Below are 56,161 nucleotides of genomic sequence, written 5' to 3'. Positions count from 1 at the left end.
GGGGTGCCGTCGGCTGCCCGGTCGAGGACTGCGCCGGAGGCGAGGTCGACCAGTGTCCACTCGTAGGTCTGGGCGCTGCTCGCCACCTGGGTCCAGGACCCGGACGGCACCGACACCGCGGCGCGGCCGGTCCAGGCCGTGCCGCGCGGGCTCGTCGGGGTGACCGTCACGACCCACGAGACACCCTGGCTGCCGCCGGTCGCGGCCACGGACAGCGACGCGTCGAGCCCGGTGAGGGCGCCGAAGGCCGTGTAGGGCCCCGCGGCACTGCCCGGCGCAGTCGGGACGAGGCCCAGCGAGCGCCGTCCGAGCGGGGCGGAGTAGGGGCCGAGGTTGATCCGCGAGCGCGGGGCGGTCGCGGCCGGGGAGCCGAACAGGGAGTCACAGCGCACGAAGGTCAGGTAGGAGTCCGCGTCGCCCGTCGACGGGCCGGACAGCGTACGCGGCTCGGCAGCCGCGGCAGGGCTGGCGCCCAGGGCCGCGCCCAGGGTCGTCGTCAGAGCCGTGGCGGCCGCGGCCGCCAGGAGGCTGCGTACGTGCATGTGTCGTTCCTGCTCCCCGTCGCGCCGCCCACCCCTCCGGTGGACCGCGCTGCCCCCATCATGCTCGTGCACGCAAGCGATGGGAACAGGCGACGCGCAGGTGACGCGTCCCGGTCGCCCCGAATTCACCTGTCCGGGTGACGGAGCTCCGTACGGAGCGGTGGCCCAGCGACTTTCCGGGGCCACATGACGTCGCTGACGCACCGCCCACCGGCGCGTCGCCCGCAGACACGCGGGAGCCAGGCGGCCCACCCACGTGGAACCGGCCCTCGGAGGTGGCTCACTCACCGCTCGCCGGGGCGGGCCGCCCGCAGGCGGGCCCCACACCTCACACCCGACGCCTCAGGGTCGCGGCGAACATCGCGTCGGTCCCGTCGCGGTGGGGCCACAGCTGGAAGCGCGTGACCTCGTCGGTGTCGCCCCGCCTGCCGAGCACCGCGTCGACGATCCCGCTCGTCTCGGCGACCACGGGCGAGCACGTCGCGTAGACCACGACCCCGCCCGGGCGTACGGCGTCCAGGGCCCCGTCGAGCAGCACCTGCTGCAGGCCCACCAGCTCCTCGACGTCCTCGGGAGTGCGCCGCCAGCGCGACTCCGGTCGGCGGCGCAGGGCGCCGAGGCCCGAGCACGGCGCGTCGACGAGCACGCGGTCGAAGGTGCCGGGCACCCACGCAGGTCGCATGCCGTCACCGGCGACGACGTGGACCGCCCCGGCCGGGACCGCTCGCACCGCGGACGAGACGAGTGCGGCCCGGTGGGGCTGGCGCTCGTGGGCGAGCAGGGACGCGCCGCGCTGGGCGGCCAGCGCTGCGAGGAGGGCCGCCTTGCCGCCGGGGCCGGCGCACAGGTCCAGCCACCTCTCGTCGCGACCCTCCAGCGGGGCGTCCGCCATCGCCAGCGCGACGAGCTGCGAGCCCTCGTCCTGCACTCCTGCCCGGCCCTCCGCGACGGCCGGGACCCCTGCAGGGTCACCGCCGTCGAGCACCACGCCGTACGGCGACCGGGTGGTGCGGGTGCCCCCGGCGGACTCGAGCTCCTCGACCGTCGAGAGCCCGGGACGGGCGGCGAGGGTGACGCGGGGAGCGGCGTTGTCGGCGGCAAGGAGCGCGTCGAGCTCGTCGTCGGCGCCGAGCGCCTCCGCCAGCAGGTCGACCACCCACCGGGGGTGGGACCGGGCGACGGCGAGGTGACCGTGCGGGTCGCCCGCTTGGTCGGGGGCGACCTCGCCGATCCAGTCGTCGAGGGTGCGCCGGCTGATCGTGCGGAGCACGGCGTTGACGAGGCCGGTCGGTCCCCGCCCGACCGTGGCGCGGACGAGGTCGACGCTCGTGGAGATCGCTGCGTGGTCCGGCACCCGCATCGACAGCAGCTGATGGGTCCCGAGGCGCAGCACGTCGCGCACCTCGGGCTGGAGCCGCGGCTTGGTCAGGCACGCGTCGATGACCGGGTCGTAGAGCCCGTGCATGCGGATCGCGCCGGAGGCCAGCTCGGTCGCCAGGGCCGCGTCACGGCCGGTGAGGCCGTGCTTGCGCAGCACCTGCGGCAGGACCAGGTTGGCGTACGCCTCGTCGACCCGGACGGCGGTCAGGACGTCGAGGGCGGCGCGGCGCGCACGGTCGACCGGGCGTCGACGGCGCTCATTCACCGAGGTGCTCCCGGACCAGCCGCTTCGGCGCCCTCGCGGCCCACGCGTCGGTGATGATCTCGGCGAGCTCGTCGCGGTCCATCTCGCCGAGGCGCGACTGCTGGACGAGGACGGCGCTGTAGCCCTTGAAGTGGTCGATGGTGAAGAACGGGGTCGACGGATCCTCGACGAGGGCGTTCTTCTCGACCTCGGTCGGCGTCGTGATGACCACCAGGTCGTCGTACATCTCGCCCGTCACCGGATCGACTGCGCTCTTGTGCGGCGCCCGGTAGAGCACGAACCCCCTGCCCTTGTCGCCTCGCGGCACCTTCCAGGTCGGTCGGTCGCCCCACGACGTGCCGAGCTCCGTCTCGGGCAGGCCGGCGCAGATCTCGTCGACGTCCTCGGGGCGGGCGGGAGTGCTCACGACTCGTCGGTCCCGCCGAGCCGTGTGCCGGACGCGAGGCGCACGCCGCGGGCCCAGTCGGCCGCCTGCATCTGCTTCTTGCCGAACGCCTTGACCTCCCCGAGCCGCACCGGGGCGGTGCCGGTGCCGACGAGGACGGCGTTCTTGGTGACCTCGAGGACGCCGGGCGGAAGGGCGTCGCCGTCAGTCGTGGTGACCGGCCCGATCTTGATCCGGTCGCCCTCGAACGTGCTCCACGCGCCGGGGGCCGGGTGGCACGCCCGCACCTGCCGCTCGATCGCCGCGGCCGGCTGGCTCCAGTCGATGCGAGCGTCGTCGACCAGGATCTTCGGGGCGAACGAGAGGCCGTCCTCGGGCTGCTCGCGCGCCTCGAGCGTGCCGTCCTCGATCCCGTCGAGGGTCTGGACGAGCAGTCCCGCTCCGCCCTCCGCCAGGCGGACGAGGAGGTCACCGGCCGTGTCGTCGGGCCGGATCCGCTCGGTCATGACGCCGAAGACGGGACCGGCGTCGAGCGCCTTCACGATCCGGAAGGTCGTGGCTCCGGTGACCTCGTCCCCCGCCCACAGCGAGTGCTGGACCGGGGCCGCGCCGCGCCAGGCGGGCAGGACCGAGAAGTGGAGGTTGATCCAGCCGTGGGGCACGAGGTCGAGCGCCGACTGCGGCAGGAGGGCGCCGTAGGCCACGACCGGGCAGGCGTCCGGACCCAGGTCGGCGAGGGCGGCCTGGAAGTCGGGGTCGCGGGGGTGCTCGGGCTTGAGCACGGGTACGCCGAGCTCCTCGGCCCGCTGGGCGACCGGGCTGGCGACGAGCCTGCGACCCCGGCCGCTCGGCGCGTCGGGTCGGGTGACGACGCCCACGAGCTCGTGGCGGCTCGCGGCGACGGCGTCGAGCGCCGGGAGGGCGACCTCGGGGGTGCCGGCGAAGACGACGCGCATCAGAGGCCGAGTCCGTGGGTCGCGTGCGGGCTGACCCGCACCGTGGGCTTCTCCAGGCCGAACCACTCGGACTCGCGGATCTCCTTCATCGCGGCCTTGCGCGCGGCGGTGTCGAGCCGGTCGATGAAGAGGATGCCGTCGAGATGGTCGGTCTCGTGCTGCATGGCGCGGGCGAGCAGCTCGGAGGCCTCGATCCGCAGGGGCTCGCCGTGCATGTCGAAGCCGGTCGCGACGACCGACAGGGCGCGCAGGCAGTCGTAGGTCAGCTCGGGCAGCGACAGGCAGCCCTCGGCGCCGTCCTGGGTGTCGTCGGAGAGCTCGAGCGACGGGTTGACGAGGTGGCCGACCTGTCCCTCGACGTTCCAGGTGAACACCCGCAGGCCGACCCCGATCTGCGGGGCTGCGAGCCCGGCTCCGGGCGCGGCCAGCATCGTGTCGGTGAGGTCCGTGACGAGCTGACGGATCTCCTTGTCGAAGTCGTCGACCTCCACCGCGCGCTGGCGCAGGACCGGGTCACCGAAGAGACGGATGGGCTGGACTGCCACGGAGCTCCTTGGATCGGGTGTGCGGGAAGGGCCAAGTCTAGGGACTGCGGCCGTCGTCGTTGTCGCCCCGGTGGCGATCGTGGATGCGCGGCGGGCCCGGCTCCGGGCTAGATGCTGAGCGGGTCGACCTGGATGCGTACGGGGTCCAGCTTGCGGGCCGAGCGCAGCCGCTGGAGGTCGCCGAGCGAGTGGGACAACGCCTCGCCCGCGGCCCACGGCACCCGCAGGAGCACGCGGTGCTCGTCGTCGACCGGCACCGGTCCGAGCACCTCCGCGCCCTCGGGCAGGTCGAGGAGGTGGAGGACGTCGTCGAGGGCGCCCAGGTCGCCGGTCACGGTCGCCATCCGGGCTGCCGGGGGCAGGTGGGCCTGCGCGCGCTCGTCGGCCTCGCGACGGGCGAAGCCGGCAGGGTCCCATCGCACCAGGGCCTGCAGTGCCGGGTGGGTCGGGTCGCCGACCGCGACGACGTGGCCGCCCGCCCTGACGAGCGCCGCCGCGTTGAGCCAGCGGCGCAGCGCCTCCTCCGCGACGCGCAGGTCGTCGCGCGCCAGCGTGAGCCAGGTGTCGAGCAGGACGACCGCGGCATAGCCCTCGTCAGCGACCGGCTCCGCACCGACCGTGGCCACGACGATGTCGGCCGACGACCCCACCCGGTCCAGCACGCGGTCGCCGCTGGAGCTGCGCACCGTGGTGCCGGCGAACATCCGGCCCAGTTCCTCGGCGGTGCGGGCGTCGCCGCGTACGGGGGCGCGCAGGCCGCGACCTCCGCAGGTCGGGCACGCCCAGGCCGTCTCGGTGTGGCCGCACCAGCGGCACCGGGGCGGCTCGGTGGGGCCTGCCAGCGCGAGCGGTCCGGTGCACGTCGTGCAGCGGGCCGGGGTGCGGCAGGTGTCGCACGCGAGTGAGGCGGCGTAGCCGGCTCGTGGCGTCTGGACGAGGACCGGACCGGTGGTGAGGCCGCGCCGGACGGCGTCGTAGGCCGCCCGCGGGATGCGGGTGCCGACCGACCGGTCCTCGGCGGGCACGGCCTCGACCCGCACCCGTCGGCGCAGCGCCGCGCGCGGGACCGCGAGCTCGTGGGCCCATCCACTCGTCACCAGCTGCTCGGCCTCAGGGGTGCGCGCCACTCCGCCGACGAGCACGGCAGTGCCCTGCTGCTCGGTGCGGGCAAGGAGCACCTCGCGGGTGTGCGGGTAGGGCGCCCGCGGCTCGGCGTACAGGTCGTCGCCGTCGTCCCACAGCACGACCAACCCCAGCCCGTGCACGGGTGCGAAGGCCGCCGACCGCGTGCCGACGACGATGCGACGCGCTCCGCGCGAGACGGCCAGGAAGTCCCGGTAGCGCGCCGCGGGGCCGCCGTCGGCGGTGAGGCACACGTGGTGCCCCTCCCCCAGCACCGACGTCAGCGCCGCGTCGACGCGGGCGACGTCACGTCGGTCCGGGACGCAGACCAGCGCCCCGCGACCACCGCCGTACGCGGTTGCGACGGCCTCGGCGACCATCGCGGGCCAGTCGTCGGCCGGGGCGGCGGACCAGACGGCACGCGGTGCGCCGCCGGTGGCCAGGTGGCGCAGGAAGGCGCCGGCGTGCTCGACCTCGGTCCAGGCCGTGGGGGTGACGGGTGTGAAGGCCGGCGCGGCCGGGGAGGGTGCCTTCTCGGCTGTGGCGTGCCGCGGGGGCACCGCGAGGCGGAGCACGTCGGAGCGGGCGCCGGCGTACTTGCGGGCGAGGGTCTCGCTCAGCCGGACGATCTCGGGTGCGAGGACGGGCTCGGGGCTCACGACCCGGCGCAGCGGTTGGAGGGAGCCGGTGTGGTCGGAGGTGCTCGCCCGCTCGACCACGAAGCCGTCGACGTCCTGGCCGGCGAACCGGACCTTGACCCGTGCGCCGGGGACCGCCGTGTCGGCCATCGACACCGGCACGGCGTAGTCGAAGGGACGGTCGAGGTGGGCCAGGGAGATGTCGACGAGCACGCGAGCGACGGGGTCGGTGGCCGCCCGCTCCCACGCCGCCGCCTTGCGTCGCCGTGTGGCCGCGGCCTTGGCGCGGGCATCGTCGACGGCAGCACGAAGCCCCGGAAGCATGTCGGCTTCCGGGGCTTCGTCCTGCGTCATGCGGCTGATTCTGTCAGCGGGCTCCGACGCTCGGACCTGGTGGGGAAGTCCGACACCTGGAGGCGGTTGCTACCCCCTCGAAGTGGCAGAGTCCCCGCTCGGGCGGGGACTCTGCGAGAGGGCGGCGGCCCGGGTCAGATGCCGGCCGCGGCCTTCAGCTTGTCGGCACGGTCGGTCGACTCCCAGGTGAACTCCGGGAGCTCGCGACCGAAGTGGCCGTAGGCCGACGTCTCGGCGTAGATCGGGCGGAGCAGGTCGAGGTCGCGGATGATCGCGGCGGGACGCAGGTCGAAGACCTCGAGCACGGCGTCCTGGATCTTCTCGTCCGAGACGACGCCCGTGCCGAAGGTCTCGATGAACACGCCGACGGGCGCGGCCTTGCCGATGGCGTAGGCGACCTGCGCCTCGCACCGGCGGGCCAAGCCCGCGGCGACGACGTTCTTGGCGACCCAGCGCATGGCGTAGGCGGCCGAGCGGTCGACCTTGGAGGGGTCCTTGCCGGAGAAGGCGCCGCCGCCGTGGCGGGCCATGCCGCCGTAGGTGTCGACGATGATCTTGCGTCCGGTGAGGCCGGCGTCGCCCATCGGGCCGCCGATGACGAAGGTGCCGGTCGGGTTCACCAGCATCCGGTAGCCCTCGGAGGGGATCTCGAAGGCCGCGAGGACCGGGTCGATGACGTGCTGCTTGATGTCGGCCTCGAGCGCGGCGTGCTCGATGCCGGGGTCGTGCTGGGTGGAGAGGACCACGGTGTCGACGCGCACGGGACGGTCGTCCTCGTCGTACTCGATGGTGACCTGGGTCTTGCCGTCGGGACGCAGGTAGCCCAGCGTGCCGTCCTTGCGGACCTGGGTCAGGCGCTGCGCGAGCCGCTGCGCGATGGTGATCGGGAGCGGCATCAGCTCGGGGGTGTCGTCGCAGGCGTAGCCGAACATGAGGCCCTGGTCGCCGGCTCCGCGCTTGTCGAGCTCGTCCTCCGACGCGCCGACACGGGACTCGTGGCCGGCGTCGACGCCGGCGGCGATGTCGCTGGACTGGGCGCCGATGGCGACCTGCACGCCGCACGTGGTGCCGTCGAAGCCCTTCTCCGAGGAGTCGTAGCCGATCTCGAGGATCGCCCGGCGGACGATGTCGGCGACCGGGGCGTAGGCAGTCGTGCGGACCTCGCCGGCCACGACCACCAGCCCGGTGGTCAGCAGCGTCTCGACGGCGACGCGCAGGTTGGCGCGGTCGGGGTCGGCGGCCATGAGGTGGTCGAGGACGGAGTCGCTGATCCGGTCGGCGATCTTGTCCGGGTGACCCTCGGTCACGGACTCGGAGGTGAAGAGGCGTCCAGCCACGGTGCCCTCGATTCTTGTGTGGAACGGTGGAGGCAAACGTACCTGCTGCCCAGCATCCGGGACGCGCGTCTCAGTCGACGAATCGCCGCGAGACCTCGTCCCAGATGACGTGGGCCAGGGCCGTCTTGGTGCCGTGGGGGACCTCGACGGCGGCACCGTCGGCTCCGAGGATGACGGCCTCGTTGTCCGTGCTGCCGAAGACCGCTCCCCCGCTGACGTCGTTGACGACGAGCAGGTCGCAGCCCTTGCGGGCGAGCTTGGCGCGCCCGAGGTCGAGGACCGAGCCGGACGCGTCACCGGTCTCGGCGGCGAAACCGACGACCACCGCGTCCTCGCGCACCCGGTCGCGGGAGATCTCGGCGAGGATGTCGGGGTTCTGGACGAGCGAGATGGACGGCGCGGAGCCGTCCTCGGCCTTCTTGATCTTGGCGTCGCTGAGCGACGCGGGCCGGAAGTCGGCCGGCGCCGCAGCCATCACGACGGCATCGGCCGTGGCCGTCGCCGTGACCACGGCCTCGCGCAGCTGGTCGGTGGTCTCGACCCGTACGACGCTCACGCCGGCCGGGTCGGTCAGGGCGACGTTGGCGCTGACGAGGGTGACGTGGGCGCCGCGCGCGGCGGCCGTCCGGGCGAGCGCGTAGCCCTGGAGCCCCGAGGAGCGGTTGCCCAGGAAGCGCACGGGGTCGAGGTACTCCCGGGTGCCGCCCGCGGACACGACGACCTTGCGACCGACGAGGTCCTGGGGCGCGTGCGGCCCGCGGTCGAGCACCGCGCGGACGAGGTCGAAGATCTCGACCGGCTCGGGGAGCCGTCCCTTGCCGGTGTCGGCACCCGTGAGGCGACCCTCGGCGGGCTCGATGACGACGGCACCGCGCCGGCGCAACGTCTCGACGTTGGCCTGCGTGGCCGGGTGCTCCCACATCTCGGTGTGCATCGCCGGGGCGTAGACGACCGGGCAGCGCGCGGTGAGGAGCGTGTTGGTGAGCAGGTCGTCGGCCAGGCCGTGGGCGGCCTTGGCGAGGAGGTCAGCGGTCGCCGGGGCCACCACGACCACGTCGGCGGACTGGCCGATCCGCACGTGGGGCACGGCATGCACGTCGGTCCAGACCTCGGTGGACACCGGCTTGCCCGACAGGGCCGCCCAGGTGGGCGCCCCGACGAACTCCAGCGCCGCAGCCGTGGGCACGACGGTGACGTCGTGCCCCGACTCGGTGAACCGGCGCAACAGCTCGCAGGCCTTGTAGGCAGCGATCCCGCCGGAGACGCCCAGGACGACCTTGACGGTCATCGTGAGGCTCGCGTCACTCCGTGGCGTCGCCGGCGGCGGCAGCCTCGGCGGCGGCGGCCTCGGCTGCGGGGTCGATGTCCTCGCAGGTCAGGAGGTCGTCGTTGATCTCGCGCAGGGCGATCGAGAGCGGCTTCTCCTGCACGTGGGTGTCGACGAGCGGGCCGACGTACTCGAGGAGGCCCTCGCCGAGCTGGGAGTAGTAGGCGTTGATCTGGCGGGCACGCTGAGCGCTGTAGAGCACGAGCTTGTACTTGCTGTCGGTCTTGGTGAGCAGGTCGTCGATCGAGGGGTTGGTGACGCCCTCGGCGGCGATGGTGGGAGAAGCCACGGTGATGGTGCCTCGCTAGTCAGATGAGTTGGAAGCGGATCCAACCATCAAGGCTACCAACTCGTCGGCGGCAGCGTGAACTTCGTGGTTGACGATGGTCACGTCGAACTCGCTCTCGGCGGCCAGCTCCGCCCGTGCGGTCTCGAGACGGCGCTCGCGCTCGGCCTCGCTCTCGGTGCCGCGGCCGACGAGGCGGCGTACGAGCTCCTCCCACGACGGCGGCTTGAGGAACACGAACAGCGCCTCTGGCATGGTCTCGCGGACCTGCCGGGCGCCCTGGAGGTCGATCTCGAGCATGGCGGGGTGGCCGGAGGCCAGCGCCAGGTCGACCGGGCCGCGCGGGGTGCCGTAGCGGGCGGCCTTGTGGACCACCGCCCACTCCAGCAGGTCGCCCTTGTCGACCATCGCGTCGAACTCCTCGTCGGAGACGAACCAGTAGTGGACGCCGTTCTCCTCACCGGGGCGCGGGGCACGGGTGGTCGCGGACACCGAGATCCAGACCTCGGGGTGCGTGTCGCGCACGGCCGCGGCGACGGTGCCCTTGCCCACCGCGGTGGGGCCGGCGAGCACGATGAGCCGCGAGCGCGAGGCGGCGTTGCCGGACGGTGCGGAGGAGGCGGGAGTCGGGTCGGAGAGGGTCACGGGGCGTCGGGGCCGAACTCACGCTCGAGCGCGGCGACCTGCTTGACGCCGAGACCGCGGACGCGTCGGCTCTCGGCGATGCCGAGGCGCTCCATCACCTGACGGGCACGGACGCGACCGAGGCCGGGCACCGACTGGAGCAGCTCGACGACGCGCATCTTGCCGATGACCTCGTTGGTCTGGCCCTCGCGCAGCACGTCGACGATGGAGCCGCCGGAGTTCTTGAGGCGGTTCTTCACCTCGGCCCGCTCGCGTCGGGAGGCCGCAGCCTTGTCGAGGGCTGCCTGGCGCTGCTCGGGCGTCAGAGGGGGCAAGGCCACGAAAGCTGTCCTTCTGGATCGGTGAGGGCCTGGTGGGAGAGGGCCCGGCTGGTGCGGGTCAATCTAGTCATTGCCCGACGGCACAGGCAATCGAGCCGACGCCGCCGCCCGCCCCGCGTGATGTACGCCATGGGCGGGCCGGCCGCGAGGCGTCGGTCAGCGCGACAACGGCGTGCCGCACACGTCGAGCGCGTGCTGCTCGACCGCGGCCATGGCGCGTACGGTCTGCTCCGAGCCGACCTCCCGGGCCGCCGCCTCGATCTCGGCGCGGGCCCCCTCGTCGAGGCCGGACGGGGGCGACTCGGCGTCGTAGTCGGACGGGTCGACGTCGTGCTCGGCCAGTGCGTGCTCGAGGGCGCGGAGGGGGTCGACGACGGCCGACCAGTCGTCGGCGATGTCGCGCGGCGCCCGCTCGGCGAGGTCGTCGTAGGCGTCGAGCGCATCGAACAGCGCACCGGGGTCGTCCGAGGCCGCGACGTCGGTGAGCCCGGCCTGGTGCTCCTCGACGGTCTCGCAGTAGCGCTCCTGCGGGTCGCCCGAGCAGCCGCCCAGGGCCAGGCCGGCCAGGAGCACCGCCGGGGCGAGTCGTCTCACGCGCCCAGGCCCCGGACGGCGTCGTTGCCGCGCAGGGCGGCCTCGCGCAGGGCCGTCGGGTCCGGGCCGGCGCCCAGCACCTCGCGCGACGAGCTCGGCAGGGCCCAGCGGGCGGCCGCGCCGAAGATGCGCTCGAGATCGGCGACCGTTCCACCCTGGGCGCCGTAGCCCGGCACCAGGAGCGGCCCGTTGATGTCGAGGTCCTCGTCGGTGGTGCCGATGGTGGCGCCGACCACCGCGCCGAAGGACCCCACGGGTTCGGCGCCGGCGTTGGCGGCGCGCAGGTGCGCGAGCATCGTGCCGGCGACGGTGCCGCCGTCCGTGCGGGCGTGCTGGACCTCGGGGCCCTCGGGGTTGGAGGTCAGCGCGAGCACGAACAGGCCCCCGCCGTGGCGCCGGCAGGCCTCGACCATCGGGTCGAGCGAGCCGAAGCCGAGGTAGGGGCTGACCGTCACCGCGTCGCAGCCCAGCGGAGAGCCGGGGTCGAGGTAGGCGTCGGCGTACGCCTGGCTGGTGGAGCCGATGTCACCCCGCTTGGCGTCCATCAGCACCAGCGCACCGGCGGCGCGCGACTCGGCGACGACGCGCTCGAGGACGGCGATGCCGCGGCTGCCGAACCGCTCGTAGAACGCGCTCTGCGGCTTGACCACGCCGACCACGGGGGCCACCGCCTCGACGACCGTGAGCGCGAACCTCTCCAGCGAGGCCACGTCGTCGCCGAGGCCCCACTCCCGCAGCAGCGCGGCGTGGGGGTCGATGCCGACGCAGAACCGGCCGCGCTCCTCGATGGCGGCGGCCAGGCGGGTGCCGAACGGGGTCATGGGCTCTCCTCGGGTGTGGACTGGTCGACGGGCAGCAGGGCGGCGCGCAGGCGCGCGACCGTCGTCGGGTCGTGCAGGAGGGCGGTGCCGACCTGTACGCCGCGCGCGCCGGCGTCGAGGAAGGCACGGGCCGACGGCAGGTCGTCCACGCCGCCGCACCCGATGGTCGGGACGTCCGGCAGGGCACGGTGCACCTCGACGACGCAGCGCAGCGCGACCGACGCGATCGCCGGGCCGCTCAGCCCTCCCGGTCGTCCGTCCCGGAAGGCTGCCGGGACGGCGTTGCCGACGACCACGGCGGTGGCACCGGCCTCGTGGCAGGCGCGCGCGCCCTCGACGATGCGGGACACGTCTGGACGCAGCTTGGCGAGGACGGGCCGGTCGGAGGGGAACTCCCGACGCACGGCCGCGATGACGCTCGCGGAGTGGTAGGGCTCGCGGACCTCGAACAGCCCGGCGCCCGCCTCGTCGGGGGCGCCGACGTTGACCTCGAGGCCGGCGACGCCGGGCGCCCGGCTGAGCCGGCGCGCGAGGTCGGCGTACTCCCCCATCGTCGCCCCGGCGACGGAGACGAAGACCCGGGCGCCCGCACGCACCAGCCACGGGAGCTCGGTGGCGAGGAAGTGCTCCAGCCCTGGGTTGGGCAGGCCGACGGCGTTGACGAGACCACCGGGGACCTCCACCACCCGGGGCCCCGGCCCGCCGCTGCGGGCGTCGAGGGTGATCGACCGGGTGACGAAGTCGAGGCCGTCGAGCCCCGCGGGGCCGGCGTACGGCAGGAGCTCGCGACCGGTGCCGCCGCACCCGGCGGCCACCATCACGGGGCCGGGCACCCGCCCCAGCAGCGCGGCGCTCACGCGGGGTCCCGGGGGGTGGTCAGGGCGTCCCACCGGACACGGTCGCCGCGGACCACGGGGCCCTCGGTGCAGGCCCGGACCACCCGGTCGACGCCGTCCTCGCCGACGACGGGCAGGGGGCAGCCGTGGCACAGCCCGGTGCCGCAGGGCGTCGGGCACTCGACCGCGACCTGGCTCCAGGCGCCGGCGCGCTCGGCCGCGGCGGCGGCGCTGCGCAGGACCGCCGCGGGACCGGCTGCGTAGACGACGTCGGCGTCGCTGCGGCGGACGAGGTCGTCGACGTGGTCGGGCACGCCGCCGCGCTGGCCGACCGAGCCGTCCGCGGTGAGGACGGTGACCGACCGCGCGGAGCGTCGGGCCTCGAGGGCGGAGAGCAGGTGCGCCTCGTCGGGTGCCGAGACGACGAGCGAGACGGCGCAGCCGCGCTCACGCAGCCGTTCGGCGAGCGGGAAGAGCGGCGCCGCGGCGTAGCCCTCGCCCACGAGGAGGCACGACACGGCGTCCTTGGGCAGTGCGAACGGGCGACCGAGCGGACCGGTGATCGCGATCCTGGTCCCCACGGGCTGCGCGGCCAGCCAGGCGGTGCCGCTCCCCCGCACCTCGACCACCACGTCGAGCGTGGGCCCGAAGGCGCTGGAGGCGCGGACGCGGTGGACCCACAGCGCCCGGCGCGCGACGTGGCCGGCGACGGTGACCGCGACGAAGCTGCCTGCCCGGAAGCGCTCCGGGATGCCCGGGGCGGACAGGGTCAGGTGCCGGTAGGCGCCCACCCGCTTGGTGGCGACGACCTCCCCCTCCACGTGGACCGGTCCGGCCGGCGTCCCCCGCTCCTCACGCATCCGTGGCGAGCCCCCGCACGATGCGACGCGGCCACAGCGGACCTTCGTAGACGAACGCGGTGTAGCCCTGCAGCAGGTCGGCCCCGGCCGCCAGCCGCCGACGTGCGTCGTCGACGGTCGTGATGCCGCCGACGCCGATCAGCGTCAGGTCCGGACCGACGCGCTGGCGCAGCATCCGTACGACGTCCTCCGAGCGCCGGGTCAGCGGGCGTCCGCTGAGCCCGCCGGCGCCGATGGCCGCCACGGTCGCCGCTGGGCTCGCGAGCCCGTCGCGGCTGATCGTGGTGTTGGTGGCGATGATCCCGTCGAGGCCGCTGGACAGCGCGAGGTCGGCGACGGCGAGGACGTCGTCGTCGCTGAGGTCGGGTGCGATCTTGACCAGCAGCGGCACCCGGTGGTCGGGCCGAACCTCGTCGGCGCGACGACGCACGGCAGCGAGGATCGGGGCGAGCTTCTCCACGGCCTGCAGGTTGCGCAGTCCCGGGGTGTTGGGCGAGGACACGTTGACGACGAGGTAGTCGGCGTAGGGCGCGAGCAGGCCGGCCGACTTCTCGTAGTCACCGGCGGCCTCCTCCTCCGGCACGACCTTGGACTTGCCGATGTTGACGCCCAGGATGGGAGCACCGAGGAACGAGGGGCTGCCCTTCTGTTCGTGAAGCTTGCGCCGTGACTGTCGTGCGGCGAGTCGGCGGGCGACCACCTCGGCGCCGTCGTTGTTGAAGCCCATCCGGTTGACGATCGCCCGGTCGTCCTTGAGCCGGAACAGCCGCGGCTGCGGGTTCCCCGGCTGGGCCTCGCCCGTCACGGTGCCGATCTCGACGTGGCCGAAGCCGAGCGCGGCGAGCCCGTCGATGCCCACGGCGTTCTTGTCGAAGCCCGCGGCCAGCCCGAGCGGGTGCGGGAAGGCCAGCCCGAGGGCGTGCACCGGCGCCGACGGGACCCGCACGACCCGGCCGGTCACGGGCGCGGCCGCCCGGATCGCCCGGAACGCGGCGTGGTGGATGCGCTCGGGGTCGACCCGGGTCAGGGCCTGCTCGAAGAGGACGTCGTAGGGCCGCACGTCAGTCGGTCCGGTCGCCGGCCGGGTTGAGGTGGGCGGCCCAGTCCTGGAGCGACCGCACCCCGATGTCGCCGCGCCGCATCGCCTCCAGCCCCTGCACGGCGGCGCCGAGGCCCTGGATGGTGGTGATGCACGGGATGTCGGTGAGCACCGCGGCCGTACGGATGTCGTAGCCGTCCGCGCGCGGCGAGCCGCCGCTGGTGGCGCCGTGGGGGGTGTTGATCACCAGGTCGACCTCGCGGTCGCGGATGAGCCCGACGATGGTCCGCTCGCCGTCGGGGCCCTCGCCCTCGGACTGCTTGCGGACCACGGTGGCCTTCACGCCGTTGCGCCGCAGCACCTCGGCCGTGCCCGCCGTCGCGAGGATCTCGAAGCCCATGTCGGCGATCTGCCGCACCGGGAAGATCATGTGCCGCTTGTCGCGGTTCGCGACCGACACGAAGACCGTTCCCGAGAGCGGCAGGGAGCCGTACGCCGCGGCCTGCGCCTTGGCGAACGCGGTGCCGAAGAAGGCGTCGAAGCCCATCACCTCACCGGTCGAGCGCATCTCGGGCCCGAGCAGCGCGTCCACGGTGCGCCCGTCGGCGGTCTTGAAGCGGTCGAACGGCATGACCGCCTCCTTGACCGCGATCGGGGACCCGTCGGCGAGGTGGCCGCCGTCGCCCACGGCAGGGAGCACGCCCGCCGCACGGAGGTCGGCGATCGACTCGCCCAGCATCACCCGGGCTGCCGCCTTGGCCAGCGGGGTGGCGGTGGCCTTGGAGACGAACGGCACCGTGCGCGAGGCCCGCGGGTTGGCCTCGAGGACGTAGAGCACGTCGGAGGCGAGGGCGAACTGGATGTTGAGCAGCCCGCGCACGTCGAGACCGCGCGCGATCGCCTCGGTGGAGCGCCGGATCCGGTCGATCTCCTCGCGTCCCAGCGTGATCGGCGGCAGGGCGCACGACGAGTCGCCGGAGTGGATGCCGGCCTCCTCGATGTGCTCCATCACACCGCCGAGGAAGAGCTCCTCGCCGTCGAAGATCGCGTCGACGTCGATCTCGACCGCGTCGTCGAGGAACCGGTCGACCAGGACCGGCTGACGCTCGTTGATCAGGCCGTTGGCGACGTACTTCTCGAGGTAGGCCTCGAGCGCCGCGTCGTCGTAGACGATCTCCATGCCGCGTCCGCCCAGGACGTAGGAGGGACGCACCAGGACGGGGTAGCCGATCTCGTGGGCGATGCGCTGCGCCTGCGGGTACGACGTGGCGGTGCCGTGCTTGGGCGCCGGGAGGCCCGCGTCGGCCAGGACGCGGCCGAACGCGCCGCGCTCCTCGGCGAGGTGGATCGACTCCGGCGAGGTGCCGACGATCTTCACCCCGGCGTCAGCGAGACCCTGCGCGAGGCCCAGCGGCGTCTGGCCGCCGAGCTGGCAGACGACACCAGCGATCGGGCCGGCGAGCCTCTCGGCGTGCACGATCTCGAGGACGTCCTCGAGGGTGAGCGGCTCGAAGTAGAGGCGGTCGGAGGTGTCGTAGTCGGTGCTGACCGTCTCCGGGTTGCAGTTGACCATGATCGTCTCGTAGCCGGCCTCGGCCAGCGCGAGCGAGGCGTGGACGCACGAGTAGTCGAACTCGATGCCCTGGCCGATCCGGTTGGGACCCGAGCCGAGGATGATCACGGCCTCCTTGCCCTCCGCGCGCGGCTGCACCTCGGTCTCCTCGTCGTAGGAGGAGTAGTGGTAGGGCGTGCGCGCGGCGAACTCGGCGGCGCAGGTGTCGACGGTCTTGAAGACCGGCCGGATCCCGAGCGCGTGGCGTACGCCGCGGATGACGTCGGCGGACAGTCCGCGGATCTTGCCGATCTGCTCGTCGGAGAAGCCGTGGCGCTTGGCCAGGCGGAGCAGCTCCGGGGTGAGCTCGGGGGCGTCGATGAGCTGGACCGCGACCTCGTTGATCAGCGCGAGCTGGTCGACGAACCACGGGTCGATCCTGGTCGCCTCGAAGATCTCCTCGGGCGTGGCGCCGGCCCGGATGGCGTCCATGACCTTCTTGAGCCGCCCGTCGTGCGGGACCGCGATCTCCTCGAGGAGGGCGGCCTTGTCGAGCTCGACGAACTCCTTGTGCCAGTCGAAGGGCGCGTGCTTGCTCTCCAGCGAACGCAGCGCCTTCTGCAGCGCCTCGGTGAAGTTGCGGCCGATGGCCATCGCCTCGCCGACCGACTTCATGTGGGTGGTCAGCGTCGGGTCGGCCTCGGGGAACTTCTCGAACGCGAACCGCGGGACCTTCACCACGACGTAGTCGAGGGTCGGCTCGAAGGACGCCGGGGTCTCCTCGGTGATGTCGTTCTGGATCTCGTCGAGGGTGTAGCCGATGGCGACCTTGGCGGCGATCTTGGCGATCGGGAAGCCGGTGGCCTTCGAGGCGAGCGCCGAGGACCGCGAGACGCGCGGGTTCATCTCGATCACGATCAGGCGGCCGTCGGCGGGGTTGACGGCGTACTGGATGTTGCAGCCGCCCGTGTCGACACCGACCGCCCGGATGATGGCGATCGCGAGGTCGCGCATCTTCTGGTACTCGCGGTCGGTCAGGGTCAGGGCAGGCGCGACGGTGATCGAGTCGCCGGTGTGCACGCCCATGGGGTCGAGGTTCTCGATGGAGCAGACGATCACGCTGTTGTCCGCGCGGTCGCGCATCACCTCGAGCTCGTACTCCTTCCAGCCGAGGATCGACTCCTCGAGGAGCACCTCGGTGGTCGGGCTCGCGGCGAGGCCGGCGCCGCCGATGCGGCGCAGGTCGGCCTCGTCGTAGGCCATGCCGGAGCCGGTGCCGCCCATGGTGAACGACGGGCGGACCACCATCGGGTAGCCGAGCTCGTCGGCCGCTGCGAGCAGGTCGTCCATCGAGTGGCAGATGACGCTCTTCGCGGACTCGCCGCCGAGCTCCTCGACGATCTTCTTGAACTGCTGGCGGTTCTCGCCACGCTCGATGGCCTCGATCGAGGCGCCGATCAGCTCGACGCCGTACTTCTCCAGCACGCCGGCCTTGTCGAGGGCCATCGCGCAGTTGAGCGCGGTCTGGCCGCCGAGGGTGGCGAGCAGCGCGTCGGGGCGCTCCTTGGCGATGACCTTCTCGACGTACTCGGGGGTGATCGGCTCGACGTAGGTCGCGTCGGCGAACTCCGGGTCGGTCATGATCGTGGCCGGGTTGGAGTTGACCAGGACGACCCGCAGGCCCTCCTGGCGCAGCACCCGGCACGCCTGGGTGCCGGAGTAGTCGAACTCGCAGGCCTGGCCGATGATGATCGGCCCCGAGCCGATGACCAGGACGCTCTGGATGTCGGTGCGCTTGGGCATGTCAGGCCCCCTTCCGCTCGGACATGAGATCGCCGAACCGGTCGAACAGGTAGGCCGCGTCGTGCGGGCCGGCCGCGGCCTCCGGGTGGTACTGCACGGAGAAGGACACGAGTCGACCCTCGGCGTCGCGCAGCTCGAGGCCCTCGACGACGTCGTCGTTGAGGCAGACGTGGCTGACGGCGACCTCGCCGAACTCGGTGGTCGTGGAGCCCTCGAGGGGCGCGTCCACGGCGAACCCGTGGTTGTGGGCGGTGACCTCGACCTTGCCGGTCGTGCGGTCCATCACCGGCTGGTTGATGCCGCGGTGGCCGTACTTGAGCTTGTAGGTGCCGAAGCCAAGCGCGCGGCCGAAGAGCTGGTTGCCGAAGCAGATCCCGAAGTAGGGGATGCCGGCGCGCAGGGCCCCCTGCAGCAGCTCGACCTGTCCGGTGGTCGCGGCCGGGTCGCCGGGACCGTTGGAGAAGAAGAGCCCGTCCGGCTCGACCGCCCGCACGTCGTCGAGCGTCGCGGTGGCGGGGAGCACGTGCACCTCGATGCCGCGCTCGCTCATCATCCGCGGGGTGTTGGACTTGATGCCGAGGTCGACCGCCGCGACGGTGAAGCGCTTCGTCCCCTGTGCCGGGACCACGTACGCCTCGCTGGTGCTCACGGCCTCGCTGAGGTTGGCGCCGGCCATCTCCCCGGAGGCCAGGACCCGCTCGAGCAGGCGCTCGGGGTCGGTCTCCGTGGTCGAGATGCCGACGCGCATCGCGCCCCGCTCGCGCAGGTGTCGGGTCAGCGCGCGGGTGTCGACACCGCTGATGCCGACGACGCCCTCGTCGCGCAGGTCGTCGTCCAGGGTGCGCACGCTGCGCCAGTTGGACGGGACCCGGGCGGGGTCGCGCACGACGTAGCCGGCGACCCAGATGCGCGAGGACTCGGTGTCCTCGTCGTTCATCCCGGTGTTGCCGACGTGCGGGGCCGTCATGACGACGACCTGGCGGTGGTAGCTGGGGTCGGTCAGCGTCTCCTGGTAGCCGGACATGCCGGTGGAGAAGACCGCTTCGCCGAAGGTCTCGCCCTCGGCGCCGAAGGACTCACCGCGAAAGGTGCGCCCGTCCTCGAGGACCATGAGTGCCGATCGGGGCGCCAGACGGGTCTGGGCAGGGGCAGGCAGAGCCATGCCGTACCTCCTTCTCCGCCTCACGGGACGGATCGTTAAAGGATGTTCGAGCCGTCGCCGACCCTACCAGCGCCACCCCCGCTGGGCGGCATCGTGTCCAGCGTCAGTCGCGCCGCTCGCAGGCCTCGAACGACTCACCCCGGAGGCATCGATCGGTCCCCCCGCGACCGATGAGCCTGTCCCGTCCCGGACCACCGTCGAGACGGTCGTCGGCGTGCCCGCCGACGAGGACGTCCCGACCGCCTCGGCCGAGCACCGTCACCGGGGCGAGGACGTAGCCGAGGTAGAGCGTGTTGGGGCCGGTGGTGCCGCGCACCCGCCAGCGGTCCCGGGTGCCACGCCCGACCGTCAGGTCCTCGAACCCGTCGAGGGTCCCCAGACTCCTGCCGGCGGTGCCGAAGGTCCCGCTCGCCAGGTCCAGGCGCATCACGAGGCGCGCGTCCTGCTTCCTCCAGGTGCGGGTGCGGAGGATCCCGAGGTCGTCCCGCCCGGCTCCGGCCCGGACCCTCACATCGGCGTCGGCACCCAGACGCAGGCTGACGAAGTCGCCACCCGCCCCGCCGCGGGCCACGAGCAGGCCGTCGACCCCGAGGGCGGCGACCTGGTCACGCCCGCGGGCACCGATCAGGAGGTCGTCGCCCGTGCGGGAGATCAGCACGTCGCTGCCGTCACCGCCGTCCACCCGGTCGTCACCCACGGGCCGGGAGGTCGGTTCGGGCCACTCGGGGGTGTAGGCGCACGTGGTCCCGAAGAACCCGTCCGCGTCGATGACGTCGTCCCCGGCGAGCCCTCGTAGGTCGTCGTCGCCGTCTCCTCCGCACAGGAAGTCCTGTCGTCCGGAGCCGAGCAGCACGTCGTCGTACGGGGTCGCCCGGACGTGGTGGACGCCGTCGACGACCAGGGTGTCGACGCCCTCGGCGACGGCCGTGCCTCGGGTCAGATCGACGGTGACGCCGTGTGGCACCGCGCCGTAGTCGAGGAGCTCCGCCGAGGGGTCGCCCTCGAGCCGCCGCGCGTCCTCGCCGAGGTCGACGTGGTCGTCACCGGGTCCGGGTCGGACGGTGTCGCCGCCCTCGTAGAACAGTCCGTCCTCGGCCAGGAACGTCTCGTCGAGACCTCCGAACAGCCGGTCGGCGCCGTCGCCGCCCTCGAGGACGTCGGCGCCCTCGTCACCACACAGGACGTCGTCGCCGGCGAGTCCCACCAGGAGGTCGTTGCCCGCCAGCCCGGCGACGACGTCCGGGCCCGGGGTGCCCGTGAGCTCGTCGTCCGCAGGTGTGCCCACCAGGGTCGCCACCCGTCCGTCGCAGAGGACCGCACCAGCGTGTGCGGGTGCCTGCACCGACCCCAGGACCACGGTGCCCGCCAAGGCTGCGGCCACGACGACGGCGAGCAAGCCCTGGTGCGTACCCATGGATCCCCCAGGCAGTCGGCACTGATGAGAACGACGATATGCCTTCCGTACGGGGGTGTCTCTAGCCCGACGGGGCCGGTCGGACCGAGCCCTCGTGCCGGGCTGCAGGGGAAGCCGCCACCGCCGAGAGGGTCAGCTCCCGGCCGGTCCAGCGCCGTCGCAGCCACCGGTCGTGCGAAGCCAGGACGACCGCGCCCGGAGCCGTGCCGAGCGCCTCCTCGAGCTCACCGGCGAGGGCGAGCGAGACGTGGTTGGTCGGCTCGTCGAGCAGGAGCAGGTCGGGTGCGGCGGCGATCGCGACCGCGAGGCCGAGGCGACGGCGCTGGCCCACCGACAGGGCGCCGACCGGCGTGCGGTGGTCCCGTGGGTGGAGCAGCCCGAGGTCCCGGAGCCGCGGCGCATCGCGGAGCCCGCCCACCGCGCGGTCGTACGTCGCCAACGCGGATCGTGACGGGTGGGTGACGTCCGGGTCCTGGGTGAGCTCGCGCACCGTGCGCGCCGACACCACCACGGTGCCCGCGGTCGGTGACAGCCGGGACGACAGCACGCCCAGCAGCGTCGACTTGCCCGAGCCGTTGGGCCCGGTCAGCAGCAGGTGCTCGCCCGCCGCGAGGTCGAGCCGGTCGAGCCGCATGCGGCCATCGACCTCGACGTCGCGGACCTGCACCAGCCTGCCCGTCCCGGCTCTCGTGAGGTCGCCGCGGAAGGCCATCGGCGCAGGCGGCTTGCGGACCTGCTCCCGCTCGGCCACCTCCAGCCGTCGCTGGGCGTCCTTCTTGCGGCGCGCGAGGGTCTGGTCCACGCGGCCGCCCTTGAAGGAGTAGATGAACTTGTCGCCGTCGGTGGGACCGCGGTCGTGCGCGACGGCACCCGTGCCGATCCTGGTCGCGGCGCGCAACCGCGCGATCTCCTCCTGCTGCGCGGCGTACGTCTCCTCCCACCGTCGCCGGGCGTCGGCCCGGGCCGCCTCGTAGGCGCTCCAGCCTCCGCCGAACCGCCGACCGCCGCTGCCGTCGGTGCCCAGGGCGCCGGCATCGAGGTCGACGAGGTCGGTGCACGCGTCGTCGAGCAGGACGCGGTCGTGGCTGGCGAGCACCACCACCCCCGGTAGGTCGCGCAGGAAGGCGGTCAGCACGTCGATCGCGTCGTCGTCGAGGTGGTTGGTCGGCTCGTCGAGCAGCAGGCAGGCGGGCCGCGTCGTCATGATGGTGGCGAGGGCGAGCCGCGTGCGCTGGCCGCCGGAGAGCGTGCGGACCACCCGCGCGGGATCGAGCGCCGACAGGCCCAGCCGCTCGGCCGCGACGGTCGCCCGCCGATCGGCGTCCCACGCGTCATGGGCGACCGCGAGCTCCAGGGCGCGCTCGTACGCCGCGTCGCCCCCGGCGGTGCCGACCTCGGCGGCCAGGCGCTCGACCTCGGCGACGGCGGTGCGCAGCGGCGCGAGCGTCATGGCCAGCACCTCCGCGACGGTCGCGCTGTCGCGGAACGGCGGTTCCTGGCCGAGGAGCACCAGGTCGTCCGGTGCGGTGACCGAGCCGGAGACGTGCGCATGGGCGGGCAGGCGACCGGCGACCGCGCGCAGCAGGGTCGACTTCCCGGCGCCGTTCTCGCCGACGAGCCCGATACGGCGACCGGGCTGGGCCAGCAGGTCGACGCCGCCCAGCACCGTACGGTCCGGGTAGGTCACCGAGAGACCGGTGACGACGAGGGGCGCGAGCACGGAGGGAGAAGCGGAGCTGACTGACATGCGGAGGTCCTTCGACGACTGAGGGGACTCGCCGGGCCTGTGGGCACACTGGTGCGCCGCCGCGGACGCGAGTCGGGTCAGTCCTGGATCCACATGATGACCAACAGCCTAGACGGGTGGGGCCGGACGGCCCACCGATTTCCCGCGCCGGACTGGCACGCTGGCGCCATGCGCGTCGTCGAGATCGATCAGGCCGTCCGCGAGGTGCGGGAGCACTGCACCTCCCCCGAGGGTCCCCGGGTGGTGACGAGTGGCAACTTCGCCTCGCCCGTCCCACTCCTCGGTCCACTGCTGGCGGAGCTCCCGGCCGCCCGGCTGCACGCCCTCAACGCGCAGCGCGACCTGCCCATGCACGACGGGGTGGTCCCCGAGACGACGTTCGTCGGCCCGGGCTTCCGCCGGCACCCGCGGCTGTCCTACGTGCCCTGCCGGTTGTCGATGGTGCCGCGGCTGTTCCACGGGCCGCTCGCCCCGGACGTGGTGGTCGTCCACACGACGACCCCGCGCGACGGCCAGGTGTCGCTCGGCCTCGAGGTCAACGTGCTGCCCGCGGCGATCGAGGCGGCACGCGAGCGCGGTGCCCTCGTGGTGGCCCAGCTCAACCCGCGGATGCCGTGGACCTTCGGCGACGCAGTGGTGTCGCTGGACGACATCGACCTCGGGGTCGAGATCGACGCCCCGCTCACCACGCACGTCGCCCGTCCGCCCAGCGACGACGCCCGCTTGATCGGGTCACGGGTCGCTGCCGAGATCGGCGACGGAGCGACCCTCCAGGCCGGCATCGGCGAGGTGCCCGACGCCACCATCGCCGGTGTCCTGGAGCGGCGTGGCCTCAGGATCTGGACCGAGATGTTCAGCGACGGCGTCCTTGTGCTCGAGGAGGCGGGCGCCCTCGACCGCGGCACCCCGGTGCGGACGTCGTTCGTGTTCGGCAGCCAGGAGCTCTACGACTGGGTCGACGACAACCCCCGGGTCCGGATGCTGCGCACCGAGACGACCAACTCCCCCGCGGCGATCGCCCAGCAGCCGGCGATGACGTCGATCAACACCGCGCTCCAGGTCGACCTCTTCGACCAGGCCAACGCGTCGCGGATCGACGCGCGGATCTACAGCGGCTTCGGCGGGCAGACCGACTTCACCGTCGGTGCCAGCCACTCACCGGGCGGCCGGGCCTTCATGGCGCTGCGCAGCTGGCACCCGCGTGCCGACGTCTCGACGATCGTGCCGCTGGTGGACGAGCCGGTGACGTCGTTCCAGCACGGAGCGGTCGTCACCGAGCAGGGCGTCGCCTGGATGTGGGGGCGCAGCGAGCGCGACCAGGCTCGGAACCTCATCGAGCACGCCGCCCACCCGAGCGTCCGCGACGACCTGTGGGAGGAGGCGCGGGCCCTCGGGCTCGCCTGAGACGGGCGGACCTCCGTTGGCGCCTCAGACGACGAAGACGCAGAACACGTGCCCGGCGGGGCTGGCGTACGCCCGGAGCGGCTCGTCCGGGTCGTCGGTCCGGTCGAGCCGGAGCTCGCCGCCGAGCTCCAGCACCCTCTCGTGGACGGCGTCGAGCGCCGTGCGCGAGGGCACCGTCGTGTCGAGGTGCGAGACGGACGGGTGGCCGGGCTCCGGCCAGCTGCTGGCGGTCAGCTCCTCCACCTGCTGGACCGCGAGGCAGCGGCGGCCGTCGGGGTGGGTGAGCACCAGCCAGTCGGCCTCGTCGGGACCGTCGGCGGGAAGCTCGTCACCTGGCCGGTAGGCGAGGCCAAGCAGGTCGCGCCAGAACTCCGCCTCCACGCGCACGTCGACGGCGTCGAGGACGGTGTGGAGCAGCTGCGGGACGGCGGGCGGGAAGTCGCTCACGTCGCGACCCTACGTCGTGCCACGATGCGTCGATGACCACGCGCCCCGCCTGGATCCAGGTCTTCCTCGACACCCCGGCCGACCGGTTCGAGGAGGCTCTGGCCTTCTGGTCAGCGGTCACCGGCTGGCACCCGTCGGAGCGCCGGGGCGAGGACGGCCACTTCCTCACGCTGGTGCCCGGGCACGGCCCGGGGTACGTGAAGATGCAGGCCGTGGCCGGCCCCGCCGGTGGGCACCTCGACCTCGACTCCGCGGACCGCCCGGCCCTGGTCGCGCGGTCCCGGGCACTGGGCGCGACGACGGGCTGGACCTACCACGACGTCGAGGTGGCGCGCTCCCCCGGCGGCCTGACCTTCTGCCACACCCTCGTCGACGGCGAGCCGACCCTGGTCCGGGACGGCAGCACGATCCTCGACCAGGTCTGCCTCGACATCCCGTCGTCATCGTGGGACGCCGAGGTCGCGTTCTGGCAGGCACTGACCGGACGCGAGCCCGAGGTCGGCACACTGCCCGAGTTCGTACGCCTCGTCGAGGACGGCCGCGTGCGGTTGCTCCTCCAGCGCCTGGACGAGGAGGACGGCCCCGTCCGCGCCCATCCCGACCTCGCCACCTCGGACCGGCGGGCCGACACCGCCCGGCACACGGCGCTGGGCGCGAGGGTCCGCGCCGAGCACGACCACTGGACGGTCCTCGAGGCTCCGGGCGGTCAGGTCTACTGCCTCACCGACCGTGACCCGGCGACCGGCCGCGCGGTGTGACGGACCCCACGGGGCGCTCCGGCCGCAGGATGCGTACTGTCGGTATGTGAACTCACGCTCCCGCGTCCTGCCAGCCGTCCTGACCGCTGCGTCGCTCGTCGCCGCGCCCGTCGCCGGCGGCTCCGCCCCGGCGCACGCCGGCGGCCTCACCGTGCCGGTGCAGTGCGAGATCGGCGCCGAGACGGTGCTGGCCTGGGACGACGTCACCTACGAGCTGCGCGGCACCTGCGGCGTCGTACGGGTCACCGCCGACGGCGCCACGGTCACGATGCCCGCCGCCACCCGGCTGGTGGTCGAGGGCAGCGCCAACGCCGTCACGGCCAAGTCGCTGTACGACCTGCAGGTCCACGGCACCGGCACGACCGTCACCACCCCGTCGGTCACCACCCTCGTCGTCTCCGGCGCAGGGTCGCGCGTCGAGGTGACGGGTCTGGTCGAGCGCGCCGAGCTGAGCAGCACGGGGTCCTCGCTGAGCGCCGACACCGTCAACGTGCTGCGGCTCCGCGGCGCGGACGGCGTGACCGCCCGGAAGGCCTACCGCACCCGCGTCACCGGGTCGGACAACGTGGTGCGGTTCCGGCGCAGCGACCGCCTCGTCCTGACCGGCGACCGCAACGCGGTCGTCGTCGAGCGCGGGCGTACGACCGTCCGCGACCGCGGGGAGGGCAACGCCCTGGACCTGCGGCCGCGCCGGCGACGCTGACCCACATCGCGCATCAGTCGCGCGTAGACGCGCGGGCGGAAGTCCGGCGACCCGGTCCAGGGCACGCTCAGCGCGCCGCAGCGCGCGTGGTTCTGTCCGCGCGTCTACGCCGCCGACCTCACGCGAGCGCGCCGTCGCGGACCGTCATCCGCCCGGCGTACACCGTGTGCACCACCCGCGAGCTGAGGCTGCGGCCGTGCCAGGGGTTGTTGCGCGACAGCGACGCCGAGGCGTCGCGGTCGACCGTCACCGAGGCGTCCGGGTCGACGAGGACGAGGTTGGCGGGGTTCCCCGGGGCGAGCGGCCGGCCCTGGCCGGCCAGCCCGGCGATCCGGGCCGGGGCCACCGACATGACCCGCGCGACGTCCGCCCAGGACAGGTCCGGCAGGGCCGTACGGACGACGCCGAGCGCGGTCTCGATGCCGAGCATCCCGAACGCGGCGTCGATGAAGGCGTGCTCCTTGTCGTGGCGGGCGTGCGGGGCGTGGTCGGTGGCGACGGCGTCGATCGTGCCGTCGACGAGCGCAGCGCGCAGGGCCTCGACGTCCTCCTGCGGGCGCAGCGGCGGGTTGACCTTGTAGGTGGGGTCGTAGCCGACGAGCAGGTCGGTCGTGAGCAGCAGGTGGTGCGGCGTGACCTCCGCCGTCACCGAGATCCCCTGGGCCTTGGCCCAGCGGAGCACCTCGACGGATCCTGCGGTCGACACGTGGGCGACGTGCACCCGCGACCCGGTGTGCCTCGCGAGCATCACGTCGCGGGCGACGATGACCTCCTCCGCGATGCCGGGCCAGCCGGGCAGGCCGAGTCGACCGGAGAGCTCGCCCTCGTGGCAGCACGCGGCGGGACCGGCCAGCGAGGGGTCCTGCGAGTGCTGCGAGACGACCCCGCCGAACGCCTTGACGTACTCCAGCGCCCGCCGCATCACCCGAGCGTCGTGGACGCACTTGCCGTCGTCGGAGAACACCGTGACGCCCGCGCGCGAGCGGTGCATCAGCCCGAGCTCGGCGAGCTCCTCGCCGCCGAGTCCGCGGGTCACCGCGCCGACCGGCTGGACGTGCACCAGGCCGGCCTCGCGGCCGAGCTCCCACACCCGGGTCGCGGCCTCGGCCGTGTCGGTCACCGGCGAGGTGTTCGCCATCGCGAGGACGGCGGTGAAGCCACCCAGTGCGGCGGCCTGCGAGCCCGTCAGGATGGTCTCGGCGTCCTCGCGGCCCGGCTCGCGCAGGTGCGTGTGCAGGTCGACGAGGCCGGGGAGCGCCACGAGGCCGTCGGCGTCGACGGTCTCCGCCCCGCTGGGCGCGGTGTCGACGAACGTGCCGGTGTCGTCGATGAACAGGTCAGTGGTCTCCTCGCCGAGCAGCGAGGCCCCCTTGATCACCAGCGACATCAGGCAATCCCTCCTTCGGGCTCTCCGGCAAGCAGGTGGTAGAGGACGGCCATCCGGATCGCGAGCCCGCTGGAGACCTGCTCCAGCACGACCGACTGCGCCGCGTCTGCGGCATCGGCGGCGATCTCGAGGCCGCGGTTCATCGGGCCGGGGTGGCAGATCGGCACGTCCGGCTTGAGCAGGGCGAGCCGGTTGCGCGTCAGTCCGTAGCCCACGGCGTACTCCCGCACGCTCGGGAAGAACGCCCCCGACATCCGCTCCCGCTGGACGCGCAGCATCATCACGGCGTCCGCGTCGGGCAGCACGGCGTCCAGGTCGTACGACGTCTCGAAGCCGGCAGCGGCCGACCACGCGCCGATGCCGCTCGGCATCAGCGTCGGCGGGGCCACGACGGTCACGCGGGCTCCGAGGCGGGTGAGGCACTGGACGTTGGACCGGAAGACGCGGCTGTGGGTGAGGTCGCCGATGATCGCGACGTGCCGGCCCTCGAGCGAGCCGAGGTGCCGCTGGAGCGTGTAGGCGTCGAGAAGCGCCTGGGTGGGGTGCTCGTGCATCCCGTCGCCGGCGTTGACCACCGCCGCGTCGACCCACTGGCTCACCTGGACCGCAGCGCCGCTGGCAGGGTGGCGGATCACCAGGCCGTCGACGCCCATCGCGCACACGGTCAGCACGGTGTCGCGCAGGCTCTCGCCCTTGGACGCGCTCGAACCCTTGGCGCTGACGTTGATCACGTCGGCCGAGAGCCACTTGCCGGCGATCTCGAACGACGAGCGGGTGCGCGTGGAGTCCTCGAAGAACATGTTCACGACCGTGCGACCACGCAGCGCCGGCAGCTTCTTGACCGCGCGGCCCTGCACGTCGTGCATGTCGGCGGCGGTCTCGAACAGCTGGAGGATCTCGTCGGTGGAGAGGTCGTCGATGGAGAGCAGGTGCTTCACGAGATGGTCACCTCGTCCGTGCCGTCGACCTCGCTGAGCCGCACGCTGACGCGCTCGGCGAGGGCACTGGGCAGGTTCTTGCCGACGTGGTCGGCGCGGATCGGCAGCTCGCGGTGACCACGGTCGACGAGGACCGCCAGGCGTACGGCCGACGGGCGGCCGAGGTCGGCGAGCGCGTCGAGGGCGGCGCGGATCGTGCGGCCGGAGAACAGGACGTCGTCGACCAGCACGACGACCTTGCCGTCGATGCCGCCCGACGGCAGTGCGGTGCGGTGGGCGCGCCGGGTCGGCTGCGAGCGCAGGTCGTCGCGGTACATCGTCACGTCGAGCTCGCCGACCGCGACCGGAGCGCCCTCGACGGCGGCGATCTTGTCGGCGATCCGCCTCGCGAGGGGTACGCCGCGGGTGTGCAGGCCGAGCAGCACCAGGTCGGTGGCGCCCTTGTTGCGCTCGAGCAGCTCGTGCGAGATCCGGGTCAGGGCCCGGGAGATGTCACGGGCGTCGAGCACCGTGCGGTCGGTGCGAGCCCCCCGCGCGCTGGCGGCGTCGGGACTGGCAGCTTCGGTGCTGACTTCTTCGGGGGCAGGCATCTGCGCGCCGGACCTCCTTCTCCGCCTCACGGGACGGCTCGTTAAAGGATGTCGATCGGGGCGACCCTAGCAGTCAGGGTCCGGGGCGTAGTGTCGACAGTGGCCGGTACTCCCCGACCCCTCAGGTCAGGACGGCACCATGGGAATCGGTTACGCCGCCGCCTATCGCGCAGGGATCACTCCGTGGGAGAAGGCCGGCCGCAGCGGCCTCCCGGTCCTCGAGCGCCTCCTCGACCGGGAAGAGGCCGCCCGTCCCGAAGGCCGCCGCCGCGCCATCGACCTCGGTTGCGGACGCGGGGCCCACACCAAGCTCCTCGTCGACCGTGGCTGGGACGCGATCGGCGTCGACGACGTGCGCTGGGCGGTCGACGTGGCCGTGCGACGCAACGGCCTCGACGACGCCCGGTTCGTCATCGGCGACGTACGCCACCTCGTGCACTCCGGGGTCGGCTCGTCCTTCGACCTCTTCCTCGACGTCGGGTGCTTCCAGTCCCTCGACGACGCGGGCCGGACCCTGATGGCCGGTGGGATCACCGCCCTCGCCGAGCCGGACGCGACCGTCCTGCTGCACGCCCAGGCACGGCGTCCGTGGCGCCTCGGCGGGCGAGGCGCCGACCGGACCGACGTGGAGCGGGCGTTCCGCGGCTGGACGATCTCCGAGGAGATCGCGGACGACGCCTCCGCCGCCCGCCACGGCACGTGGTACCGGCTCACCCGACGCTGATCCGCCCTCAGCGCTCCAGGATCGCGACGACGCCCTGGCCGCCCGCGGCGCAGATGGAGATCAGTGCGCGACCCTTGCCCTTCTCGGCGAGCAGCTTCGCCGCCACCGGCAGGATCCGGCCACCGGTCGCGGCGAACGGGTGGGCCGCGGCGAGCGAGGAGCCGTTGACGTTGAGCTTGTCCCGGTCGATCGCTCCCAGCGGGGCGTCGAGGCCGAGGCGCTCCCGGCAGAACACCGGGTCCTCCCACGCCGCCAACGTCGACAGCACCTGCGAGGCGAACGCCTCGTGGATCTCGTAGAAGTCGAAGTCCTGCAGGGTCAGGCCGTTGCGCTCCAGCATCCGCGGCACGGCGTACGCCGGGGCCATCAGCAGTCCCTCGTGGCCGTTGACGTAGTCGACCGCTGCGGTCTCGGCGTCGACGAGGTGCGCCAGCACGGGGAGGCCGTGCTCCGCCGCCCACTCGTCACTGGACAGCAGCACCGCGGACGCGCCGTCCGACAGCGGCGTGGAGTTGCCGGCGGTCATCGTGGCGGCGGCGCCCCTGCCGAAGACCGGCTTGAGCGTGGCGAGCTTCTCCACCGACGAGTCGGGGCGCATGTTGTTGTCGCGCTCCACGCCGCGGAACGGCGTGACCAGGTCGTCGTGGAAGCCCTCGTCGTAGGACCGGGCGAGGTTGTGGTGCGACCGGGCGGCAAGCTCGTCCTGCGCCTCGCGGGTGACCCGCCACTCGAGCGCGGTGAGCGCGGCGTGCTCGCCCATCGACAGCCGGGTGCGCGGCTCGCCGTTCTGCGGGATGGCGAGGCCGATGTCGCCGGGGCGGATCGAGCCGAGCGCCTTGAGCCGCGACGCGGTGTCCTTGGCGGAGTTGACCTTCATCAGCTTCTTGCGCAGCTTGTCGCTGATCGCGACCGGCGCGTCCGAGGTCGTGTCGGTGCCACCGGCGACGCCGGCGTCGATCACGCCGAGCGCGATCTTGTTGGCGACCTGGATCGCCGCCTGGAGGCCGGTGCCGCAGGCCTGCTGGATGTCGGTCGCCGGGGTCTCCGGGGCCAGCCGCGAGCCCAGGACCGCCTCGCGGGTGAGGTTGAAGTCGCGCGAGTGCTTGAGGACGGCGCCGGCGACGACCTCGCCGAGACGCTCGCCGCGCAGCTCGAAGCGGTCCACGAGCCCGTCGATCGCGGCGGTGAGCATCTCCTGGTTGGACACCCCGGCATAGACGGAGTTGCTCCGTGCGAACGGGATGCGGTTGCCGCCGAGGACGGCGACGGGACGAGTGGCGGGCTGCATGTCCATATCCTTGCCGGTGAGGTGCTTCACGCCAACCGTGTGAGGGGCACGTCACGAAATGTGGACTCTGAGTTGCACACAGAGTTACATGACTCCGACCGCCGCACTACCGGAAGGCTCCCGCCCCATGAGCGACCGCTACCAGGGCTTCGCGTCCACCTCGATCGGCCAGCTGCTCGTCAAGAACCTCGGCCTGCCCAACCCGACCGCGCTCGAGCGCTGGTCGGGCGGGGACGTCCTCGTCGACGGGCTCGTCGTGCTCGGCGGGGAGGGCCGGCTCACCGAGGCGCTCCCCCGCACCCTCGATGGGCTCGGCATCGCCTCGGCGACGACCCTCGAGGACGGCGTCCGCGCCAAGGCCCTCGTGTTCGACGCGACCGGCATCACCGACACCGCGGGCCTCGTCGCGCTCCAGGAGTTCTTCACCCCGCTCATGCGCCGGCTGGAGACCTGCCCTCGCGTCGTCGTGATCGGCACGCCGCCCGAGCAGCGCACCGGCTCCGAGCGCGTCGCGCAGCGCGCGCTCGAGGGCTTCACCCGCAGCCTCGGCAAGGAGATCGGCCGCGGTGGCACCGTCCAGCTCGTGTACGTCGCGCCCGCCGCCGACGGCGCCATCGCGTCCACGCTCGCCTTCCTCCTCTCCCCCAAGTCGGCGTACGTCTCCGGCCAGGTCGTCCGGATCGGCGTCCACGGGGCGAGCACCACCGACGAGGTCGGCGACTGGACCCGTCCCCTGGCCGGCAAGGTCGCCCTCGTCACGGGCGCGAGCCGCGGCATCGGCGAGGAGATCGCCCGGGTGCTGCACCGCGACGGCGCCACGGTCGTCGGCGTCGACGTGCCGCAGGCGGCGAGCGAGCTCCAGACGCTCATGGGCGAGCTCGACGGCGACCACCTCGTCCTCGACATCACCGCCAAGGACGCGCCGCAGCGGATCGCGCACCACCTCAGGGAGCACCACGGAGGCGTCGACGTCGTCGTGCACAACGCCGGCATCACCCGCGACAAGAAGCTCGCCAACATGGCCGAGGACCGCTGGAACAGCGTGATCGCGGTCAACCTCACCGCCCCCGAGCTGATCACCCGCGAGCTGCTCGACGCGGGCGTGCTCAACGCGGGCGGGCGGATCATCGGCGTCGCCTCGATCGCCGGCATCGCGGGCAACGTCGGGCAGACCAACTACGCGACCTCCAAGGCCGGCGTCATCGGCCTCGTGGAGAGCCTGCGCGACGAGCTCGACAACGGCATCACGGTCAACGCCGTCGCGCCGGGATTCATCATCACGCAGATGACCGCCGCCGTCCCGTTCGCGACGCGCGAGGTCGGGCAGCGGCTCAACGCGATGTCCCAGGGCGGCCTGCCGGTCGACGTCGCCGAGACGATCGCGTGGTTCGCCAGCGCCGGCTCGGGGGCGGTCAACGGCAACGTGGTGCGCGTGTGCGGCCAGATGATGCTGGGCGCCTGATGCCGGCCGCGCCTCCGCCCGCCAAGACCCTCGACGGCGAGCCGGGCAGGCTCGGCACGCTGGTCCGCGCGGCGCTGCCGGTCGTACCCGGGGTCAACCAGCTGCCCGGTGTCCGCAAGGGCTCCGCCCGCGACTTCGCCGGCCTGTCCTACCGCCGCGAGCAGGTCGTCGCCGAGCGCGACCGCGTGGACGCGTACGCCTCCGTGTGCGGCTTCCCGCGGCGCGACACGGTGCCGGTGACCTTCCCGCACATGCTGGCATTCCCCCTGCACATGGCGATCATGGGCGACCCGGCGTTCCCCTACCCCGCGATCGGGATGGTGCACGTCGAGAACGCGATCACCGCCCACCGTGCGATCGGCGTCGGCGAGGCACTCGACGTGACCACGGCCGTCGGCACGGCGCGACCTCACGCCCGCGGGGTGCTCCTCGACTTCGTGACCACCGTGACGGCGGACGGCGAGACGGCCTGGGAGTCCACCTCGACCTACCTGCGTCGCGGCCGCACGATCGAGGGAGACGTCACGCCCGGCCTCGAGGTCCCCGACCCGCCGACCGGTGGCGTCGAGTGGCGCCTGCCCGCCGACCTCGGGCGGACGTACGCCTCGGTGTCCGGCGACGCGAACCCCATCCACCTCTACCCGCTGACGGCGAGGGCGCTGGGCTTCCCCCGCCAGATCGCGCACGGCATGTGGACCAAGGCGCGCTCGGTCGCGGCCATCGAGAACCGGTTGCCCGACGCGGTGACCGTGGAGGTCGCGTTCAAGAAGCCGGTGTTCCTGCCGGGCACGGTCGCCTTCGCGGCACGCCCGGACGACGCCGGCTGGACCTTCGCGATGACGAGCCCGAAGGACGGCTCACCGCACCTGCTGGGGCGTACGACCCCCGCCTGAACGCGATATCTGAGGACGCCACGAACGGGATGAACCGGATTCCCGTTCACCACGTCCTCAGATATCGGGCACTGCTGCTATGCGCGGCCGTCGCGCAGCCGGATCAGGCCCTCCTGGGCGACGGTGGCCACCAGCTCGCCGGACTGGGTGAACACCCGCGCCAGGGCCAGGCCGCGCGCTCCCCCGGCGAACGGGGAGAACTGGTCGTAGAGCCACCACTCGTCGGCACGGAAGGGCCGATGGAACCAGATGGTGTGGTCCAGGGACGCCGGCTGGAGCCGCGGCGAGGCGATGTGGATGCCGTGCGGCACCAGGGCAGCGCCGAGCAACGTGAGGTCGCTGGCGTAGGTGAAGGCCGCCTGCTGCACGGTGGCGTCGTCGGCGAGGGTGCCGTCGACCTTGATCCACAGCCGGGCGCGCGCCGCGTGTTCCGCGTCCTCGGGCAGGCCCTGCCCGGTGATGCCGACGTGGCGGATGTCCAGCGCCGCCCACTCGCGCTCCCAGTGCTGGGCCGCCTCGGGACCGCGCTCGCGCGCGAGGTCGACGAGCGGCATGCCCTGGTCGGGCCCCGGCACCTCGGGCATCCGGTCCTGGTGCTCCAGCCCCGGCTCGGGGACCTGGAAGTTGGCGGTCATGTAGTAGATCGGGCGGCCGTGCTGGCGCGCGGAGACCCGGCGCGTGACGAACGACCGCCCGTCGCGGATGCGCTCGACGTCGTAGACGATCGGCACGGTCGTGTCGCCCGGGCGCAGGAAGTAGGAGTGGAGCGAGTGCAGGACGAAGTCGCCGTCCACGCTGCGGGTCGCCGCCACGACGGCCTGCGCGGCGACCTGGCCGCCGAAGACGCGCTGGCGCTCGGTGCGGGCCTGCGCGCCGCGGAACAGGTCGACCTCGAGGCGCTCGAGGTCGAGCAGGCTGGCGAGCTGTGCGGACGTCCCGGCCATCAGCGACCGCCCCAGCCGGACGTGTCGTCGTCGCTGTCCTTGGGGCGGTCGTCGAGGTCGGCGAGGAACGCCTCGAAGGCGCTGCCGATCTCCTCCCCGGTGGGCAACGGCTCGTCGGCCGACAGGAGCGAGGACCCGCTGGCCTCGGCCTCGCGGAAGGAGTCGTACTGCTGCTCGAGCCCGCGCACGACGTCGCCGACCTCGTCGTGGCTGGCGAGGTAGCGATCGACCTCGGTCTCGGTGATCTCGGCGGCCTCGCGCAGCTCGCCGAGGTCGATGGTCAGGCGCCCGCCGATCTCGAGGTGCTCGAGCAGCACGAGCGCGGCCTGCGGGTACTCCATCTGGGCGAGGTAGTGGGGGATGTGCGCCACGAAGCCGAGCGCATCGAGGCCCCACTCCCCCAGCCGCACCTCGAGCAGCGCCTGCGCGCTGGCGGGGACCCGGAGCTCGCCCTGCCACGGGCTCTCGCCGGGGACCAGCTCGGGGCGGTTGGCGTGGGGGGTGATCGCGATCGGACGTGTGTGCGGGACCGCCATCGGCACGGCACCGAGGCTCACGGTCCGGGAGACGCCGAAGTGCTCGACGACCTCGCGCACGGCGCGGGCGAAGCCCTCCCAGCGGGTGTCGGGCTCGGGGCCGGCGAGCAGGAGGAAGGGGGTGCCGCCGGTGTCGCGCAGCGCCCGGACGACCAGCCGGGGCGCCTCGTAGTCGGCGTAGTGGTCGCGGACGAAGGTGATCGGCGGGCGCCGGGCGCGGTAGTCGTGGAGCGCGTCCACGTCGAAGGTCGCCACGACCTTGCCCTCGGAGAGGTCCGCGAGGTGCGCGGCGGCGAGCTCGGCCGCCTTGCCGGCGTCGAGGAACCCGGTCAGGACGACCACCAGCGTGAGGTCACCGGCGTCGGCCAGCACCTCGGCATCGTCGACGATGTGCACGAGTCGGTCGGCCATGCCGCAAGCCTAGGGCGTACGGGGAGGTGACCCGACACACACCCGCCCGTGTGGGCAGGCGTTGTTACTCAGGGGTAACGTGATCTCGCCCTGTCCCCCGCATTCCCTGGGAGTAGCCAGTGTCCCGTCCCCAGCGTGAGGTCGTCTTCGTCGACGGCGTGCGCACCCCGTTCGGCAAGGCCAAGGGCCAGTACGCCGAGACGCGCGCCGACGACCTCGTCATCAAGAGCATCCGCGAGCTGATGCGTCGCAACCCGTCCCTCCCGCCCGAGCGGGTGGACGAGGTCGCGATCGCCGCCACCACCCAGATCGGCGACCAGGGCCTCACCCTGGGCCGTACGGCGGCGCTGCTCGCCGGCCTGCCGCAGAGCGTGCCCGGCTACTCCATCGACCGCATGTGCGCCGGCGCCATGACCGCGGTGACCAACACCGCGTCCGGCATCGCCTTCGGCGCCTACGACGTGGCCATCGCCGGCGGCGTCGAGCACATGGGGCGCCACCCCATGGGCGAGGGCGTCGACCCCAACCCGCGCATCCTGTCGGAGCGGATCGTCAACCCCGACGCCCTCGTGATGGGCAAGACCGCGGAGAACCTGCACGACCGCTACCCCACGATCACCAAGGAGCGCGTCGACGCCTACGCCGTGCGCAGCCAGCAGAAGACCAAGGCTGCCTACGACGCCGGCAAGATCCAGCCCGACCTCGTCCCGGTCGCGACCCGGTCGGCCGACGCCGGCTGGGGCCTGGCCACGATCGACGAGCCGATGCGCCCCGAGACGACCCTGGAGTCGCTCGCCGCGCTCAAGACGCCGTTCCGCTCGCACGGCAACGTGACCGCCGGCAACGCGGCCGGCATCAACGACGGCGCCACGGCCGCGCTTCTCGCCGACGAGGAGACCGCGCGGGAGCTCGGCCTCCCGGTCAAGATGCGCCTGGTGACCTACGCCTTCGTCGGCGTGGAGCCCGAGGTGATGGGCGCCGGACCGATCCCGGCCACCGAGAAGGCCCTCAGGCTCGCCGGCCTGGGCATCGACGACATCGAGGCCTTCGAGGTCAACGAGGCCTTCGCCGTGCAGGTGCTGGCCTTCCTCGAGCACTACGGCATCGCCGACGACGACCCGCGGGTCAACCCCTACGGCGGCGCGATCGCGATGGGCCACCCGCTGGCCTCGTCCGGCGTACGCCTGATGAACCAGCTCGCGAGGGCGTTCGAGGAGCGTCCCGAGGTCCGCTACGGCCTCACCACCATGTGCATCGGCATCGGCATGGGCGGCACCGTGATCTGGGAGAACCCGCACTGGACCGGCGCCACCGACTCGAACGGAGAGAACAAGTGAGCACCGACATCTTCGAGCGCGCCCAGGCGATCGTGTCCGACGCCGAGCGCGTCACCCGGGCCCACCTGCGCACGGTCTCGCTTCCCGGCGCGACCTTCGGCCTGATCACCCTCGACAACGGCGAGGACCACACCAAGCCCAACACGTTCGGCCCGGGCTCGCTGCTCGCGCTCAACGAGGCGATCGACGCGGCCCTGGCCGATGACTCGATCGACGCCATCGCGGTGACCGGCAAGCCGTTCATCCTCGCCGCGGGTGCCGACCTCACCTCGATCCAGGGCGGCGGCCCCGACGCCGTGCGGATCGTCGCCGAGCTCGGCCACGCGGTCTTCCGCAAGCTGGGCGAGGGCGGCAAGCCGTCCTTCGGCCTCATCAACGGCCTCGCCCTCGGCGGCGGCCTCGAGGTCGCGCTGCACTGCACCTACCGCACCGTCATGGACTCCGCCCCCGCACTGGGCCTGCCCGAGGTCATGCTCGGCCTCGTGCCCGGCTGGGGCGGCGCGTGGCTCGTGCCCAACCTCGTCGGCGCCGACAAGGCCGTCACGCTGATCCTCGAGAACCCGCTCAACCAGGGCAAGACCCTCGGCGGGCAGGCGGCGTACGACTTCGGGCTGGCCGACGCCGTCTTCAACGGTGCCGACTTCCTCGAGCAGTCACTGCTCTGGGCGGCCTCGGTGCTGCGCGGCGAGACCGTCGTCGAGCGTCCCGAGGTCGACCGCGGCGAGGCCTGGGACGCCGCGATCGCGCGGGCCGAGGGCATCGTCGCCACCAAGACCGGTGGCGCCTCTCCGGCCGCGGCGAAGGCCGTCGAGCTCATCGCGGCGGCCCGTGACTCCGACCGCGACGCCGGCTTCGCTGCCGAGGACGCCGCGCTCGAGGCGATGTCGCAGACCGCGGAGCTGCTCGCGTCGCTCTACTCCTTCGACCTGGTGCAGAAGCGTGCCAAGCGACCTGCCGGCGCGCCCGACAAGTCGCTCGCCCGTCCGGTGACCAAGGTCGGCATCGTGGGCGCCGGCCTGATGGCCAGCCAGCTCGCGCTGCTCTTCGTACGCCGCCTCGAGGTGCCGGTCGTGCTGACCGACCTCGACCAGGAGCGCGCCGACAAGGGCGTCGCCTACGTGCACGCCGAGATCGACAAGCTGCTCGCCAAGGGCCGGATCAACCAGGACAAGGCCAACCGCCACAAGGCGCTGGTCTCCGGCGAGACCGACAAGCAGGTCGCGTTCGGCGACGCCGACTTCGTCATCGAGGCCGTCTTCGAGGAGATGTCGGTCAAGAAGACGGTCTTCGCGGACGTCGAGAAGGTCGTCAGCAGCGAGTGCGTGCTCGCGACCAACACCTCGTCGCTGTCGATCACCGAGATGGCCGCCGACCTCGAGCACCCCGAGCGGGTCGTCGGCTTCCACTTCTTCAACCCCGTCGCGGTGATGCCGCTGCTGGAGATCGTGAAGGGCGACGCCACCGACGACGCGACGCTCGCCACCGCGTTCGCCACCGGCAAGGCGCTGAAGAAGACCTCGATCCTGGTCAAGGACAGCCCGTCCTTCATCGTCAACCGCCTGCTGGGCCGTTTCATGAGCGAGGTCGGACGCATCGTCGACGAGGGCACGCCGGTGTCCGTGGCCGACAACGCCTTCGCCGGCATCGCGCCGATGCCGCCGTTCGTGCTGCTGTCGCTGGTCGGCCCGGCGATCGCGCTGCACAACAACGAGACGCTGAAGGGCGCGTTCCCCGACCGCTTCTACGTCTCCCCCGCCCTCGAGCGGATCGTGGCGGCCCGCAAGCCGGCCTACTACGGCCCCGACGGCAACCTCGACCCCGAGGTCGAGGCCATGCTGGAGAAGCCGGCCTCGCCCGTGGTCCTCACCACCGAGGAGGTCCGCGACAAGACGCTGTCCGGGCTTGCCGAGGAGGCCCGCCTGATGCTCGACGAGGGCGTCGTCGCGGCCCCGCAGGACATCGACCTGGCCATGATCACCGGAGCCGGGTTCTCGTTCTGGAACGGTGGGCTGACCTTCATGCTCGACGTGAAGGGCATCTCGGAGAAGGCGACCGGCAAGCGGTTCCACTGATCCACTGATGACCCGCTGAGCGTTGGGGCGGTGTCGCAGCCACATTCCGTACGCCTGGAACGTGGCTGGGGCACCGCCCCTCGGCACGTCTGCGACGACACGCCCGCGGGCGGTGGGTGAGCCACATTCCGTACGCCTGAAAGGTGGCTGGGGCACCGCTCTCAGGTCGGGTGGTCCAGCCCCACGCCGGGGCGACGTCCACCAGGTCGGATCTCTGCCATGCTGGACGTCGTCCGTCGTCGTCAGCCGGGAGGCACCGTGAGCCAGGAACTCGACCACGCCGAGCAGCAGCGCGGCGGCTTCAGCTCGCGCAAGGTGTTCATCCTCGCCGCGATCGGCTCCGCCGTCGGCCTCGGCAACATCTGGCGCTTCCCCTACGTCGCCTACGAGAACGGCGGCGGGGCGTTCATCCTCCCCTACCTCATCGCCCTGCTCACCGCGGGACTGCCGTTCCTGCTGCTCGACTACGGCCTCGGTCACCGCTACCGCGGCTCAGCGCCGCTGTCGTTCCGGCGGGCGCACCGGGCGGCGGAGGGCCTGGGCTGGTGGCAGGTGGGCATCTGCTTCGTCATCGCGGTCTACTACGCGGCCGTGATCGCGTGGGCCGCCCGCTACGCGCTCTTCTCCTTCGACAAGGCCTGGGGCGACGACCCCGAGGGCTTCCTGTTCGGGTCCTACCTGCAGGCCGGCGATCCCGGGATCGGCCTCGACTTCGTCAGCGGCGTCACCGTCCCGCTGGTGCTGGTCTGGGTGGCGGTCCTGGCGATGATGGTGCTGGGCGTGCAGAAGGGCATCGGGATCGCGTCCGCGATCTTCATCCCGATCCTGTTCGTCGCGTTCATCGCGCTCGTCGTCGTCGCGCTGACCCTCGACGGCGCCACCACCGGCCTCGACGCCCTGTTCACGCCCGACTGGAGCGCCCTCACCGAGACCAGCGTGTGGATCGCGGCCTACGGGCAGATCTTCTTCTCGCTCTCGGTCGGCTTCGGCATCATGATCACGTACGCCTCCTACGTCGGCCGTCGCAGCGACATGACCGGCTCCGGCTTCGTGGTCGGCTTCGCCAACTCGGGCTTCGAGCTCCTGGCCGGCATCGGCGTGTTCGCCGCCCTCGGCTTCATGGCGACCGCGGCCGGAGTTGGCGTCGACGAGGTGGCGACCGACGGCCTCGGCCTCGCCTTCATCGCCTTCCCGGCGATCATCAACGAGGCCCCCGCCGGGGCGCTGATCGGCGTCCTGTTCTTCGGCTCCCTCGTGGTGGCCGGGGTGACGTCGCTCGTGAGCGTCATCGAGGTCGTCATCTCGGCGGTCCGCGACAAGTTCGAGATGACGCGCACCGGAGCCTCGCTCTCCGTCGGCGTGCCTGCGGCGGTCATCAGCATCACCCTGCTCGGCACCACGACGGGCGTCTACGTCCTCGACATCGTCGACCACTTCATCAACCGCTTCGGGATCCTCCTCGTGGCCGTGGCGAGCATGCTCGCCCTCGCCTGGGTGTTCCGGAGGACCGGCCTGCTGCGCGACCACCTCAACCGGGACGGGTCGGTCACGCTCGGGCGTACGTGGGAGGTCCTCATCAGCGTGGTCGCCCCGGCCGCGCTGGTCTTCATCCTCGTCAACGAGCTGGTCGACAACATCCAGGTCCCCTACGAGGGCTACCCGACCTGGATGCTCAACACGCTCGGCTGGGGCCTGGCCGCAGCCGTGCTCGTGCTCGGCTTCGTCGCGGCACGCCTGCCGTGGCGCGCGAGCACCCCACTCGACGACCCCGAGGTCGTCGCCGCGCAGGACGAGAGGAGCTCCTGATGTCCGCAGCAGCCGTCGTCATGATGCTGATCGCCATGACCGTCCTGTGGGGCGGTCTGGCCGTCGCGATCTGGAACATCAACCGCTATCGCGGCGAGGAGCCGGGATCGGTCCAGCGGGACCTGTGACACCCCTGGTCAGGCGGGGTGCTCCGCCTCGACGAGGGTGAGTCCTCGGTCGAGCGCGGTGACGTCCTCGACGATCGTGCGCGCGATCGTCTGGGCGTCGAGCCCGATGCGGGCCAGGATCACGTCGCGCTTGGCGTGGTCGAGGAACTCCTGCGGAATGCCGTGCAGACGGACGGGCGTACGCACGCCCGCGTCGTTGAGCGTCTGGAGCAGCGTGGCACCGCAGCCGCCGACGCGGCCGTTGTCCTCGACACTCACCACGAGGCGGTGCTCGCGGGCGAGGTCGACGATCGCGGGGTCGACCGGCTTGACCCAGCGCGGGTCGACCACGGTCACCCCGATGCCCTGCGCGGTGAGGCGCGAGGCGACGTCGACGGCGGTCGTGCACATCGACCCGACGGCGACGACGAGCACGTCCTGCTCGCCGCTGCGGACCAGGACGTCGGCACCGCCGACGCGGTCGATCGCGGGCACGTCCTCGGGCGGCGGCCCCTTGGGGAAGCGGACGACCGTGGGCGCGTCGTCGACCAGGACGGCCTCGTCGAGCAGCTCGTGGAGCCGCGTGACGTCACGGGGCGCGGCGAGGCGCAGGCCCGGGACGACCTGGAGGATCGACATGTCCCACATGCCGTTGTGGCTGGCGCCGTCGTCGCCGGTGACGCCCGAGCGGTCGAGGACGAAGGTCACGCCGCACCGGTGCAGCGCGACGTCCATCAGCACCTGGTCGAAGGCGCGGTTGAGGAAGGTCGCGTAGACCGCGAACACGGGGTGCAGGCCGCCCATCGCGAGGCCCGCGGCCGAAGTGACGGCGTGCTGCTCGGCGATGCCGACGTCGAAGGTGCGCTCGGGGAACCGCTGCGCGAACACGTCGAGACCGACCGGGTGCATCATCGCGGCCGTGATGGCGACGACGTCGTCGCGACGCTCGCCGAGGTCGACGATCGCCTCGGAGAAGTGGTCGGTCCAGATCTTGCCCTTGGGCTTCTCCGCACCCGTCTGCACGTCGAACGGGCCGGGCGCGTGGAACTGGTCGGCCTCGTGCCGCAGCGCCGGGTCGTAGCCCTGGCCCTTGCGGGTGATCGCGTGGACGATCACAGGACCGTTGAAGCGCTTGGCGTTGGTCAGCGCCTGCTCCATCGCCGCGCGGTCGTGCCCGTCGACGGGACCGACGTACTTGAGGCCGAGGTCCTCGAACAGGCCCTGGGGCGCGAGGGCGTCCTTCATGCCCTTCTTGACCGCGTGGAGGGCGTCGTACGCCGCGTGCCCGACGCCCGGCACCTGGTTGAGGCGCTTCTTGACCAGGTCGAGGACCTGCTCGTAGCGCGGGTTGGTGCGCAGCGACGTGAGCGCCGTGGCGAGGCCGCCGATCGTCGGGGTGTAGGAGCGCTCGTTGTCGTTGACCACGATCACGAGGCGGCTGTTCCGGGCGATCGCGATGTTGTTGAGGGCCTCCCACGCCATGCCGCCGGTCAGCGCGCCGTCGCCGATGACGGCCACGACGTGGCGGTCCTCGCCGCGGATGGCGTAGGCCTTGGCGAGGCCGTCGGCGTAGGACAGCGAGGTCGACGCGTGGGAGTTCTCCACGATGTCGTGCTCGGACTCGGCCTGGCTGGGGTAGCCGCTGACGCCGCCCTCCTTGCGGAGCGTGCCGAAGTCGGCGTGCCGACCGGTGACGAGCTTGTGCACGTAGGACTGGTGGCCGGTGTCGAAGACGACCCGGTCACGCGGCGAGTCGAAGACCCGGTGGATGGCCAGCGTCAGCTCGACCACGCCGAGGTTGGGACCGAGGTGGCCGGAGTTGGTCGCCACCGTGCGGATCATCACGTCCCGGATCTCGGCAGCCAGCTCGTCCAGCTGCTCCGCAGAGAGGTCGCGCAGGTCGCGCGGGGAGGCGATCGAGTCGAGGAGGGCCATGGGGCCTGAGTCTATTTCATGCCAGGTCGTGGACGGCCACCGACGGCTCGTGGAGGCTCCCCATCCACACCCTCCCGTCGTGCTCCCGCACGCCGGTGACCATGTGGTAGCCCGGCCCGTGGTCCGGCTGCGCGAGGTCGAGGTCGTGCACCAGCCGGCCGTCGTCGGCGTACGCCTGCACGCGGATCGTCTGCTTCGGCTTGGGCTGCAGCGCCTCGGGGATCTTGGTGACCGCGCGGCGCAGGACCAAGGGGGCGTGGCCGAGGCGTTCGACGAGGCCGTCGACCGGGCTGGCGACGGCCACCCAGATGAGCCCGTCGCTGCCGAGGCTGATGTTGTCGGGGTAGCCGGGCAGGTCGGTGACCAGGTGGTCGCGCTCCCCCGCCCGCGGGCCGCTCAGCCACAGGCGTACGACGGTGCGCCCGCGGCACTCGGCGACGCAGACGAACGACTCGTCGGCCGCGAGCGCGACCCCGTTGGCGAAGCGCAGGCCGTCGAGGACGACGGTGACCGTGCCGTCGGGGTCGCGGCGGAGCAGCCGACCGGTGCGGGTGTCCTGGACGAAGTCGTCCTTCCACTGGTCCACGCCGAAGTGCAGCGAGGAGTCGCTGAACCAGATCGTGCCGTCGGCGGCGACGGCAGCGTTGTTGCAGAACCTCATCGGTTCGCCGTCGACGCGGTCGACCAGCACCTCGACCGTCCCCTCGGCCTGGTCGACCCGCAGCAGCCCGCGCTGGGCGTCGCACACCAGCAGGTGACCGCTGGGGAGGATCTCGAGACCGAGCGGGCGACCGCCGGTGTCGGCGACGAGCCGGGTGCTGCCGGTCGCGGGGTCGATCGCCCATATCGCGCCGTCCTCCGTGCCGGTGTGGACGCCGCCGTCCGGGGAGACGACCACGTCCTCGGCGCCCATGGACGGGACGGGGTGCACGGTCAACGAGGTCGAGGAGGTCATGGCGCCATGGTGGCGTAGAGATCGCTGTCGAGGAAGGCCGGGACGATGTCGAGGGCGGCGGCGCTGAGGTCGAGGCCCCGGGCGGCCTCGGGGTCCACGAAGACGATCTGCCGTCCCTCGCGGCAGTCGATGTCGGCGTCGGCGAGGTCGGTGGCGGCGACGAAGACCTGCATCACGTCCCACGTGCCGTAGGCCTCGCGGTGGTCGACCACGAACTCGCGGAACAGGCGCAGCCCGCCAGCCCGGAGGCGTACGCCGGTCTCCTCCTCCAGCTCGCGGTGGGCGGCCGGCTCGAAGTCCTCGCCGGGGTCGACGTGCCCGCCCGCGAGGCCCCACTTCTCGGGGTCGATGCGGGGGTGCTCGTCGCGCTCCTGGAGCAGGATCCAGCCGCGCCGGTCGACGAGGATGACGCCCGCGAAGCGGCGCGGGTCGGGGCCGGGGTCTGGTGCGGAGGCAGGCATCGGGCGACCCTAGCCACCCCTCACATCCGGACCCGGAAGCGACGCCCGCGCAGGGCGTCCTCGACGAGACCGACCTCGCGGCGTACGGCCTGGAGGCGGGCGTCCTCGAGCTGGAAGGTCTGCACGGCCGCGAGCACGACCGCCTCGGTGGCGACGTCCTTCAGGTCGCCGCGGATCTCGCTCAGTCCGCGCCTCGTCGCCAGCTGCTGCGCCTCGACGTGAAGCACGGCGAACCGGGCCAGCACCACGACGTGGCGCCGCAGCCCGGGGAAACGGCGGTAGTCGGGCGGGCACAGGTCCAGCAACCAGCTGGCCGCGGTCGCCTCCCAGTCCGGCGCGTCTGGTGGGCGCACCTGCCGCGGCCAACCGGGCGGCGCCACGCCGCGATGCCCCTCGGGCGGGGTCGGGCGCTGACGTGGCTGCGGCGCGGGGAACACCGGACCAGTCTATCGAACGTCTGTTCGATCGAGGTGGGCCAGGACCCTCCAGTCGCGCTCTCGATCTCGGTGCGCTCGGCAGCGACGGGAAGAGTGGGGAAGGACGTCCTCGACATGGCACGACGATCCTCCCCCCTGTGACGCGTCGCGACTGTCAGCCCGCCAGGAACGACCAGCGCACCTCGCGCTCGGCGTTGTCGACGTTGAGGTCCACCAGGCAGATGCTCTGCCAGGTGCCGAGGGCGAGCCGACCGCCCAGCACGGGGACCGTCGCGTGGGGCGGCACGATCGCCGGCATGACGTGGGAGCGACCGTGCCCGGGCGAGCCGTGGCGGTGCCGCCAGCGGTCGTCGGCCGGGAGCAGGTCGCCGAGGGCGGCGAGCAGGTCGTCGTCGGAGCCCGCCCCGGTCTCGATGATCGCGATCCCGGCGGTCGCGTGCGGCACGAAGACGTGCAGCAGTCCGTCGCCGCGTCCGGCCACGACCTCAGCGGCGTCCCGGGTCAGGTCGAGCACGACCTCGTCACCGCCCGTGCGGTAGGTCCTGGTCTCACTTCTCATCGCGCAGCGCCTCCTCGATCCGCTCGACCTTGGCGGTGAGCTGCCCGTCGTACCCCGGGCGGATGTCGGCCTTGAGCACGAGTCCGACGCGCGGGGACACCTCGGCGACGACGTCGACGGCGCGCTTGACCACCGCCATCACCTCGTCCCACTCCCCCTCGATGTTGGTGAACATCGCGTTGGTCTCGTGGGGCAGCCCGGACTCCCGCACGACCCGCACGGCCGCGGCGACCGCCTCGGTGACGGACCCCGTCGGGTCACTGGACATGGGCGAGAGCGAGAAGGCCACGATCATGCTGACACGCTAGTCGTGGGCCCGGGGCAACGGCGTCCGGCCCCGACCGTACGGCCTGGGGGTCGACGTCCCCTCAGGCGTTGGCGCCCTCGCCCGGGAGCGCGCCCTGCGGGTCGGGGGTGCCGCCCTGGCAGCTGGCCCCGAACTCCGGTGCGGTGTGCCCGTCGCCGTACTCCTCGAGGAAGAGACCGAGCCGCTCGTCGTCGGCCCCGTCGAGACGGAGCTGGGCGCCCCAGACGGTCACCACGACCGGCGAGGGCAGGCCCACGCGCGGCGACATGATGCCGTTGTCGGGCAGCTGTTCGGCCAGCGCCTCGACGTCCGCGGCGGGAAGGCCGGGGTCGTGGGTGATCCAGACGGTGCCGTGCTCGAGGTCGTGGACGGCGTTCTCCTCGCGGACCGGCTCGTCGTAGACGCCGCACGCCAGCCAGACAGGCGCGTGGGCGCCGCCGGCGGGCGGGTCCTGCGGGTAGGTGACGTCGCCGGTCGAGTGCGCCCGGTCGGCGATCTCCCACGTCTCGACGAGGCTGAGGTCGAGGGCACGCTGCTCCTGCTCGTCGCCGCGGACCACCCGGTCGACCAGCGGCGCGACGAGGGCCGCGCCGAGCACGAGGGCGGCGGCGACGCTCGCCAGCACGAGCGGCAGTCGTCTCGGCTGGCCGTCGGCGTCGTTCACCGCGTCAGGCTACCGGCGCCCTCCTCGGCGGGGAGCGCCTGCCTCAGCCTCGCCAGCCCGTCGCGGGCCTGCGACTTCACTGTCCCGGGTGCGATCTCGAGCGTTGCGGCGATCTCGGCCTCGGAGAGCCCTTCGTAGTAGCGCAGCACGAGGACCGCCCGTTGCCGCGCCGCGAGGCCGGCCAGCGCGGAGCGTACGGCGATCAGCTCGGCGTGGTCCGGGGCGTCAGCCAGCTGCTCGGGCAGCACGTCGGTGCTCTCCTCGCGCCAGCGCCGGCGGCGCCAGCGGGAGACGTTGGCGTTGACCATGGTCCGGCGGACGTACGGCTCGGGGTTGTCGCGGATGCGCCGCCACTGCGGCACGACCTTGACCAGCGTCGTCTGCACGAGGTCCTCGGCGTCCTGCGCGTGCCCGGTGAGGAGGTACGCCGTGCGTAGCAGCGCGGCCTGCCGGGCGAGGACGTACTCGGTGAAGCCGTCAGGCGCGGACACGCCGGCTCCTGACCCGTACGGCGATCCGCCAGCCCACGAACGCCGCGGCCAGGAGCCCCAGGCCGACCAGGCGGGGGTCTGGGGCGAACGGTGCACCGGGGGCCTCGATGACGTCCCCGGCCCAGGCGTCGGCAGCGAAGACCGGCACATTGCCCACGATGTCGAGGCGCGCACTGAGGGCCCCGTCGGTCACGTCGACGAGCGACGCCTGGGTCGTGTCGCGCAGTCCGTCGCTGTCACGATCCGCTGCCGACGCGACGACGACCTCGGTCGGCGAGCGCCACCCCAGCACCACCTCCGCCTCCACGGGTTCGACCGGCTCCATCACCGCACGGCCGCCCTCGAGGGTGCCGGCCAGCAGCGGCAGAGCCGTCAGGAGCGATCGGGCGCCACGACCTTGCTCCATCCCGGCGACCCGGCTTCCGTCGGGAGACAGGAACGGAGTGCTGATCGCCTCGTCGGTGACGAACCTGAGCCTGCGCACTGATCCTGCCTCGTCGACACGCCAGGCCTCGGTGGCCACGGTGCCGCTGGCGGCGAGGAAGCCACCTGCGTCCTGGGTGGCCGTGGTGAGACTGGCGTCGTCTGCGAACGGTCCCTCCACCGGCCCCGGGATCGAGCCCCATCGCCACGCGCGCGTGCCGATCCGCGCACTGTTCTGGTCGGCATCGCGGTAGGCGCCCTGGGTGAACCACAGGGTGTCGCCCGCCCAGGCAAGACCGACCGTCATCAGCCCGTGCCCGGTTGCCGGGTCCCAGGCCCGCTGTTCGCCGGTGACGAGGTCGAGGACGTTCAGGCCCGTCGGGGCTGACGGCTGCCCGTCCGAACGCTCACCGGCGTCGCTGGTCGACGCCCAGTAGGCCAGCTTGGTGCCGTCGCGAGACAGCACGGCCTGGTCGGCGGCGGACTCTGCGACGGGCAGGTCGAGGAAGCGCGACTCACCGGTGGCCGCCGAGACGCCCCAGAGGACGGTCCGGTCCGACAGCAGGCCGGACCTCGTGCCGACGCCCACGGCAGACAACCGCCCGGGCGCGGACGGGAACGCAGGCTCCCAACCGCCCGGCTGCCGGACCACGTCCGGGAGCACCATCCGGTCCGCGGAGCCCGCCGGCTCGACGCGCTGCGCGCGCTCGACGAGCATCGGCGTGGCCGTCGTGCCCAGGAGCCCGACGGCCACGAGAGCGGCGAGCGCCGCACCGAGGCGTACGCGGTGCCGACGGCGACCGTGCGTCCAGACCGCGTCCGGGTCGATGGCGCCGCCGGGCGCGCGAGCGGCCAGGCGCTCGAGCCGGTCGACGACGTCGGCGGGCGGTGCGGACATGCGGAGCTCCTCGGGTGGGTGGACAGCCTCACACGTCCACACGCCACGAGATGCCGATTCGGAGGGGTCCGGGTCTCGATGCGTCCGCTCGCTGGCGCTCGCGGACTACTCGACCACCGAGCGGGCGAGCGCGGCCCGGACGACCTCGGCGCGCGCGGCGAGCTCCTCGGGCGGTGTGGCCGGGAGCATGTCGGCCCAGACCGGCAGGTTGGACCCGCGGAGCTGGAGCACGCCGAGGGGACGGGCGAGCAGGGTCACCGAGAGGTGGCCGGTGCCGTTCTCCCACTTGTTGATGTGCACGTTGCCGACGCCGTCGAGCGCGCGCAGTGCGGCGTACGTGCGACCGACCAGCCGGCCCAGCTCCACGTGCCCGTCGTCGTCCAGCGCGTCGAGCACCTCGTGCGTGCGGGACACGACGTTGGCCACGAACGGCAGCGACGTGCCGCCCGGGCGGATCACGGCGAGCCGCTCCCCCGTGTGCAGCACCAGGTCGTCACGACCGAGGGCCGTGCACGTCTTGCAGTCCTCCGGCGCCTTGCGGCGATCCGGCTCGGGGTCGGCGTAGTCGACGAGCGGACGCGGCCGCAGGCCGTCGCGCTCGAAGGGGAAGACCTCCCAGTCGACCATGCCGCCGAGCGGCAGGCGGCCGCCGTCCCCACCATCGGTGGAGTCGGCGGCCGCCTGTGCCCTCGTGAGGAACTCGCGCAACGTCAGCCCTTGAGCAGGCTGCGAAGGACGTACTGCATGATCCCGCCGTTGCGGTAGTAGTTCGCCTCGCCCGGGGTGTCGATGCGGACGGTGGCCTCGAACTCGCTGGTCTCGCCGTGCGCCTGGTCGGTGCCTGGCGCCGGCTCGACCTTGACGGTCACCGTCTTGGGCGTGGTGCCGTCGTTGAGCTCGGTGATGCCGGAGATCGAGATGATCTCGGCGCCGGTGAGCCCCAGGTCGTCGGCGGTCTTGCCCGCGGGGAACTGCAGCGGGATGACGCCCATGCCGATGAGGTTCGAGCGGTGGATGCGCTCGTAGGACTCGGCGATGACGGCCTTCACACCCAGGAGCGCCGTGCCCTTGGCGGCCCAGTCGCGCGAGGAGCCGGAGCCGTACTCCTTGCCGGCGAGGACGACCAGCGGGGTGCCTGCTGCCTGGTAGTGCTCGCTCGCCTCGTAGACGCTGGTGACCTCGCCGTCGGCGGTGAAGTCGCGCGTCACGCCACCCTCGGTGCCCGGCGCGAGCTGGTTGCGCAGGCGAATGTTGGCGAACGTGCCGCGGATCATGACCTCGTGGTTGCCGCGGCGCGAGCCGTAGGAGTTGAAGTCGCGCTGCTCGACGCCGTGCTCGGCGAGGTAGTGGCCCGCCGGGCTGTCCTTCTTGATGGCACCGGCCGGGCTGATGTGGTCGGTGGTCACCGAGTCGCCGAGCTTGAGGAGCACGCGGGCGCCGACGATGTCGGTGACCGGCTCCGGCTCGTCGGGCATGCCGTCGAAGTAGGGGGGACGCCGCACGTAGGTGGAGTCCTCGTCCCACTCGAAGATGTTGCCCTCGGGCGTCGGCAGCGACTGCCAGCGCTCGTCGCCTGCGAAGACGTCGGCGTAGGACGAGCCGAACATGTCGGCGGTGATCGCGTGCGCGATCGTCTCCTCGATCTCCTGCGGGCTGGGCCAGATGTCCTTGAGGAACACGTCGTTGCCGTCGGTGTCCTGACCCAGTGGGTCGCCGAACAGGTCGACGTCCATCGAGCCGGCGAGTGCGTAGGCCACGACCAGCGGCGGGGACGCGAGGTAGTTCATCTTCACGTCCGGGTTGATCCGGCCCTCGAAGTTGCGGTTGCCCGAGAGCACCGAGACGACCGCGAGGTCGGCCTCGTTGACCGCGGCGGAGACCTCGGGGATCAGCGGACCGGAGTTGCCGATGCAGGTCGTGCAGCCGTAGCCGACGAGGTTGAAGCCGAGCTTGTCGAGGTACGGCGTGAGGCCGGCACGCTCGTAGTAGTCGGACACGACCTTGGAGCCGGGGGCGAGGGAGGTCTTGACCCACGGCTTGCGGGTCAGGCCCTTGTCGACGGCGTTCTTGGCGAGCAGCGCCGCGCCGATCATCACGCTCGGGTTGGAGGTGTTGGTGCACGAGGTGATCGCGGCGATCGTGACGGCCCCGTGGCCGATCTCGAACTCCTGGCCGTCGAGACTGACGGTCGCCTTGGCGTCCTTGTCCTCGGTGTAGTCGGCGAGCGCCTTCTGGAAGCTCTCCTGCGCCTTGGTGACCTCGACGCGGTCCTGGGGACGCTTCGGACCCGCCAGCGACGGGACGACCGTGGACACGTCGAGCTCGAGGCGCTCGCTGTAGCGCGGCTCGGCGCTCGGGTCGTGCCAGAGGCCCTGCTCCTTGGCGTACGCCTCGACGAGCGCGAGCTGCTCCTCGGAGCGGCCCGTCATGCGCAGGTAGTCGACGGTCTGCTCGTCGATGGGGAAGACGGCGATGGTGGAGCCGAACTCGGGGCTCATGTTGCCGATGGTGGCGCGGTTGGCGAGCGGCAGCGCGGAGACGCCCTCGCCGTAGAACTCGACGAACTTGCCGACCACGCCGTGCTCGCGGAGCATCTCGGTGATCGTGAGGACGAGGTCGGTGGCGGTCGAGCCCTCGGGCAGCTCGCCGGAGAGCTTGAAGCCGACCACGCGCGGGATGAGCATGGAGACCGGCTGGCCGAGCATCGCGGCCTCCGCCTCGATGCCGCCCACGCCCCAGCCGACCACGCCGATGCCGTTGACCATCGTGGTGTGGGAGTCGGTGCCGACGCAGGTGTCGGGGTAGGCCACGCCGTCGCGCACCATGACCACGCGGGCGAGGTGCTCGATGTTGACCTGGTGGACGATGCCGGTGCCCGGGGGGACGACCTTGAAGTCGTCGAAGGCGCCCTGGCCCCAGCGGAGGAACTGGTAGCGCTCGCGGTTGCGCTCGTACTCGATCTCGACGTTGCGCTCGAAGGCGTCGGCGGAGCCGAAGACGTCGGCGATGACGGAGTGGTCGATGACCATCTCGGCCGGCGCGAGGGGGTTGATCTTGGTGGCGTCGCCGCCGAGCTCGGCCATGGCCTCGCGCATGGTGGCGAGGTCGACGACGCAGGGGACGCCGGTGAAGTCCTGCATGATCACGCGGGCGGGCGTGAACTGGATCTCTTGGTCGGGGTTCGCGTCGGCGTCCCAGCCGGCGATCGCCTTGATGTGGTCGGCCGTGATGTCGGCGCCGTCCTCGGTGCGGAGCAGGTTCTCCAGCAGCACCTTCAGCGAGAAGGGCAGGCTCTCGACGTCGAGGCCCTCTCCCTTGACCGCGTCGAGGCGGTAGATCTCGTAGGACTGTCCGTCCACGTCCAGGGTGCCCTTGGCACCGAAGCTGTCCTGACTGGCCATCAGCCACATCTCCTCGGGAGTTCGCGGGTTCGCATCCATCTTGCCGTCGTCCGGGAGCGGACGGGAAGGCAGGCGACCCTTAGTTCTGACATCGCAGTATCTTGACGTCAAGATATCACACGGCTCCCGCTCCCCCGATAGCCTCCCGGCGTGCCGACCCTCCTCCACCTCAACGGCCCGTCGGGCGTCGGCAAGTCGACGCTCGCCCGCGCCCACGCCGCCGCCCACCCGGGCACGCTGCTCTGCGACATCGACGAGCTGAGGTCCTGGGTCTCCGGGTGGGAGGACGACTTCGTTGGCACCGGCGAGGCGGTCCGCGCGTCGGCGCTGGCCCTGATGACGGCCTACCTCCGCACCGGCCGTGACGTGGTCCTCCCCCAGCTCATCGTGACGCCCGCCCAGGTCGAGCGGTTCGAAGCGGCCGCGGCGGAGGCGGGGGCGGCGTACGTCGGGGTGGTGCTGGACGTCGCACCAGAGGTGCTGCTCGAGCGCCTCCACTCGCGCGAGGTCACGCCCGTCACGGCTGTCGTCTCGCGGATCATCGAGGAGCGCGGCGGTGACGAGCTGGTGCTCGAGGGGCGTCGGCAGCTGCTCGATCTGGCACCGGCACACGGCTGGGCAGTGGTCGACGCGAGCGAGACCGGGTCTGCGCTGGTCGCGCTGGCGCGCGCCGTACGCCCGTGAGCCTGTCGGCGGGTCAGTCGATGCCGGCCATCTGGTCGAGGCGTTGCAGCAGGTCGTGGGCCGCGAGCTCGACCGCCTTGTGCCGCCACTCCGCGGCGCGGTAGACGCACGCGATGAGCCCGCTGCGGTGGACCCGCCGCAGGTCGCCGTAGACGAACGCGTAGCGGGCCTTGGTGTGGTCGTTGGCGCCCTCGGTCAGGCCGAGGTGCCAGGCGGCGTAGTCGTCCCACGAGTGCCGCTCGAGGTAGGCGTTGTCCGCGTCCGCCCTCGGCTGCACCTCGCCCCAGTCGCTGTCCAGGACGTACTGCCGGGCATCGATCAGCCGGCGGGCGTGGGTGACAGCGGCGTCGTTGACGGCGTACCTGGCCATGCCGCCACCCTGCCAGACTCAGAAGCCGAGCAGCTTGCCGAACGCTGAGAAGAAGGTGTTGAAGGTCCGCGCGATCGGGTTGCTGGGCCCCTGGGCGCTGGACTTCTGCCAGAGGAACGGGTGCGGGCCCGAGAACTCGTCGTCGACCAGCGGGGTCCGGCCCCACAGGTACGGCCAGAACACCTCGGTCCGGTTGACGCCCACGGACAGCCTGGAGTCGAAGCCCATCACGAGGTGCTGCTCCATCCGGGTGGACCTGCCGCGGGGGCTCGTCGTCACGACGTCGCCGTGGCCCTGGACGATCAGGCTGCCGGTGCCCGAGAACAGGATGTAGCGCACCTGCCACGTGGCGAAGGACTGGATCCCCCAGCGCCAGCGCGTCTCGAGCTCCGGTGTCCCGATCACCCCCACGACGTGCCGGGGCCGCATCACCAGCCCCGGGTGGTTCGCGAAGTCGATGCGCATCAGGTACGAGTCCGGGTCGTCCGGCGTGGACAGCGTCGCTGCGGTGACACGCTCGTCACCCGTGACGCGGCTCAGGCCGAAGAGTCCTGCGGCATAGCTGATGAACGGCGACGACCAGTCGTAGAGGAGGTCGCTCCGGATCCGGCCCTGCACCGGCCGCACGTGCTCCGAGCGCGCGGACAGGACCTCACCGGGGCCGAGCTCGACCGTCAGCGTCCGCTCGGCCTCCGAGGTCCGGAGCACGCCGACGTCGCCCTCCGACCCGCTGGCCAGGTGGATCGGTCGGTGCGCCCGGTGGACCAGCGGCATCAGGACGAAGTAGCTGACCGTTCTGAGGACCGGAGGCAGGAGCAGCACGACGAGTGCGACCGCGGCCAGCCACCGCCACGACCGGGCCCACTGGTCGACGACCCACCCGACCCCGGACCCCTGGGTCTCCTCCAGGCTCCGCTCCTCCGCCTCCTTCTGGGCGAGCTCCGACTCGGTGGCTTCGATCTCCCTCTCGGACGACTCGAAGGCACCGTTCGCGCCGAGCTGCTCGAGCTGCTGCTGGGGCGTCAGGTCGGGATCGCGCAGCAACGCCGCATCGGCCTCTGCCCGGGCGAGGCTCGACTCGAGGGTGTCCAGTGCCTCTTGTGCCGTCTCGGCGGCACGCTCCTTGAGGTCGCACGTGTTGGGCACCAGGGGCAGGTTCTCGACGAGCTCCCGGAGGCGACTGCACTCATCACGTTCGTCGAGCTTCTCCTCGACCTCGGACCGCTGCTCCGCCACCTGGTCGCCCAGCGCCTCGATCTCGGCGTCGAGGGCGCCCCGCACCGAGGCGACCTCCTCACGCTGGGCCTCCGCGACCTCGTCCCTCAGCTGCTCGAGGTCCTGCTCCAGCGCAGCTCGCTCGGCCGCCACCTGCTTCAGCCGCTCGCGGTCCGTCACGGCCTCCTTGACCGCGGGGACCGCCGCCTGGACGAGCAGGTAGGCGAGAAAGAGGGCCAGCACGATGACGAGGAGCGCGCCCGTCTTCCTCAGGACGAAGCCGAGGACTGCCGAGACCAGACGCACCCGCCCGACTCTAGTTCGGGATGACGGGAGGCCGCGGCCGGTTCTCCCCCGAAGGTCCGAAGCACTCGACGTGGCGCCTCATCGGGAACAGGCTGGACCGGTGGTCACCGAGCACCCTGCCGAGGAGTTCTTCGCCGGGCACCCTGACGGTCGCGCCGTGGCGGCCGCGGTCGCGCGGGCGGTCGAGTCCGTCGGTCCCCACGAGGTACGGGTCTCCCGCAGCCAGGTCGCCTTCCGCCGCCGCACCGGGTTCGCCTACCTGCGGCGTCCCGGGCAGTACGTCGCCAGCGACGTCCCCGCCGTCCTGTCGATCGCCTTCCCGCGGGAGGTCGCGAGCTCGCGGTGGAAGGAGGTCGTCCATCCCGCCCCGCGCACCTGGATGCACCATCTCGAGCTCCGTACGCCCGGTGAGGTGGACGCCGAGGTGCGGGAGTGGCTCGGCGAGGCGTACTCAGCAGCCGGGTGACGGCTGCCTCAGCGCCCCGTCCTGCCGGGACGGCTGCGCACCCAGACCCGGGACGAGTCGGGGTCGGTCTCGGCGCCGGCGTTCCACACCAGGAGCGCGTGGCCGTCGGGCGCGATCGCGGGCGCGCCGAGGAAGCCGTCGACCCCGGCGGCGGACAAACGCACGACCCGGCCCCAGCTGCCGTCGCGGCTGCGGTGGGCCGCCTCGATCGGGTGGTCGTCCCCCGCGACCGAGTCCCAGGCCACCACCGCCTCGCCTGCGCCGTTGGCCACGACCTGCATGCCGTAGTAGACCGTCACCTCGGGGCGGAGACGGGTGCGTGTCACCAGTCCCACCCGCGAGACCGAAGCGGTCCATGCGCTGTTGCGCCGGTCGGTGAAGACGACGATCGCCTCCCTGCGGCCGAGCCCGACGTCGACCCAGCTCGCCGGCCGTGCGCCCCGGACCAACGCCGGGGACGACCAGCGCGACGAGGGCGATGCGTGGCGTACGGCGATGCCCTCGGCCTCCGGGGAGCGGAACGGGTAGGCCACCACCACCCGCCCGGACGGGAGACCCGCCAGCTGCGGCACGCCGGCACGCTCGCCCACGGCGCTCAGCCTCTCGACGGCCCCCCAGTCCTCGCCGGTGGTCCGCGAGACGGCACGCACCGACCAGGCACGACCCTGGCGCTCGCCCCACGCCGCGGTCATCCGACCGGCGCGGTCGACGAAGACCTCGGGGCGGATGCCGAGCGCGCCGACGGACGACATGGTCCACGCGGGAGCCCAGGGCCCCGCTGCGTCACGGGCGACCACCTGCGCGACCGGTTCGGCGTACGGCGGGGCCTCGTCGTCGTCCATGGTCTCCCAGGCCACGACCGTGGCGCCCGTGGCGTTGACGGCGAGCCGCAGGTAGGCCGGGCGCGTCCCCAGCGGTCCGCCGGGAGTGCGGTGCAGGACGACGGGCCGGGTCGTGGACCCGTCGGGCAGCAACCTCGCGGTCAGCACCCGTCTGCCCACCGTCCACGCCAGCCGGACCCGCCCGCGCGCGTCCGCGGCGACCTCCGCCTCGACGACCTGACCGGTGCCCGGGACCACGCCCGGGCGTGACCAGCTGCCGTCACGTCGCTGCCGCGCGACCAGCAGCCGGGTGCGGTCGTCCGTCCAGCGCACCCAGGTGGCCACGCCCCTGCCCTCGGCCAGGCTCACCTCGAGGTCCCAGACGTCGGCGCCGCTGCGGGTGAGCGGTACGGCCGCCTCCCAGCCGTCGGCATCGGTACCGGCAGCGGGTGCGGCCAGCGCACCTGCCGCCAAGGCCAGCGAGACCCCGGCGATCTTGACGGCTCTCATCGTGCCCTCCCGTACGTCGTGCAGACACTCCAAGTGGAGCCGCCGGCACCCGTCGCGACAAGGGTCGAAGGACCCGTACGGGGCTCAGCGATGACGCGGCTGCAGCAGCGCCACGCATTCGACGTGGTGCGTCATCGGGAACAGGTCGAAGGCCCGGATCGCGCTCAGCTCGTAGCCGTGCTCGGCGAAGATCGCCACGTCGCGGCCCAGCGCGGCGGGGTCGCAGGCGACGTACGCCACGGCGCGGGGGCGCCGGTCCACGACCTGCTCGACCACCGCCCGCTTGGCGCCCTCGCGGGGCGGGTCGAGGACGACGAGGTCGAACGGCTCGTCGTAGCCGCCGCGGAGCACCCGGTCGGTCGGCCCGCACTCCACGACAGCACCCTTCAGCGCCGACAGGTTGCCTCGCGCGTGCCGGCACGCCGTGCGATCGGCCTCGACCGCCACCACCCGGGCACCGGTGACCTCGCCGACGAAGCGGGCGAACAGCCCCACGCCGGCGTAGAGGTCGAGGGCCCGCTCACCCGGCCGCGGGGCGAGAAGGTCGAGCACGGCCTCGACCAGGACGCGCGGCGCCTCCGGGTGGACCTGCCAGAAGCCGTCGGCCGCGACGCCGAAGGCGTGGGCCTGTCCCCCGGCGGCGACCTCGTGGACGACGGGGTCTTCTCGGGACGGGCGCGGGACGCTCTGCTCGGCCAGCGACACGGGCGGCCGTGCCTCCTCGGCCGCGATCAGGCAGTCCTCGAGGGGGACGAGGTCGTGCGAGCGGTGCGCCCGCATCGCCGGCTGCCCGTCGGGGAGGGCGGCGTACCTCTGCCGGGTGCGCCACCTCAGGCCGTCGTCCGCGCGGCCGGGCACCGGCACGGCCTCGACGCGGAGGCCGGTGACCAGCGCTGAGTCGGCGGGCAGGCGGCCCAGACGCACCAGCTGCTCGCGCACGACTGCCGTCTTGAGGTCGCGCTGGGCCGGCACGGCCACGTGCTGGAAGTCGCAGCCGCCGCACAGGCCCGGTCCGGCCACGGGGCACGGCGCCGCCACGCGATCGGGCGAGGCGGAGTCGATCCGCACGGCGTCGCCCCGCCAGAACCGGTCCCCCTCAGTGCCCTCGGTGATCTGCACGACCACCCGTTCGCCGGGCAGCGCGTGGCGTACGAACACGACCCGCGCCTCGGGCTCGGGCAGGCGGGCGACGCAGTGCCCGCCATGGGCGACGGGACCCACCTCGACCTCGAACCGCTCCCCCACCAGCGAGCGGCCCCGGGCACGGCGCGGACGGTTGGTGCGACTCATACGTCGTCGACCTGCCGGTCGGTGCCGCGGTTGCCGACGCGGCCACGGCGGAGGTCACCCGCGTGGACGCGCGCGTCGTCGAGCCGGCCGCGCTCCTGCGCGACCTGCGAGGACCGCAGCTGGTAGGGCACGGAGATGACCATGACGCCCGGCGTGAACAGCAGGCGGCCCTTGAGCCGCAGCGCGGTCTGGTTGTGCAGCAGCTGCTCCCACCAGCGACCCACGACGTAC

Annotated in this window: 55 protein-coding genes (2 of these 55 only partly in view); 12 read left to right on the top strand and 43 right to left on the bottom strand. The window is 72.8% G+C overall.

Annotated features, from left to right (window positions below; translation table 11 throughout):
• The 20 genes from AC57BS_RS19775 to AC57BS_RS19680 form a co-directional block, all read right to left on the bottom strand.
• On the bottom strand, positions 1-542 hold the 5' portion of the coding sequence (locus AC57BS_RS19775; RefSeq protein WP_496413154.1) for a hypothetical protein. 511 nt of this gene lie to the left of the window's left edge; the window shows 542 of its 1,053 coding nt (coding positions 1-542); it begins with the start codon at positions 540-542; the stop codon falls past the left edge of the window.
• A 328-nt stretch (positions 543-870) separates the two neighbouring features.
• Positions 871-2,187 carry an RsmB/NOP family class I SAM-dependent RNA methyltransferase gene (locus AC57BS_RS19770; RefSeq protein ID WP_496413153.1) on the bottom strand — a complete coding sequence of 439 codons (1,317 nt, stop codon included), beginning with the start codon at positions 2,185-2,187 and terminating at the stop codon, positions 871-873.
• On the bottom strand, positions 2,180-2,593 hold the full coding sequence (locus AC57BS_RS19765; RefSeq protein WP_496413152.1) for an MmcQ/YjbR family DNA-binding protein: 414 nt from the start codon (positions 2,591-2,593) through the stop codon (positions 2,180-2,182). The genes AC57BS_RS19770 and AC57BS_RS19765 overlap by 8 nt, the downstream gene beginning before the upstream one ends.
• Positions 2,590-3,528 (bottom strand): methionyl-tRNA formyltransferase, encoded by a 939-nt coding sequence (fmt, locus tag AC57BS_RS19760; RefSeq protein ID WP_496413151.1) that lies wholly within the window; start codon positions 3,526-3,528, stop codon positions 2,590-2,592. Before fmt ends, AC57BS_RS19765 begins: the two co-directional genes overlap by 4 nt.
• Entirely contained in the window at positions 3,528-4,073 is a 546-nt protein-coding gene (gene def / locus AC57BS_RS19755; protein ID WP_496413150.1) for a peptide deformylase, read from the bottom strand. Before def ends, fmt begins: the two co-directional genes overlap by 1 nt.
• A gap of 107 nt (positions 4,074-4,180) precedes the next feature.
• Positions 4,181-6,187 (bottom strand): primosomal protein N', encoded by a 2,007-nt coding sequence (locus AC57BS_RS19750; protein ID WP_496413149.1) that lies wholly within the window; start codon positions 6,185-6,187, stop codon positions 4,181-4,183.
• A gap of 134 nt (positions 6,188-6,321) precedes the next feature.
• Positions 6,322-7,524, bottom strand: a complete 1,203-nt coding sequence (gene metK / locus AC57BS_RS19745; protein WP_496413148.1) for a methionine adenosyltransferase — start codon at positions 7,522-7,524, stop codon at positions 6,322-6,324.
• A gap of 70 nt (positions 7,525-7,594) precedes the next feature.
• On the bottom strand, positions 7,595-8,812 hold the full coding sequence (gene coaBC, locus AC57BS_RS19740; protein ID WP_496413147.1) for a bifunctional phosphopantothenoylcysteine decarboxylase/phosphopantothenate--cysteine ligase CoaBC: 1,218 nt from the start codon (positions 8,810-8,812) through the stop codon (positions 7,595-7,597).
• Positions 8,813-8,825: 13 nt separating this feature from the next.
• Complete coding sequence (gene rpoZ, locus AC57BS_RS19735; protein ID WP_207085295.1) at positions 8,826-9,140, bottom strand: DNA-directed RNA polymerase subunit omega; 315 nt, start codon at positions 9,138-9,140, stop codon at positions 8,826-8,828.
• Between the two features lie 15 nt (positions 9,141-9,155).
• Entirely contained in the window at positions 9,156-9,782 is a 627-nt protein-coding gene (gene gmk / locus AC57BS_RS19730; protein ID WP_496413146.1) for a guanylate kinase, read from the bottom strand.
• Positions 9,779-10,102 carry an integration host factor, actinobacterial type gene (gene mihF / locus AC57BS_RS19725; RefSeq protein WP_129453944.1) on the bottom strand — a complete coding sequence of 108 codons (324 nt, stop codon included), beginning with the start codon at positions 10,100-10,102 and terminating at the stop codon, positions 9,779-9,781. The genes gmk and mihF overlap by 4 nt, the downstream gene beginning before the upstream one ends.
• Before the next feature lie 156 nt (positions 10,103-10,258).
• Positions 10,259-10,696, bottom strand: coding sequence for a hypothetical protein (locus AC57BS_RS19720; protein ID WP_496413145.1), 438 nt, complete (start codon positions 10,694-10,696; stop codon positions 10,259-10,261).
• Positions 10,693-11,517: an orotidine-5'-phosphate decarboxylase gene (gene pyrF, locus AC57BS_RS19715; protein ID WP_496413144.1), complete on the bottom strand. Its 825-nt coding sequence runs from the start codon at positions 11,515-11,517 to the stop codon at positions 10,693-10,695. Before pyrF ends, AC57BS_RS19720 begins: the two co-directional genes overlap by 4 nt.
• Positions 11,514-12,374, bottom strand: coding sequence for a beta/alpha barrel domain-containing protein (locus tag AC57BS_RS19710; RefSeq protein WP_496413143.1), 861 nt, complete (start codon positions 12,372-12,374; stop codon positions 11,514-11,516). The genes pyrF and AC57BS_RS19710 overlap by 4 nt, the downstream gene beginning before the upstream one ends.
• Positions 12,371-13,213, bottom strand: coding sequence for an iron-sulfur cluster-binding protein (locus AC57BS_RS19705; protein ID WP_496413142.1), 843 nt, complete (start codon positions 13,211-13,213; stop codon positions 12,371-12,373). Before AC57BS_RS19705 ends, AC57BS_RS19710 begins: the two co-directional genes overlap by 4 nt.
• Positions 13,206-14,273 (bottom strand): quinone-dependent dihydroorotate dehydrogenase, encoded by a 1,068-nt coding sequence (locus AC57BS_RS19700; protein ID WP_496413141.1) that lies wholly within the window; start codon positions 14,271-14,273, stop codon positions 13,206-13,208. Before AC57BS_RS19700 ends, AC57BS_RS19705 begins: the two co-directional genes overlap by 8 nt.
• Position 14,274: 1 nt before the next feature.
• Entirely contained in the window at positions 14,275-17,607 is a 3,333-nt protein-coding gene (carB, locus tag AC57BS_RS19695; protein ID WP_496413140.1) for a carbamoyl-phosphate synthase large subunit, read from the bottom strand.
• Between the two features lies 1 nt (position 17,608).
• Positions 17,609-18,769, bottom strand: coding sequence for a glutamine-hydrolyzing carbamoyl-phosphate synthase small subunit (gene carA / locus AC57BS_RS19690; protein ID WP_496413139.1), 1,161 nt, complete (start codon positions 18,767-18,769; stop codon positions 17,609-17,611).
• A 103-nt stretch (positions 18,770-18,872) separates the two neighbouring features.
• Complete coding sequence (locus AC57BS_RS19685) at positions 18,873-20,183, bottom strand: calcium-binding protein (RefSeq protein ID WP_496413138.1); 1,311 nt, start codon at positions 20,181-20,183, stop codon at positions 18,873-18,875.
• 61 nt (positions 20,184-20,244) lie between these two features.
• Positions 20,245-21,930: an ABC-F family ATP-binding cassette domain-containing protein gene (locus AC57BS_RS19680; protein WP_496413137.1), complete on the bottom strand. Its 1,686-nt coding sequence runs from the start codon at positions 21,928-21,930 to the stop codon at positions 20,245-20,247.
• A 240-nt stretch (positions 21,931-22,170) separates the two neighbouring features.
• Here AC57BS_RS19680 and AC57BS_RS19675 point away from each other — a divergent pair, with 240 nt between their 5' ends.
• Positions 22,171-23,334, top strand: a complete 1,164-nt coding sequence (locus AC57BS_RS19675) for an acetyl-CoA hydrolase/transferase family protein (RefSeq protein ID WP_496413234.1) — start codon at positions 22,171-22,173, stop codon at positions 23,332-23,334.
• A gap of 24 nt (positions 23,335-23,358) precedes the next feature.
• Here AC57BS_RS19675 and AC57BS_RS19670 read toward each other — a convergent pair whose 3' ends face one another.
• Positions 23,359-23,781: a VOC family protein gene (locus tag AC57BS_RS19670; RefSeq protein WP_496413136.1), complete on the bottom strand. Its 423-nt coding sequence runs from the start codon at positions 23,779-23,781 to the stop codon at positions 23,359-23,361.
• Between the two features lie 32 nt (positions 23,782-23,813).
• On the opposite strand from AC57BS_RS19670, the gene AC57BS_RS19665 reads away from it, so the two are divergent.
• Positions 23,814-24,539, top strand: coding sequence for a VOC family protein (locus AC57BS_RS19665; protein WP_496413135.1), 726 nt, complete (start codon positions 23,814-23,816; stop codon positions 24,537-24,539).
• Positions 24,540-24,585: 46 nt separating this feature from the next.
• Positions 24,586-25,242, top strand: coding sequence for a DUF3060 domain-containing protein (locus AC57BS_RS19660; RefSeq protein ID WP_496413134.1), 657 nt, complete (start codon positions 24,586-24,588; stop codon positions 25,240-25,242).
• A 118-nt stretch (positions 25,243-25,360) separates the two neighbouring features.
• Here the strand turns inward: AC57BS_RS19660 and AC57BS_RS19655 are convergent, their stop codons facing one another.
• From AC57BS_RS19655 to pyrR, 3 genes are read right to left on the bottom strand one after another with little or no spacing between them, the layout of a single operon-like run.
• Positions 25,361-26,629: a dihydroorotase gene (locus AC57BS_RS19655; RefSeq protein WP_496413133.1), complete on the bottom strand. Its 1,269-nt coding sequence runs from the start codon at positions 26,627-26,629 to the stop codon at positions 25,361-25,363.
• The gene (locus tag AC57BS_RS19650; protein WP_496413132.1) at positions 26,629-27,567 is read right to left on the bottom strand and encodes an aspartate carbamoyltransferase catalytic subunit; all 939 of its coding nucleotides are present in this window, start codon (positions 27,565-27,567) and stop codon (positions 26,629-26,631) included. Before AC57BS_RS19650 ends, AC57BS_RS19655 begins: the two co-directional genes overlap by 1 nt.
• Entirely contained in the window at positions 27,564-28,157 is a 594-nt protein-coding gene (gene pyrR / locus AC57BS_RS19645; RefSeq protein WP_496413131.1) for a bifunctional pyr operon transcriptional regulator/uracil phosphoribosyltransferase PyrR, read from the bottom strand. Before pyrR ends, AC57BS_RS19650 begins: the two co-directional genes overlap by 4 nt.
• A 139-nt stretch (positions 28,158-28,296) precedes the next feature.
• Here pyrR and AC57BS_RS19640 point away from each other — a divergent pair, with 139 nt between their 5' ends.
• Positions 28,297-28,881: a class I SAM-dependent methyltransferase gene (locus AC57BS_RS19640; RefSeq protein WP_496413130.1), complete on the top strand. Its 585-nt coding sequence runs from the start codon at positions 28,297-28,299 to the stop codon at positions 28,879-28,881.
• 7 nt (positions 28,882-28,888) lie between these two features.
• Here AC57BS_RS19640 and AC57BS_RS19635 read toward each other — a convergent pair whose 3' ends face one another.
• Positions 28,889-30,169 (bottom strand): acetyl-CoA C-acetyltransferase, encoded by a 1,281-nt coding sequence (locus AC57BS_RS19635; protein WP_496413129.1) that lies wholly within the window; start codon positions 30,167-30,169, stop codon positions 28,889-28,891.
• Positions 30,170-30,296: 127 nt separating this feature from the next.
• Between AC57BS_RS19635 and AC57BS_RS19630 the strand changes: the two genes are divergently transcribed.
• Complete coding sequence (locus AC57BS_RS19630; protein ID WP_496413128.1) at positions 30,297-31,631, top strand: 3-oxoacyl-ACP reductase; 1,335 nt, start codon at positions 30,297-30,299, stop codon at positions 31,629-31,631.
• On the top strand, positions 31,631-32,524 hold the full coding sequence (locus AC57BS_RS19625) for a MaoC family dehydratase (protein ID WP_496413127.1): 894 nt from the start codon (positions 31,631-31,633) through the stop codon (positions 32,522-32,524). The genes AC57BS_RS19630 and AC57BS_RS19625 overlap by 1 nt, the downstream gene beginning before the upstream one ends.
• Before the next feature lie 77 nt (positions 32,525-32,601).
• Here the strand turns inward: AC57BS_RS19625 and AC57BS_RS19620 are convergent, their stop codons facing one another.
• The gene (locus AC57BS_RS19620) at positions 32,602-33,468 is read right to left on the bottom strand and encodes an acyl-CoA thioesterase (RefSeq protein ID WP_496413126.1); all 867 of its coding nucleotides are present in this window, start codon (positions 33,466-33,468) and stop codon (positions 32,602-32,604) included.
• Positions 33,468-34,415: a proteasome assembly chaperone family protein gene (locus tag AC57BS_RS19615; RefSeq protein ID WP_496413125.1), complete on the bottom strand. Its 948-nt coding sequence runs from the start codon at positions 34,413-34,415 to the stop codon at positions 33,468-33,470. Before AC57BS_RS19615 ends, AC57BS_RS19620 begins: the two co-directional genes overlap by 1 nt.
• 119 nt (positions 34,416-34,534) lie before the next feature.
• Between AC57BS_RS19615 and AC57BS_RS19610 the strand changes: the two genes are divergently transcribed.
• From AC57BS_RS19610 to AC57BS_RS19595, 4 genes are all read left to right on the top strand, one after another.
• Positions 34,535-35,752 (top strand): thiolase family protein, encoded by a 1,218-nt coding sequence (locus tag AC57BS_RS19610; RefSeq protein ID WP_496413124.1) that lies wholly within the window; start codon positions 34,535-34,537, stop codon positions 35,750-35,752.
• Entirely contained in the window at positions 35,749-37,824 is a 2,076-nt protein-coding gene (locus AC57BS_RS19605; protein WP_496413123.1) for a 3-hydroxyacyl-CoA dehydrogenase NAD-binding domain-containing protein, read from the top strand. Before AC57BS_RS19610 ends, AC57BS_RS19605 begins: the two co-directional genes overlap by 4 nt.
• Positions 37,825-38,082: 258 nt before the next feature.
• Entirely contained in the window at positions 38,083-39,630 is a 1,548-nt protein-coding gene (locus AC57BS_RS19600; protein WP_496413122.1) for a sodium-dependent transporter, read from the top strand.
• Positions 39,630-39,758, top strand: a complete 129-nt coding sequence (locus tag AC57BS_RS19595) for a methionine/alanine import family NSS transporter small subunit (protein ID WP_135840093.1) — start codon at positions 39,630-39,632, stop codon at positions 39,756-39,758. The genes AC57BS_RS19600 and AC57BS_RS19595 overlap by 1 nt, the downstream gene beginning before the upstream one ends.
• A 9-nt stretch (positions 39,759-39,767) precedes the next feature.
• Here AC57BS_RS19595 and dxs read toward each other — a convergent pair whose 3' ends face one another.
• The 11 genes from dxs to acnA all read right to left on the bottom strand — a co-directional run bounded on the left by dxs (position 39,768) and on the right by acnA (position 50,268).
• Positions 39,768-41,672 (bottom strand): 1-deoxy-D-xylulose-5-phosphate synthase, encoded by a 1,905-nt coding sequence (dxs, locus tag AC57BS_RS19590; RefSeq protein WP_496413121.1) that lies wholly within the window; start codon positions 41,670-41,672, stop codon positions 39,768-39,770.
• Between the two features lie 16 nt (positions 41,673-41,688).
• Positions 41,689-42,627, bottom strand: a complete 939-nt coding sequence (locus AC57BS_RS19585) for an SMP-30/gluconolactonase/LRE family protein (RefSeq protein ID WP_496413120.1) — start codon at positions 42,625-42,627, stop codon at positions 41,689-41,691.
• The gene (locus AC57BS_RS19580; protein ID WP_496413119.1) at positions 42,624-43,088 is read right to left on the bottom strand and encodes an NUDIX domain-containing protein; all 465 of its coding nucleotides are present in this window, start codon (positions 43,086-43,088) and stop codon (positions 42,624-42,626) included. The genes AC57BS_RS19585 and AC57BS_RS19580 overlap by 4 nt, the downstream gene beginning before the upstream one ends.
• A 20-nt stretch (positions 43,089-43,108) precedes the next feature.
• A complete protein-coding gene (locus tag AC57BS_RS19575) occupies positions 43,109-43,525 on the bottom strand; it encodes a hypothetical protein (protein WP_496413118.1) in 417 nt (138 codons plus the stop codon).
• Between the two features lie 154 nt (positions 43,526-43,679).
• Entirely contained in the window at positions 43,680-44,084 is a 405-nt protein-coding gene (locus tag AC57BS_RS19570) for a YjbQ family protein (RefSeq protein WP_496413117.1), read from the bottom strand.
• Positions 44,074-44,379: a thiamine-binding protein gene (locus AC57BS_RS19565; protein WP_496413116.1), complete on the bottom strand. Its 306-nt coding sequence runs from the start codon at positions 44,377-44,379 to the stop codon at positions 44,074-44,076. Before AC57BS_RS19565 ends, AC57BS_RS19570 begins: the two co-directional genes overlap by 11 nt.
• Before the next feature lie 73 nt (positions 44,380-44,452).
• A complete protein-coding gene (locus AC57BS_RS19560) occupies positions 44,453-45,055 on the bottom strand; it encodes a thioredoxin-like domain-containing protein (protein WP_496413115.1) in 603 nt (200 codons plus the stop codon).
• Positions 45,052-45,546 carry a SigE family RNA polymerase sigma factor gene (locus AC57BS_RS19555; protein ID WP_496413114.1) on the bottom strand — a complete coding sequence of 165 codons (495 nt, stop codon included), beginning with the start codon at positions 45,544-45,546 and terminating at the stop codon, positions 45,052-45,054. Before AC57BS_RS19555 ends, AC57BS_RS19560 begins: the two co-directional genes overlap by 4 nt.
• Complete coding sequence (locus AC57BS_RS19550; protein ID WP_496413113.1) at positions 45,533-46,867, bottom strand: hypothetical protein; 1,335 nt, start codon at positions 46,865-46,867, stop codon at positions 45,533-45,535. Before AC57BS_RS19550 ends, AC57BS_RS19555 begins: the two co-directional genes overlap by 14 nt.
• 105 nt (positions 46,868-46,972) lie before the next feature.
• Positions 46,973-47,575, bottom strand: coding sequence for a hypothetical protein (locus tag AC57BS_RS19545; protein ID WP_496413112.1), 603 nt, complete (start codon positions 47,573-47,575; stop codon positions 46,973-46,975).
• Between the two features lie 2 nt (positions 47,576-47,577).
• Positions 47,578-50,268 carry an aconitate hydratase AcnA gene (acnA, locus tag AC57BS_RS19540; RefSeq protein WP_496413111.1) on the bottom strand — a complete coding sequence of 897 codons (2,691 nt, stop codon included), beginning with the start codon at positions 50,266-50,268 and terminating at the stop codon, positions 47,578-47,580.
• Positions 50,269-50,418: 150 nt separating this feature from the next.
• Between acnA and AC57BS_RS19535 the strand changes: the two genes are divergently transcribed.
• Entirely contained in the window at positions 50,419-50,952 is a 534-nt protein-coding gene (locus AC57BS_RS19535; protein ID WP_496413110.1) for an AAA family ATPase, read from the top strand.
• 13 nt (positions 50,953-50,965) lie between these two features.
• Here the strand turns inward: AC57BS_RS19535 and AC57BS_RS19530 are convergent, their stop codons facing one another.
• Together AC57BS_RS19530 and AC57BS_RS19525 are read right to left on the bottom strand one after the other, a co-directional pair.
• Positions 50,966-51,322, bottom strand: coding sequence for a hypothetical protein (locus AC57BS_RS19530; RefSeq protein ID WP_496413109.1), 357 nt, complete (start codon positions 51,320-51,322; stop codon positions 50,966-50,968).
• A gap of 18 nt (positions 51,323-51,340) precedes the next feature.
• Positions 51,341-52,843: a hypothetical protein gene (locus AC57BS_RS19525; protein ID WP_496413108.1), complete on the bottom strand. Its 1,503-nt coding sequence runs from the start codon at positions 52,841-52,843 to the stop codon at positions 51,341-51,343.
• 100 nt (positions 52,844-52,943) lie between these two features.
• On the opposite strand from AC57BS_RS19525, the gene AC57BS_RS19520 reads away from it, so the two are divergent.
• Positions 52,944-53,309: a DUF5655 domain-containing protein gene (locus AC57BS_RS19520; RefSeq protein WP_496413107.1), complete on the top strand. Its 366-nt coding sequence runs from the start codon at positions 52,944-52,946 to the stop codon at positions 53,307-53,309.
• Between the two features lie 8 nt (positions 53,310-53,317).
• Here the strand turns inward: AC57BS_RS19520 and AC57BS_RS19515 are convergent, their stop codons facing one another.
• The 3 genes from AC57BS_RS19515 to AC57BS_RS19505 form a co-directional block, all read right to left on the bottom strand.
• Positions 53,318-54,640, bottom strand: a complete 1,323-nt coding sequence (locus tag AC57BS_RS19515; protein WP_496413106.1) for a hypothetical protein — start codon at positions 54,638-54,640, stop codon at positions 53,318-53,320.
• Positions 54,641-54,724: 84 nt separating this feature from the next.
• Positions 54,725-55,930 carry a class I SAM-dependent RNA methyltransferase gene (locus AC57BS_RS19510; protein ID WP_496413105.1) on the bottom strand — a complete coding sequence of 402 codons (1,206 nt, stop codon included), beginning with the start codon at positions 55,928-55,930 and terminating at the stop codon, positions 54,725-54,727.
• Positions 55,927-56,161, bottom strand: the 3' end of a protein-coding gene (locus AC57BS_RS19505) for an APC family permease (protein WP_496413104.1). Its footprint extends 1,817 nt past the window's final position; only the last 235 of its 2,052 coding nucleotides appear in the window; its start codon lies off the right edge, out of view — the gene reads right to left on this strand; the stop codon is at positions 55,927-55,929. Before AC57BS_RS19505 ends, AC57BS_RS19510 begins: the two co-directional genes overlap by 4 nt.

It is taken from the genome of Nocardioides sp. BGA-UO-ETr-FS32 (genome assembly GCF_059567905.1).
The sequence above is the reverse complement of the archived record's forward strand: the minus strand, read 5'-3'. Positions and strand labels throughout refer to the sequence as shown.

Coding starts and splice junctions, on each gene's coding strand:
- pyrF (WP_496413144.1), bottom strand. CDS start 11,517: ATGACCCCGTTCGGCACCCGCCTGGCCGCCGCCATCGAGGAGCGCGGC.
- AC57BS_RS19620 (WP_496413126.1), bottom strand. CDS start 33,468: ATGGCCGGGACGTCCGCACAGCTCGCCAGCCTGCTCGACCTCGAGCGC.
- AC57BS_RS19595 (WP_135840093.1), top strand. CDS start 39,630: ATGTCCGCAGCAGCCGTCGTCATGATGCTGATCGCCATGACCGTCCTG.
- carB (WP_496413140.1), bottom strand. CDS start 17,607: ATGCCCAAGCGCACCGACATCCAGAGCGTCCTGGTCATCGGCTCGGGG.
- acnA (WP_496413111.1), bottom strand. CDS start 50,268: ATGGCCAGTCAGGACAGCTTCGGTGCCAAGGGCACCCTGGACGTGGAC.
- carA (WP_496413139.1), bottom strand. CDS start 18,769: ATGGCTCTGCCTGCCCCTGCCCAGACCCGTCTGGCGCCCCGATCGGCA.
- dxs (WP_496413121.1), bottom strand. CDS start 41,672: ATGGCCCTCCTCGACTCGATCGCCTCCCCGCGCGACCTGCGCGACCTC.
- AC57BS_RS19635 (WP_496413129.1), bottom strand. CDS start 30,169: ATGCAGCCCGCCACTCGTCCCGTCGCCGTCCTCGGCGGCAACCGCATC.
- AC57BS_RS19655 (WP_496413133.1), bottom strand. CDS start 26,629: ATGTCGCTGGTGATCAAGGGGGCCTCGCTGCTCGGCGAGGAGACCACT.
- AC57BS_RS19625 (WP_496413127.1), top strand. CDS start 31,631: ATGCCGGCCGCGCCTCCGCCCGCCAAGACCCTCGACGGCGAGCCGGGC.
- AC57BS_RS19550 (WP_496413113.1), bottom strand. CDS start 46,867: ATGTCCGCACCGCCCGCCGACGTCGTCGACCGGCTCGAGCGCCTGGCC.
- AC57BS_RS19615 (WP_496413125.1), bottom strand. CDS start 34,415: ATGGCCGACCGACTCGTGCACATCGTCGACGATGCCGAGGTGCTGGCC.
- AC57BS_RS19580 (WP_496413119.1), bottom strand. CDS start 43,088: ATGCCTGCCTCCGCACCAGACCCCGGCCCCGACCCGCGCCGCTTCGCG.
- AC57BS_RS19530 (WP_496413109.1), bottom strand. CDS start 51,322: ATGGCCAGGTACGCCGTCAACGACGCCGCTGTCACCCACGCCCGCCGG.
- AC57BS_RS19515 (WP_496413106.1), bottom strand. CDS start 54,640: ATGAGAGCCGTCAAGATCGCCGGGGTCTCGCTGGCCTTGGCGGCAGGT.
- pyrR (WP_496413131.1), bottom strand. CDS start 28,157: ATGCCTGCCCCCGAAGAAGTCAGCACCGAAGCTGCCAGTCCCGACGCC.
- AC57BS_RS19685 (WP_496413138.1), bottom strand. CDS start 20,183: ATGGGTACGCACCAGGGCTTGCTCGCCGTCGTCGTGGCCGCAGCCTTG.
- AC57BS_RS19680 (WP_496413137.1), bottom strand. CDS start 21,930: ATGTCAGTCAGCTCCGCTTCTCCCTCCGTGCTCGCGCCCCTCGTCGTC.
- AC57BS_RS19750 (WP_496413149.1), bottom strand. CDS start 6,187: ATGACGCAGGACGAAGCCCCGGAAGCCGACATGCTTCCGGGGCTTCGT.
- fmt (WP_496413151.1), bottom strand. CDS start 3,528: ATGCGCGTCGTCTTCGCCGGCACCCCCGAGGTCGCCCTCCCGGCGCTC.
- AC57BS_RS19630 (WP_496413128.1), top strand. CDS start 30,297: ATGAGCGACCGCTACCAGGGCTTCGCGTCCACCTCGATCGGCCAGCTG.
- AC57BS_RS19705 (WP_496413142.1), bottom strand. CDS start 13,213: ATGCGTGAGGAGCGGGGGACGCCGGCCGGACCGGTCCACGTGGAGGGG.
- AC57BS_RS19665 (WP_496413135.1), top strand. CDS start 23,814: ATGACCACGCGCCCCGCCTGGATCCAGGTCTTCCTCGACACCCCGGCC.
- AC57BS_RS19585 (WP_496413120.1), bottom strand. CDS start 42,627: ATGACCTCCTCGACCTCGTTGACCGTGCACCCCGTCCCGTCCATGGGC.
- AC57BS_RS19510 (WP_496413105.1), bottom strand. CDS start 55,930: ATGAGTCGCACCAACCGTCCGCGCCGTGCCCGGGGCCGCTCGCTGGTG.
- coaBC (WP_496413147.1), bottom strand. CDS start 8,812: ATGACCGTCAAGGTCGTCCTGGGCGTCTCCGGCGGGATCGCTGCCTAC.
- AC57BS_RS19570 (WP_496413117.1), bottom strand. CDS start 44,084: ATGAGAAGTGAGACCAGGACCTACCGCACGGGCGGTGACGAGGTCGTG.
- AC57BS_RS19640 (WP_496413130.1), top strand. CDS start 28,297: ATGGGAATCGGTTACGCCGCCGCCTATCGCGCAGGGATCACTCCGTGG.
- AC57BS_RS19565 (WP_496413116.1), bottom strand. CDS start 44,379: ATGATCGTGGCCTTCTCGCTCTCGCCCATGTCCAGTGACCCGACGGGG.